Source organism: Planomonospora parontospora, from assembly GCA_014647935.1.
In the GTDB taxonomy this organism is placed as follows: Bacteria; Actinomycetota; Actinomycetes; order Streptosporangiales; family Streptosporangiaceae; genus Planomonospora; species Planomonospora parontospora.
Map to the genome: position 1 here is coordinate 112,084 of BMQD01000011.1, position 55,472 is coordinate 167,555.

Genomic DNA, 55,472 nt, shown 5'->3' on the forward strand with positions numbered 1-55,472 from the left:
TCGGCCAGGGCCGCGGCGCCTACGCCCTCATCGCCCAGCGGCTGCTGGCCGGGGGACACGGCTCCGCCGCGCTCCTGGTGACCCGCTGGCCGACCGGCGGCAGCCACGCGTGGAACGCCGTCAACTCCGGAGGAGAGGTGATCTGGATCGACGCCCAACGGGGCCACATGGCGGTCGAACCGCCGTACGACACGGTGACCGGTGTCTTCTGCGTGGCGCTCGACCGCGAGGGACGGCCGCTGTGAACCTTGACCAGGCAAGGGCCGTGGCGGAGGAGTACTTCAACGGGGTCCGCCCCCTCGACGCCGCCCTGGAGGTCAGGGTCCACACCTTCAAGGAGGGCTACGTCGCCTGGACCAGGGACCCCGGGGAGGACGACCCGGCCGCGCCGCCCGAGACCGTCGGCGCCGGATGCATCGTGATCGACAGGGCCACCGGCGAGGTCTTCGTCCGCCCGCTCCTCAGCCCCGAGATCGTGGCCGAGCAGTGGCCGGGGCGCCGCCCCCGCTAGTGCGCCGAGTCGGTGGTCCGCCGGCAGCATGAGGTGAGGGTGCCGAAGGTCTCCTCGCCCGTCCTGGTCCGCACGAACGGTTTCGGGTCCTCGTTCCAGGTGGTGATCCGGATGCGGATGTCCTTCTCCAGCGCCTGGACCGACCTGTGCACACCCCTGCGTATCCGTTCGTCCGTCAGCTCCGCGAACCACCGCTCGACCAGGCCGAGCCGGGACGCGCCGCTCACCCCGGCGTGTGAATCCGGCCGGTACCGGCCCGGGGAGAAAGCTCAGAGGCTTGTCTCCATCCGCGTATCGAAAGCACCGCGTGCGCGTTCGATGGCGGGCATGTGCTTCGAGGCCCACGCCAGCAGTACGTCGACGGGCTGCCGCAGGGTCTTGCCGAGCGGCGTGATCCGGTAGCTGACCGCCACCGGGCGCGTGGAGACGACCTCGCGTTCGATCACCCCGTTGCGCTCAAGGCGCCGAAGCGTGGCGGTCAGCGACTTCTGCGTGACCGCAGGAATGGCCCGGCGGAGCTCGTTGAAGCGGCAGGGGCGTTCGCAGAGCTCGTTGAGAACGCCGAGGGACCACTTGTCGAGCACCTGATCGAGGAGCTCGCGGTGCGGGGCGTCGATGTGGAGCCGGCCCTCGGTATCCATGGTGAAACCTGGTCTCGTTGAAGTGTCCTTTATGTACTAGATATCTTACGGGTACCTACTTTGAGAAGGAGAAACGGCCATGACCGTTCAGCACTTCACGCCGGAAGGCATGATGCAGCCCGTCCCCTACCATCACGTGGCCGTCGGCAAGGGCACCACTCAGGTACACGTCAGCGGGCAGGTCGCCCGCCGGGCGGACGGAACCCCGGTGGCCCCCGGCGATCTCGCCGGGCAGGTCGCCCACGCCTTGCGGAACACCGCCCTCGGCCTGGCGGGCGCGGGCGCCTCGTTCGCGGACGTGCTGCGCCTGACGTTCTACGTGACCCGGTGGAGCCCGGAGAAGATCGGCGACTTCATGGCCGGAGTGGAGGCCGTCGCCGAAGAGGTCGGCCTCCCGCTTCCCATGCCGCCGGCCAGCCTCATCGGTGTCGACCACCTCTTCGAGCCGGATGTGCTCGTCGAGGTCGAGGCGACCGCACTGCTCGACTGATGCGGTGCACGTGGCCCGGGTCACGTCCGGACTCTCCCGTGCGCGTCCGGGGGAGCCGCCCGCCGGGCGTCGCCGGCACCGGCCCGCCGGACGCGCCGGCGGGCCCGGCTGTGCCAGGCGAAGCAGAGCGCGGCCAGCACCTGGACGCCGGCCGCGGCCAGGAGCGCCCCGGGGAGCGACCGGTCCGCGAGCGGTCCGGCGACGCCCGCCCCCAGCGCGAAACCCGTGATCTTCAGGCTCGCGCCCGTCGTGAAGACCTGACCGCGCAGCCGCCCGGGCGCCTCCCGATGACGTACCGCGAACAGCGCGGTGAGCTGGGGGCCCTCTCCGATGCCGGCGATCACCATCGCGGCGATGAGCAGGGCCGGCCGGCCGGTCGCGAGGAGGACGAGCGCGACGGCGAGGACGATCGTGCTGCACCAGATGACGGTGTCCGGGGCCAGGAGCCGGGGACGGCGGGCGAGCACCGCGTTGGCGGCGAGCGCGGAGGCGGCGGTGACGGAGAGGAGGATCGCGCCGTGCCCGGCCGAGCCGAGGGACTCTCCGAGCAGCGGGACGCACGCGATCAGCATGCCCTGGCCCGCACAGGAGACCGTCGAGGTGGTCGTCGCCCTGGACAGTCCCCGGCTGCGGAGGATGACGCGGACTCCGGCGAGGAGATCGGAGGTGATCGAGGCGGCCGGCCGGCTCCCCGCCGGATCCGGGACCGCGGGCAGCGCCAGCGCCGAGGGCAGCGCTGAACAGATCAGCGCCGCGGCCGCGACGACGCCGGCCGGGGCGCCCCACACCCCCGCGAGGACCCCGGCCAGCGCCGGGCCCACCAGGCTCGCGAGGTTGAACGTCATCGCGTCGAGCGCGTTGGCGCGGGGGAGCCGCCCACCGGTCGCGACGCGGGGCAGCTGGGAGGTCCATCCGCCGGACAGGGCCGGTCCCAGCAGCCCGGCGCACACGGCGATGAGGATCGTGGCGACGAGCGGGACGCGCCCCAGGCCGGCCAGGACGGCCGCGAGTCCCACCGCGTAGAGGCCGAGCGCCCAGGCGAGCAGACGGCCCGGCCTGGCCGCCCTGTCGAGCAGTACGCCGAAGACGGGACCGCCGATCGCCGCCGAGACCGTGATGCCCGCCAGCAGCCATGAAGCCGTGGAAGCGGATCCGGTCACCGCCAGCCCGGCGAGCAGCAGAGCCGGTCCTGACATCTCGTCCCCGGTGCGGGCGGCGACCGCCCCGACGGCGTACCACCACATGGCGTAACGCTTTTTCACGAAGGTCACGTTACGCAGGTAACTCAAAACTTGACCAGATGCGTTACATTCGACCGGTGACCGCTTCGAGCCGTGAATGGTCCACCCGTCATTCGGTGCAGGCCGTCGCCCGGCGGACCGCCGCCCTCGTCAACGCCCTGTCCGGCGAGGACCCCACCCCGGAAGCGGTCGCCGACCTGCTCCGGGAGCACGGGGAGACCGGCTCCGTCGATCTCTCGCCGAGCGATGTCGCCGAGATGCGCGCCGCCGCCGTGCAGCTGCGGGAGATCTTCGCCGCCGCCCACGTCGACGCCGCCGCGTCCCTGCTGAACCGGCTGCTGCGGCAGAGCCCCGGAACCGTCCGCCTCACCTCGCACGGCGGCCTCACCCCCTGGCACCCCCACCTCGACAGCGACGACGACGCACCCTGGGGGGAGTGGTTCCTCGCCTCGTCCTGTCTGGGCCTGATGGTCCTCATCTGGGATCGCCAACGTCCGCCGGGCGGCCTGTGCGCATCGCCCGGCTGCCGGAACGTCTATCTCACGCAGGGAAGCGGCCTGTCGCGCCGCTACTGCTCACGCCGCTGCGCGACGCGCGAACGGGTGGCGTCCCACCGGCGCTCACGAGCCACCGGTTCTGTCGTCCGCCAGTGATATTCATGGCCTCCACTGCGATCTTCGAGACGTGTGAGGCGATGAAATGGCGACGGTCACCTTCCGGGACGAGACGGCGACGGGGAAACCGCTGGCCGAGTTCGCCCTGCCGGATCTGCCGGAGAGCATCTCGGCCCGGGAGTTGGTACGGCTGCGCGTGCGCGAGGAGGTGGCCCGCCACAACGCCGCGCCCTCCCATCACTTCCGCGGCCTGGTCAAGCCCACCGAAGCCGAGGCCGAGCTGAACGGCTACCGGATGCGGACCGCGCGCAGACTGGACTGGGAGAGGCAGGCCGACGCGGCCGAGGCCGCCTTCGTCCGCAACGGCTTCCTGCTGCTCGTCGGCGACCGGCAGATCGAGGACCTGGACACCGAGATCGACCTGATCACCGACCCGGTCGTGTCCTTCATCAAGCTCGTCCCGCTGGTCGGAGGCTGACGCCGACGGCGGCGACCGTCTTATCGCCCTTCGAGGAAGACGACGGCATGCTCTCGGTCATCCCGTCCAAGGCGTCACCGCCGTCACCGGCCCGTCCCTCACCCGCCGGATCCGCCTTGACAGGAACCACCGAAATGAACCTCTCCCCCCTCGCCCAGCGCCTGCTCCAGCTGACCACCGGGACCGTGAACGACCCCTCGTACTGGTCTGACGCCTCACAGCTGAGCGTCGGACTGGTCGGGCTGGGCAGCGGGCGGGTCCAGGTCGACGACGGCGACCCGATACCGGTCCGGTACGCGCTCGACGAGCAGGCCAGGCAGCGGCTGGTCGCACCGGCCCGCGAGCTGGTCGAGTTCCTGCTGGAGGACAGGATCCGGATTTACGGACCCTTCGCCGCGCTGGTGGCGGCCGGGCTGGCGGGTATAGACGCCGACGTTCGCGCCAAGATCGCCGAAGGGCAAGGGCCGATCGCGGTAGCCGAGCTGGAGCTGCTGCTCGGCTGGGACGTGGAGCGGCGGGCGTTGTTCGCCGAGGCGGTGCGGGGACGGCCCGACCACGTCACCCCGCTGCACGGCGTGACCGAATGGCTCGGCGGCCTGCCCGGCTACCCGGACTTCGCCCGGACGGCCCTGGAGGCGGCCGGGACCCGGGTCGCGGCGATCCACGCCGGTGGGATCCCCTACCGGGCGGAGAAGGCGTTCACCCGCGAGGAGACGGCGGCTCTGGGCCGGGCCGTACGGCTGGCGCTCCTGAAGGACGAGCCCTGGCTGCCCGACCTGCTGGGTGAACTGCTGCCCGGGGTAGCGGTGGCACCCACACAGGCCAAGACCCTGCCCTCCCAGGGACTGCTGTTCGAGGTCGCCCGAGCGATGGAGGAGTACCCGACCCCGGAGGCGGTCTCCGCGCTGTACGCCGCCCGCCGGGCCACCCGGCACGCCGGGGTGCCCCTGCAGCTGGACCGCAAGTTCAAGCGCATCGAGCCCGTCCTGGCCGACCGGCGGGAGGTGGCGTTCCTGCTGGCCGCCGACACGGCCATCACCGACCCGTCCATCACCCGCTAGCTCAGCGGATGAGACACGCCCCGCCGGTGACGGGCCCTTCACGGGATCCCCACCGGCGGGCACGCCCTCAGCGCCGGGACCGGGGCACCGCCCCCGTCGAGGGTGTCCCGGCCCCGGCTCCCGCCTCAGCTCGGTCTCCGCCCCGGCTCCGGCCGCGCCCCGATCAGCCGCTCGCCAGCGAACCGACGATGGACGCCCGCGCCGCCCTGCGCGCGGGCAGCACCGCGGCGACCACCCCGGCCAGACCGGACAGCGCCACGAACGCCAGGATCTGCAGCACCGGCACCTGGAAGGAGACGTCCGTCGTCATCGTCCGGGCCGCCGCCCAGGCGTAGACCACCCCCAGCGCGACGCCCACCAGAGCACCGATGAGCCCCAGGATCAACGCCTCCACCGAGAGCATCCGCCGCAGCTGGGGACGGGTCAGCCCCAGCGCCCGCAGCAGCGCCGACTCCCGGGTCCGCTCGTGGACCGAGAGCGACAACGTGTTCGCGATGCCCAGCAGCGAGATGAGGACCGACAACCCCAGCAGACCCGTGATGATCATCAACATCATGTCGAGCGACTCGTCGAACTCGCTCCGGACCTCCGTCGAACTGGCGACCTTCGCCGTCGGGTACGGATCCGCCGCCGCGTCCACGGCCGCCCGAGCCCGGTCGAAAGCGACCCCGTCGCGGGCATTGACCATGATCGATGAATCGCCGACCTGCCCGAAGTAGCGGTCGAACTCCGCCTCCGGCACCGTCACCCCCGACAGACTCGCCCGCTGCGGATCGAACAGCGCCACGACCGTGAGCTCCACCGTGCCGGCCTCGGCCGTCTTCACCGGCACCCGGTCCCCGACCTTGACCCCCAGGTCCTCCGCCACGTAGTTCGCCACGACCGCCGTACCCGGCTTGAGCAGGTCGATCGACCCCGACTCCAGACTCGGCCGGAAGTCCCGCGACGCGGTGAAGGTCCCCACCTCGTACTCCGCGCCCTTCCCCCCGACCTCGGCGACCGCCCCGCGCAGCGCGACCACCGACGTCAGCTCCGGCCGGGACCGCAGATCCTCCGCCAGCGCCCGCGACAGCTCCGACCCCCGGTCCTGCGGCTGGACCATGTAGTCGACCGGGAACTGCTCGTCCAGCTTCGCCGAGTACGTCACCCGCAGCGTGCCCGTCAGCACCGCGATCAGCGTCATCAGCGTCACACCCACCGTCAGCGCCACCGTGGTGGTCGCCGACCGCTTCGGATTGCGGCGCGAGTTGTCCGTGGCCAGCCTGCCCGGCACCCCGAACAGCCTCCTCGGGACCCAGCCCACGAACGCCGAGAGCGGCCTGACCAGCACCGGCCCCAGGATCAGCAGCGCGAAGAAGACCAGCGAACCACCGGCCATCACCACCACCAGCGCCGCCTGGCCGACCGGCATGCTCAACGCCGCCACCGTGGCGCCCGCACCCGCCACCAGGAACAACGCGGCCGCCACCACCCGCACCGCCCCGGTCCGGAAGACCCGCTCCTCCACTTGCGTGCGCAGCGCCGCGATCGGCGCCACCCGCGTCGCCGAACGCGCCGGCAGCAGCGCCGCCCCCACCGTCACCGCGAGCCCGATGACCAGACCCAGCGCGATCGTGCGCGGCGCCAGCGACGGCGTCACCGCCGGCAGCGGCACGTCCAGCGACGACAGCACCGCCAGCGCCCCCGCCCCCAGCCCGTAACCGAGCAGCAGACCCAGCCCCGAGGAGAGCAGGCCCACCACGACCGACTCCAGCACGATCGAACCGAACACCTGCCCCCGGGTCGCGCCGATGCAGCGCAGCAACGCCATCTCCCGCGTCCGCTGGGCCACCAGGATGTTGAAGGTGTTGTAGATCACCAACGCGGCCACGAACATCGCCACCAGGCCGAACATCAGCAGGCCCATCGTGATCACGTCGTCGTCGGCGCCGTTGGCCCGCGCCATGTCCGCGGCATAGGCCTCACCGGTCTTGACCGTGACACCGCTCCCGAGCGCCGCCGCGACCGAGGCCCGCAACTCCTCCTGGCCCACCCCCTCGGCGGCCAGCGCGTCGATCTCGTGGAACCCCTCCGCCCCCGTCATCGACCACGCCGTCCCGGTGGTGAAACCGACCGCGCCGGTGTAGACCAGCTCCTGGTCCAGACTCAGATCCACCAGCCCGACGAGCCTGAACTCGTGCCGGACCTCCTTCGCGTCCAGCACCGCGATCGTGTCGCCCACCTTGAAACCGTGCCGCTCGGCGGTACCCTCGTCCAGCACCGCCTCCCCGCCGTTCCGCGGCGCCGCACCACCGGCGATCACCGTACGGTTCAACCGGCCCTCGGGAATCGAGATGCCGCTCGTCGGACGGTCCCCGGCGGCCTTCCCGTCCTTGCCGAGCAGCGCCGCCGTACCGCGCACCAGCCCCTGCGCCTCGGCGAGACCGTCCACCCCCCGGACCTTCTCCAGCGCCGCGGCCGGCAGGGACGGCTCCTCCTCGCCGCGCCGCCCGGAGTCCGGGAACACCGCCACGTCGATCCTGTCGCCCGCCGCCGCGAACTTCTGCGTGAACCCCGCCTCGATGGTGTCGGTGAGCACGAACGTGCCCGCGATGAAACCCACCCCCAGCGCGATCGCCAGAGACGTGAGCAGCAACCGCAGCCGGTGCGCCCGCAACCCGGCCAGAGTCGTCCTGAGCACCGTCACGCCTCCAGCTTCATCAGCGTGTCCAGCACCGCCTGCGGCGTCGGCCGCTCCAGCTCGCTGACCAGCCCGCCGTCCCGCAGGAAGACCACCCGGTCGGCGTACGACGCCGCGACCGGATCATGCGTGACCATCACGATCGTCTGCCCCAGCTCCCGCACCGACGAACGCAGGAACGACAGCACCTCGGCACCGCTGCGCGAATCCAGGTTCCCGGTCGGCTCGTCGGCGAAGATGACCTGCGGCTTGCTGATCAGTGCCCGGGCCACCGCCACCCGCTGCTGCTGACCACCCGACAACTCGGTCGGCTTGTGCCCCAGCCGATCACGCAGCCCCACCGTCTCCACCACCCGGTCGAACAGCACCCGGTCCGCCTGCCGACCGGCGATCTCCAGCGGGAGCAGGATGTTCTGCTCGGCCGTCAGCGTCGGCAGCAGGTTGAACGCCTGGAAGATGAACCCGATCCGCTCCCGCCGCAACAGCGTCAGCTGCTTGTCGCCCAGCCCCGTCAGCTCCACGTCCCCGATGCGGACCCGCCCGCTGCTGACCGTGTCCAACCCCGCCAGGCAGTGCATCAGCGTGGACTTACCGGACCCCGAAGGACCCATGATCGCGGTGAAGGCGCCCGTCGCGAAGGAGACGTCCACCCCGCGCAGAGCATGCACGGCCGTGTCCCCCTGCCCGTACACCTTGGTCAGGCCCTCGGCCACCACGGCCGGTGCCCCGCTCTCCCGCGCGCTCCACGCGCCGACCTCTCCGGTGACGGTCATGTCGACCCCTCCTCGGCATAGATGCGTTATGACGGGCAAAACGCTATTGCCGGGAAAGCTGGGATCCATCGGACGAGCGGCCGGACTTCCCCTCCGCCGAAGAGATACGGCGACACCACCGGTGCGACCTCCGGCGTACCGGCCCCATCGGCCATTCGGCCGATGGAACCCCCACCGCCGCCGGCCTACCCCGCCGAATGCGGGACGACCAGCCCCGCCTCATAGGCGAACACCACCACCTGCGCCCGATCCCGCAACCCCAGCTTCGCCAGCACCCGCCCCAGATGCGTCTTCACCGTCGCCTCCGCCAGCTCCAGCCGCCCCGCGATCTCCGCATTCGACAACCCCCGCGCCACCAGCACCAGCACCTCCCGCTCCCGCGCCGTCAACCCCGACACCGCCCCCGGCTCCACCCCGCCCGACGCCGGAAGATGCACCGCGAACCGCTCCAGCAACCGCCGCGTCGCACTCGGCGCCACCACCGCGTCCCCACCGTGCACCGAACGGATCGCACTCACCAGATCCACCGGCGGCACATCCTTCAACAGAAACCCCGACGCCCCCGCCTTCAACGCCGCGAACACGTACTCGTCCAGATCGAACGTCGTCAGGATCAGCACCCGCGGCCCCCCCTCTACCGCACGGATCAACCGGGTCGCCTCCACCCCGTCCATCACCGGCATCCGCACGTCCATCAGCACCACGTCCACCTCGACCCCGCGCAGCACCTCCACCGCCGCCCGCCCGTCGGCCGCCTCCGCCACCACCTCGACGTCCGGCTGCGCCCCCAGCACCATCCGGAACCCCGTCCGCAGCAACTCCTGATCATCGACCAGCATCACCCGGATCACGCCGCCCGGCTCCCGCCCACCTCACCGAACGGCAACCGCACCACCACCTGGAACCCGCCCCCCGGCCTCGGCCCCGCCTCCACACTCCCGCCGAACATCGCCACCCGCTCCCGCATCCCCACCAGCCCATGACCCCCCGGCCCGCCCGGCGCCGCGGCCCCCCGCCCGTCATCGGCCACCCGCACCACCAGCTCCCGCACGCCGTACTCCATCTCCACCTCGGCCCTGCTCGCCGGACCGCCGTGCTTGAGCGTATTGGTCAACGCCTCCTGAACGATCCGGTACACCGTCAACTGCTCACCCTCCGGCAACTCCCGCACCGTGCCCGAAACCCGCAACCCCACCGGCAACCCCGACGAACGGACCTGCTCCACCAGATCGTCCAACTGCGACAACCCCGGCTGCGGAGCGTAATCACCCGGGACCTCCCCGTCCTCCGCCCCCGCATCCGCCCGCAGCACCCCCACCATCCGGCGCATCTCCGCCAGCGCCCGCCGCCCCGTCGCCGAGATCGCCTGCACCGCCAGCCGCGCCTGCTCCGGATCACCGTCGATCGCGTACCCCGCACCGTCCGCCTGAACGATCATCACGCTCACGTTGTGCGCCACCACATCGTGCAACTCCCGCGCGATCCGCGCCCGCTCCGCCGCGGCCGCCAACCGCGCCCGCTGATCCCGCTCCCGCTCCGCACGCTCCGCCCGCTCCTCCAGACCCTCCAGATAACGACGCCGCGTGTTCGCGTAGATCCCCGCGATCCACACCGCCACCACGAACACCGACGTACTCGCCCACGACCTCGGATCGGGCCGCTCCGTGATCCGCCCGTACGAGAGCGCCAACCCCAGCTCCGCCACCAGCCCCGCCGCCACCGCCCAGCGCAACGGACGGTACGACGCCACCGCGTACATCGCGATCAGCACCGACAGGTTGACCGGCAGCGGCTCCACCCCGAACGACCACTGCACGAAACTGGCCAGCGCGACGACCGCGAACACGCCCACCGGCCACCGCCGCCGCCAGAACAGCGGCACCAGCAGCACCACGCCCAGCACCCCGTGCACCACCAGCGGAGGACCCCCCGGCAGGAAAGCCGGATCCGTCGCCAGGACCACGAAATTGGACGCACAGAACACCAGGAACGGCGCCAGCCACAGGGCGTCCACGATCCTCGGATGGCGCCCGCTCCAGGCGTGAAGTCTGCCGAACATGACACCACCCTACGTATCCCCAGCTCAGCGCCCTTCCCCCGAAAGGGGGAGACCCGCCTACGACTCAGGTCGCACACCCACCACCGCCCGCGCCGTCCCTTACATCCCGCTTACGCCTCTTCCGGCACCATGGTTTCCGGGAGCACCCCCTCGGGGGTGAGTAAAGGGAGAGATTGCCTGTGACGGCGGATCGCAACAACCCCGGGCCGCGCGACGACGAGAACACGCCGCGCGACCCGGGGCCCCGGGACGGAGACACCCGGAACCTCCCCGCGCAGGACGACGCGCCCACCGCGCACACCCCCACCGACGCGTACGGCGCCCCCGCCGCACACGGCCCCGGCGGCACCGGGATCTCCACCGCGTACGGGCCCCACGGCCCCGGCGCCCCCACCGCGTACGGGCCCCACGGCCCCGGCGCCCCCACCGCGTACGGGCCCCACGGCCCCGGCGGCACAGGCTGGAACACCCCGGGCCCGCACACCCCGACCGACGAACGACCCCGCCCCGGCCGCTACGCCAGGCTCGCCCGCGCCACCCGCGGCAAACCCTTCCAGGTCGCCGCCGCAGCGGTCATCGGCGCCGTCCTCGGCGGCGGAACCGTCGCCGTCGTCGACACCATCGGCGACCGCCACCGCGCCGGAAACGCCTTCGACCGCGTGGACGACCACCGCACCCCGCCCGGCGACGGCTTCGACCGCCTGCTCGAAGGACGCGGAGACGAAGGGTACGGAGCCGGCGAACGCGGGAACGGCGAAACGCGCATCTTCCAGGGCGGAAGCGACGAGTGGAACCCCGGCGACGGCTTCCGGACGCTCGACCAGTGCGAGTCCACCCAGGACGGCTTCCGCTGCACCGCCCCCACCCCGACGCCCTTCACGCCCTGACCCCGGCGGCAACGCCGTCCGCAGTCAGGACGGCATGTGGCTCGGTTGAGCCGAAGCGTCATTTGGGCCGATGCGGTCTTGTCGCTGGGCACCACGGCAGACGGGGTCTCGTCACTTCGGTGGATCAGGGGTTCCATCATCTGCGACGGTTTCCCACTCGCTGAAGGCGATGTAGTACTCGTCTTCCAGACTCATGCTCAGTTGCATGTCATCCATGTTGTACAGGGCATCGGCCGGTCGTTGACGACTCCCTGGCGCCGTAGGGATCTCCGGCTCGCTGGTACGGCGTTCTCGCGGCTCCGTGAGTGAGACGAAGCGCTCTTCTTCCTGGTCTCTCTCCCGGAGAAGGAGAAGTGCATCGCGGATTACCGCGGAACGGGATGTTGATTTATTGCGAGAGAGATAATCCTCGATGAAAAATACATCCTGCGGGGAAAGAGTTACGCTAGTGGTCATTGATTTTAGGTCGAACGCGTTACTCTTCGCTCTTCTGTGGGGTTGACGGGATTCGAACCCGCTCTTTACGCCACCTAAAGACGTCGCCTCTACCGTTGGGCTACAACCCCTATTTTCCCTGCGAAATTCTCTGTTTGTGAATGGCAGTTTGGGCAGAGGAATCGCAGGTTCTCTCTTCTGTTGTCCAGCCAGTCACCGTTGATGTGATCGACATGCAGTATCAAGGGCCGACCCTGCCAGACGCCCTCGATCTTACATCCCGCGCACTGGTATGGCATCCCGGTTGCGATCAGGCTTCTCCTGAGGCGGCTGGGGGTGGGGCGTGCACTGCCCTTCGGCAGCATGACGAGAACGTGCTCCGGCCGGCGACGTCGGGGAGAGGGCTGGCCCTTGTTCGGGGAGATCCTGCGGAAGTGTGAGGTGTCGATCCCGAAGCGCTTCAGCTGGCGGCTGATGTGCGCGTGGTTTCCGCCCGCGACGGTGATGCCCAGGCGGCGGAGAACATCGGTGACGCTGAGGGAGTTGGCTGCGGCCTCGGCCAGCATTTCGGGGGTGTACTTGTACTTGGTGGCCATGCCCCAAGTATAGGTAATGAGCCGACAATTCTTGGGGCATGGGCAAATCGTACTAAATGACAATTAATACTATTCAGTCGAGGCCGAGTTCGCGGCGGAGGCGGGCCACGTGGCCGGTGGCCTTCACGTTGTAGAGGGCCTTCTCCACCTTTCCGTCGGCGTCGATGACGAAGGTGGAGCGGATGACGCCGACGGTGGTCCTGCCGTACATCGTCTTCTCGCCGTAGGCGCCGTAGGCCTTGTGCACCTCCAGCTCGGGGTCGGAGAGCAGGGGGAAGGTCAGGGCGTCGTGCTCGGCGAACTTCGCGAGCTTGGCGGGGGTGTCCTTGGAGACGCCGAGTACGGCGAAGCCCGCGGCGGCGAGGGAGTCGAGGCTGTCGCGGAAGTCGCAGGCCTGCTTGGTGCAGCCGGGGGTCATGGCGGCGGGGTAGAAGTACAGGATGACGCGCCTGCCGCGGTGGGCGTCGAGGGAGACGGTGGTGCCGTCGGCGGCCGGGAGGGCGAACTCCGGGGCGGCGTCGCCTGGTTCGAGTTTCGTCACGTTTCCTCCGAGGAATGGTTCTCCCTGGTCAACTTACCGGCCTGCCCGAAGTGTCAGGGGAGCGCCGGACCTGAGAGACTGATCGTCGTCGAGGGCGACGAGAGGAGAGCCATGGCGGAGACCGATCCGGCTGAGCTGGAGCGGCGGATCGAGCGCACGCGGGCGGAGTTGGCCGAGACGGTCGACGCCATCGCGGACCGGGTGCGTCCGAAGAACGTCGCGCGGCGGACGGTGGCCAGGGTGGAGGCGAACGCGAAGCAGTTCGTCGCGTCCGTCGGGGACAGGATCGGTGACGCGGTGGGGGTCTCGCCGCGTCCGGTGAAACCGGCGGGTGAGCCCGGGGACGACCTGTGGGCGGACGAGGCGCCGGGTCTGGCGCCGGTGCTGATCGGCGTGGGGGCGGTCCTGGTGGTCGGGGCGGCGGTCCTGCTGGTGAGGCGGCGCCGCCGGAGGTGACATGCGGGGCGGGGGTCAGAGGAAGGTGCGGCCCTCGCCCCGGTAGGTGGGGACCTCGTCGACGATCTCGTCGCCGTCGATGAGGTGGAGGGTGGCGAAGCGTTCGCAGAGTTCGCCGGCCTTGGCGTGGCGGAACCACACGCGGTCGCCGAGGCGGAGGTCTTCGGCGGGCTGACCGATGAGCGGGGTCTGGACTTCGCCGGCGCCTTCGCGGGGGTCGTAGCGCAGGCCGCAGGGCAGGTAGGGCTGGGGGAGCCGGTCGGGCCCGGGTGCGCCTGAGGCGGTGTAGCCGCCGCCGAGGACGGTGGCGACGCCGGGGGCGGGGCGGCGGACGACGGGCAGGGCGAAGAGCGCGGCGGGGCGGCCGGTGAAGCCGCGGTAGAAGTCGAACAGGCGCGGGTGGTAGAAGCCGGAGCCGGCGGTGAGTTCGGTGACGGCTTTCTCGCGGGTGGTGGTGGCGAGGCTGCCGGTGCCGCCGCCGTTGACGAATTCGAGGTCGGCGAGCTGGCGGACGGCCTGGACGACGCGGCCTCTGCGGAGGATGAGTTCGCGGCGGGAGCGGGTCTGCATCCAGCGGATGGCGCGGGCGGTGAGGGGGTGGCCGGGCGGGTCGTCGCCGACTCCGGCGATCTGGGCTTCGTAGGCCATGAGGCCGGTGAGGCGGAGGCCGGGGCGTTTGGCGATGTCGGCGGCGAGGTCGGCGGCCTGGTCGGCGTCGCGGACGGGGGAGCGGAGGGCTCCGGCGCGCAGGCGGCCGCCGAGGGCGGTGTAGCCGGCGTCGACGTCGAGGCAGAGGCGGATCTCGTGGTGGTCGCGGAGTCCGGCGGTGGCGGTCTCGATGAGGTCGAGGTGGTCGGTGCGGTCGACCATGAGGGTGATCTCGCGGGCGGCGCGGGGGTCGGCGGCGAGCCGGGTGACGGCGGTGCGGTCGGCGGTGGGGTAGGCGACGAGGATGTCGCGCAGGCCGGTGGAGGCGAGCCAGAGGGCTTCGGGGAGGGTGTAGGCCATGGTGCCGGTGCAGCCGTCCATGGCGAGGATGCGCTGGAGGACGGGGCGGGAGCGGATGGACTTGCTGGCGACGCGGATGGGTTTGCCGTGGGCGCGCCGGGTCATGTCGGCGGCGTTGGCGCGCAGGGCGGCGAGGTCGAGCACGGCGAACGGGGGTTCGAGGTGCGCGGTGGCCCGGTCGTAGCGCTGGCGGTCGTCCATGGGGGCAGGATAACTCTACCGAAGATACATGAGTAGTTCTCATGTTAACCGGCCGCAGGTAAATTCTTCCTCCGGATCGGGTCAGCAATCGCGTCGGCCGGTGCGTCGTGCCGTACCGGGGTGGGGGCGGACGCCGTAGACCTGGCCGGGTGATGACTACTCTCCAGGAGATCCTGGCGGGCCCGGGAGGCGCGCCGGAGGCGCCCGAGGGGCCGCGGCCGCAGGCGGGCGGGCGCAGGGCGGTGCGGTTGCTGCGGCCGAGCCGGGGCCCGGCGGGCGCGGTGGTCGCGCTGGCGGCCTCGGTGGTGCTGTCCGGGCTGGCGGCGGGCACGGTGGCGCTGCTGACCGGGTCGTCCTCGGCGCTGGCGGTGTACGGCGGGCTCGCGGCCGGGCCGGGGGCGCTGAGCTGGTCGGACCCGGTGGTGCTGGGGGCGGCGCTGGGCGTGGTGGCGGTGGGCGCGGCGCTGGTGGCGGTGGCGGTCGTGCCCGGGCGGCCCCGGCTGGTGCCGCTGGAGACGGGTGATCCGCTGGCGGTGATCGGCCTGACCCGGTCGGGGCTGCGCCGTACGCTGCGGGCCGCGGCGGAGTCGGTGGACGGGGTGGGCCGGGCGCGGGTGCGGCTGGGCCGCGGCGGCGTGGAGGTCCTGGTGGTCGCGGAGACGGACGGGACGGGGCGGTTGCTGCGCCGGGTGGGGGCGGAGGTCGGGGACCGGCTGGCCGTTCTGGGCGCGGTGTGCGGCGACGAGGTCGTGGTGCGGTTGCGCAGCCGGGGGATCCGATGAGGGCGTATCTGGGCAACCGCGTCGGTCTGACCGTCACCGGGCTGGTGCTGGCCGGGGCGGGAGGGTACGGCGTGCTGCGCGGGCTGGGGGAGGTCCCGGGGCACGCGGCGGAGGCGCCGCTGCTGGACCCCGGGCTGCCGGCGCGGCTGGCGGAGGATCCCGGGGCGGGGTGGCTGGCGGCGCTAGTACTTGTAGTACTGGGGCTTGTCGCGGTCCGCTGGCTGCTGCGGTCCCTGGGCTGGGGGCGGCGGGGCCGCCGCAGTGAGACCGGGATCGCGATGCTGGGGGTCGCGCTTAAAGAAGTCGAAGGGCTGAGCCGGGTCCGGGTCCGCACGGTCGAGGGGGACCGGATCCGGATCGGGGTACGCTGCGGGCCCGCGACCGACGTCGGCGAGCTCGTAGCGCGGATGAACGAGGACGCCGTCGACAGGGTTCGGCGGGCGGTAGGGGACGATGCGCTGGGGGTTTCCGTCCGGGTGCACGTCCGCCGTCGCTGAGGCCCGCCGGGCGGTCTCGTCCGGGGGATTCACGGGGTCCTCGGCGGGGTCCCCGGTGAGGGCGGGGGTGCCGGCGGCGGTCTCGGAGTCGCGCCCGCCGAAGGCCAGCCCGGCGGCCAGGCAGGCGAAAGGAGCGGCGACCGCCGCGTGGCGGTGGTCGAAGGCCGCGGTGAACTGCGGCAGCGCGATCAGGGCGGCGGCCGCGGTCCAGGGCGGGAGGAGGGCGCCGCCGAGGCGCCGCCAGCGGGTCAGGACGCCGATCAGGCCGATGGCCAGGACGACGCCGAGGAAGGGGCCGCGCAGGAAGCCGTGTTCCTGGTAGGCGCGCAGCCAGCCCGCGTAGGGGTCGACGAGGCGCGGTTCGCCGGGGTCGTCCTGGTAGGCGGTGGTGAGTTCGGCGGCGGTGCGGCCGCCGGCGGCGGGGGTGTCGGGCAGGGAGGCGGCGGCGTCGGGGAAGACGTGGGCGCTCTGGTCCTCGGCGGTGGGGTAGACGCGCCGGTCCCAGTCGAAGACGTGGGCGAGGTCGGCGAGTCCGGTGCGCAGGAAGTCGGCGGGCTGGGCTCTGACGGCCTGCAGGGCGAAGTCGCCGGCGAGCGCGTCGCGTTCGGCGGGGGAGCCCTGGAACGTGTTCAGCGGCGAGCCGCCGTCGGAGAGGTAGGCGGGGGGCGGCTTGCGCTCACCGAGCGGTTCGGCGGGGCAGAGGGCGGCCGCGGGGCCGGTGGGCCTGATCCGGGCGCAGTCGGCGAAGGTCGTCGTGCGGGCCCAGAGGTGGGCGTTGCCGCGGGTCAGGCCGTGGTGGCCGAACTCGGCCGCGAACCAGACGGCGTGCGCGCCGAGGACCAGGGCGGCGGCCGCGGCGGTGGCGGTGACGGCTCTCCAGCCGGCGCGGCGGACGGCCAGGCAGACGAGGACCAGCAGGAGCAGCGGCAGGCCGAGGGCGCGGGTGGCGGCGGCCGCGGCCAGGAGGGTCCCGGCGAGCAGGGCGGTCCGGGCGGACGGGCGGCGGTTCCACAGCAGCAGGGTGAGGGCGAGCACGGCGAGGGACTGGAAGAGCGCGTCCGCCGTGACGAGGTGTTCGAGCTGGATCTGGTGGGCGTCGAGCAGGGCGGGGAGCGCGGCGAGGGTGGCGCCCCAGCCGGGGAGGCGGGCCAGGCGGCGCAGCAGGAGGTAGACGCAGCAGGCGGTGGCGAGGCCGAGCAGGTGCTGGGCGGCGACCACGGCCTGCACGCTCTGCAGCGGGCTCAGCAGCCGCAGGAAGAGGGGGTAGCCGGAGGAGTGCGACCCGGTGGGGCGGAGGGCGAGGGCGGCGTCGAGGTGGGTGAAGGAGTCGGGCCAGAACCACAGGGCGGGGCGGTAGCCGAGTACGGCGAGGGCCCGCAGGCCGCCGCCCGCCAGCAGCGCGACCAGGAACAGCCAGTGGGTGCGGAGGAAGCGGTCCGCCGGTTGGGCTTCCGTCGTCACGCGACCTCCCTGACCTTCACGAACAGGTTGACCACGATAGCTCCAGGGGCGGGCGGTCCTGTCCGCGATGGAGAACTTCGCGGCGCTTGGTGGTGTTCGCAGTGTCCGCCCGGATGCCCACCTGGATATCCGGATGTCCGCCCGGATACCCGGATGTTCCTCCAGACGTCCGCCGGGGCCGCCGGGGTCTTCCGGGCGGACATCCGCCGTCAGCACTCGATGACGTTGACGGCGAGGCCGCCGCGGCTGGTCTCCTTGTACTTGTCGAGCATGTCGCGGCCGGTGTCGCGCATGGTCTTGATGGCCTTGTCGAGGGCGACGAAGTGCCGGCCGTCGCCGCGCAGCGCGATGCGGGCGGCGGTGATGGCCTTGATGGAGGCGACGGCGTTGCGCTCGATGCACGGGATCTGGACCAGGCCGCCGACGGGGTCGCAGGTCAGGCCGAGGTTGTGCTCGATGCCGATCTCGGCGGCGTTCTCCACCTGCTCGGGGGTGCCGCCGAGAACCTCGGTGAGTCCGGCGGCGGCCATCGAGCAGGCCGAGCCGACCTCGCCCTGGCAGCCGACCTCCGCGCCGGAGATGGAGGCGTTCTCCTTGAACAGCACGCCGATGGCTCCGGCGGTGAGCAGGAAGCGGACGACGCCGTCGTCGTCCGCGCCGCCGCCGGGCCGGCCGTCCGCGCCGTCGGCTCTGCGGACGAAGCGGTCGTAGTAGGTGAGGACGGCGGGGATGATGCCGGCCGCGCCGTTGGTGGGGGCGGTGACGATGCGGCCGCCGGCGGCGTTCTCCTCGTTGACGGCGAGGGCGAACAGGGAGACCCAGTCCATCGTCTGGAGGGGGTCGCTGCCGGGGTCCTCGGCCTGCAGCTGCCGGTGGAGCTGGTGGGCGCGCCTGCGGACCTTGAGGCCGCCGGGGAGCATGCCCTCCTTGGCGATGCCGCGCCGTACGCACTCGGACATGACGCGCCACAGGTCGAGCAGGCGGGCGCGGATCTCGTCCTCGGTGCGGCCGAAGGCCTTCTCGTTCTCGAGCATCAGGCCGGAGACGGACAGGCCCGTCTCGCGGCACCGGGCGAGCAGCTCGGCGGCGGTGGTGAAGGGGTGCGGCAGTTCGGTGTCGTCGGACTTGATGCGGTCGGCGCCGGTGGCGTTCTCATCGACGACGAAGCCGCCGCCGACGGAGTAGTAGACCTTCTCGCGGAGGGTCTCGCCGTTCTCGTCGAAGGCGGTGAAGCGCATGCCGTTGGGGTGGCCGGGCAGCGAGATCTTCCGTTCGAAGACGAGGTCCTCGCCGACGACGAAGGGGATCTCGCGGGAGCGGTACAGCCGGATGGTCCCGGAGGACTTCATGGCGGCCAGCCGCTCGTCGACGGTGTCGACGTCGACGAGTTCGGGCTTCTCGCCGGACAGGCCGAGCAGGACGGCCTTGTCGCTGCCGTGGCCCTTGCCGGTCAGGCCGAGGGAGCCGTACAGCACGGCCTCGACGCGGGCGGTCTTGTCCAGCAGGCCGTCGCGGTCGAGGCCGCGGGCGAAGCGGTGGGCGGCGGCCATCGGCCCGCCGGTGTGGGAGCTGGAGGGGCCGATGCCGATTTTGAAGAGGTCGAAGACGCTGATCGCCATTGATCGGTCCTTGTCCTTACGTCACCGGGACCGCGCGCGCCGGGCGGCGCGCGCGATCACGGTGCGGGAGAGAAGATTTCAGGATTCGCCGGAGGTGAGGGCGGTGTACTCCTCGGCGGAGAGCAGGTCGGCGGCCTCGCCTTCGAGGCGGAGGCGGAACAGCCAGCCCTCGCCGTACGGGTCGCCGTTGACCAGGGAGGGGTCGTCGACGACGGCGGTGTTGACCTCGACGACCTCGCCGCCGACGGGGGCGTAGATGTCGCTGACCGACTTGGTCGACTCGACCTCGCCGACCGCGTCGCCGGCGGCGACGGTCGTGCCGACCTCGGGGACCTGCACGTAGACCACGTCACCGAGGGCCTCGGCGGCGTAGGCGGTGATGCCCACGGTGAGGGTCAGGCCGTCGTCGACGCCCGCGATCCACTCGTGTTCCTTGGTGTAGTGCAGTTCGTCGGGAATGCTGCTCACTTGTTCCTCCTGTAGAAAGGCAGGTCGACGACCTCGACCGGCTCGTGGCGGCCCCGGATGTCCACCGCCAGCGCTTCCCCCGTCGCGGCGGTGTCCACGTAGGCCATGGCGATGGGCCTGCCGAGCGACTGCGAGGGGGCCCCGCTGGTGACCTCGCCGACGACCGTGCTGCCGCCGGAGGCCAGCACCACCGGGTAGCCGTGGCGGGGCACGCGGCGGCCGGCCGCGACCAGGCCCGTCAGGCGGCGGGCCGGGGGGACGTCCTTGAGGGGTTCGAGGGCCGCCCGGCCGACGAAGTCGCCCGGTTTGTCAAACTTCACCACACGGCCGAGGCCGGCGTCGAACGGGGTGAGGGCGGTGGACAGCTCGTTGCCGTACAGCGGCATGCCCGCCTCCAGGCGGAGGGTGTCGCGGGCGGACAGGCCGGCGGGGAGCAGGCCGTGCGGCGCGCCCGCCTCGGTGAGCGCGGTCCACAGCGGCTCGGCGTCGTCGTTGGCGACGAACAGCTCGAAGCCGTCCTCGCCGGTGTAGCCGGTGCGGGCGATGAGCGCCTCGCGGCCGGCGACGGTGGCGGGCAGCCCGGCGTAGTACTTGAGGCCGGCGAGGTCGGCGTCGGTGAGCGCGGCGAGGATCTCCTGGGACCTGGGGCCCTGGACCGCGACGAGCGCGTACTGCTCGGAGCGGTCCTCGACGGCGGCGTCGAAGCCCTTGGCCCGTTCGGCGAGCCTGGCGGCGACCGCGGGGTAGTTGGAGGCGTTGGCGACGACCATGAACTCCTCGGGGGCGAGGCGGTAGACGATCAGGTCGTCCAGCACGCCGCCGCGGGAGTTGACGATCATGGTGTAGCGGGCGCGGCCGGGCTCCAGTACGGACAGGTGGCCGACGAGCGCGTAGTCGAGGGCCTGGCCGGCCTGCGGCCCGGTCACGAAGATCTCGCCCATGTGGGAGAGGTCGAACAGGCCCGCGGCCTGGCGGACCGCGTTGTGCTCAGCGGACTCGCTGCCGTAGCGGAGCGGCATGAGCCAGCCCGCGAAGTCGGTCAGGGTCGCGCCGAGAGACGTGTGGACGCCGCGCAGTGGCGTGGGTCGGGGCATGATCGCACCTCAGGCATGGGTCGGATGAGAGCATCCTCCCCCTCTGTCGTGGATGCCTGAGAGTTTCGCCCGGTTTTTACCGGACTTTCACCTTCGGCGAGACCTCGGGGGTCTGCTTTCCAGAGGGCACCTACCCGCACGGTCCTTTGCCTTGAGAGGTTCGCGGGGAGGGCTTGCTCCTTCAGGGGTCCTGGCCTGGATGTCAGGACGCTCTCCCGCACGGGGTTCACATCGGTGTCGCGGTCAGCCTAACGGCCCGGGACCGCCGAGCGAAATCCCCCACCGGGACTCTCCGTCGCGTCGCGGGCGCGGTCGACGAGGGCGGCGAGGAGGGCGCACTCGTCGTCGGCCTCGGGGTGCCACTGGACCGCGAGGGCGAAGGGGTGGCCCGCGAGCTCCACGGCCTCGACGGCGCCGTCCTCGCTCCGCGCGGTCACCGCCAGGCCGTCGCCCACGCGGTCGGCGGCCTGGTGGTGGTGGCAGGCCACGTCGGCCGTCCCGGCGCCGAGGATCTCCGCGGTGCGGCTGCCGTGCGCGAGCCGTACCGGCGTGCGGCCGAAGCGGCCGGGAGCCGGGGAGTGGCCGGAGTGCCCGACCACGTCGGGCAGGTGCTGGTGCAGGGTGCCGCCCAGGACCGTGTTGAGGATCTGCAGGCCGCGGCAGATCCCGAGCAGGGGCAGGCCCGCTCCGAGCGCGGCGGCGGCCAGGTGCAGCTCGAAGTCGTCGCGGGCCTTCCGGACGTATCCGGTCCTGTCGTGGGGGGCCTGGCCGTACCGGGCCGGGTCGATGTCGCCGCCCCCGGCCAGGACCAGCCCGTCCAGGCGGCCGAGCAGCCCGGCGGGGTCGCCCGCAGGCGGCAGGATCACCGGCTGGCCGCCCGCCCGGAGCACGTGGTCGACGTAGCCGTACGGCAGGAGCGCCGCGGCCGTCTCCCAGACGGTGAAGCGGGCGGGCTCGACGTAGCAGGTGATGCCGATGACGGGGCGGGACACGGGACCTTCCTGGCTCTTCGGCGGGGTTCCGGTGGGGACCCCGCACGGCGCGGTGTGCGGTGGTGCCTCACGGCGGGCCGCCGCTCCTCGGCGGGCGGCGGTGCGCTACAGCGGGGTGACGTAGGCGCCGGAGATGCCGCCGTCGACCAGGAACTGCGAGGCGGTGACGAAGCTCGCGTCGTCGGAGGCCAGGAACGCCACCGCGGCGGCGATCTCGGCGGCCTCGGCGAACCGGCCGAGCGGGACGTGCACCAGGCGGCGCTGCGCCCGCTCCGGGTCGGCGGCGAACAGCTCCTGCAGCAGCGGGGTGTTCACCGGTCCCGGGCACAGCGCGTTGACCCGGATGCCCTCGCGGGCGAACTGCACGCCCAGCTCCCGCGACATCGCCAGCACGCCGCCCTTGGAGGCGGTGTAGGAGATCTGGCTGGTCGCCGAGCCCATCACCGCGACGAACGACGCGGTGTTGACGATGGAGCCCCCGCCGCGCCGCCGCATGTGCGGGATGACGTGCTTGCAGCACAGGTAGACGCTGGTCAGGTTGACCTCCTGGACCCGGCGCCAGGCGTCCAGGCCGGTCTCCAGGATCGAGTCGTCGTCCGGCGGGGAGATGCCCGCGTTGTTGAAGGCGATGTCCACGCCGCCGTAGGCGTCGGCCGCCGCCTGGTACATCCGGATCACGTCGTCCTCGTCGGTGACGTCGGCGCGCACGAACAGGCCGCCCACCTCGGCGGCGGCCTTCGCGCCGGCGGTCTCGTCGACGTCGGCGCAGACCACCTTCGCGCCCTCCTGGGCGAACCGGCGCGCGGTGGCCAGCCCGATCCCGCTCCCCGCCCCGGTGATGACGGCCACCCGGTCCTGCAGGCGCTGCATCGGTCCTCCCTGCATCAATCCTCCGAAATGAAGACGTTCTTGGTCTCGGTGAACGCGGCCAGGGCGTCCGCCCCCAGTTCGCGGCCGAGCCCGGACTGCTTGAACCCGCCGAACGGCGTCCAGTAGCGCACCGACGAGTGGGAGTTGACGGAGAGGTTGCCCGCCTCGACGGCGCGGGCCGTGCGCAGCGCCCGTCCCACGTCGCGGGTCCAGATGGAGCCGCTGAGGCCGTACCGGGTGTCGTTGGCGATCCGTACGGCGTCGGCCTCGTCGTCGAACGGGACGACCGACACCACCGGGCCGAAGATCTCCTCGGTGAACGCCGGGTCGGTGACCTCGGGCGTCAGGACGGTGGGCGGGAACCAGAAGCCGGGCCCGGAGGGGCAGGAGCCCTGCAGGTAGGGGGTGCCGGTGACGAAGGAGGCGACCCTCTCCCGGTGGGCGGCGCTGATCAGCGGCCCCATCTCGGTGTCGGCGGCGCGCGGGTCGCCGACCTTCACTGCGAGCACCGCCTCCGACAGCAGGCCGAGGAACTCGTCGTGGACGGAGCGCTCCACCAGGATGCGGGAGCGGGCGCAGCAGTCCTGGCCGGCGTTGTCGAAGACCGCGTACGGCGCGGTGGCGGCGGCCCTGGACAGGTCGGCGTCGGCGAAGACGATGTTGGCGCTCTTGCCGCCCAGCTCCAGGGTGAGCCGCTTGACCCGCCGGGCGCACACGGCGCCGATCTCCTTGCCGACCTCGGTCGAGCCGGTGAACACGATCTTCGCGACGTCCGGGTGCTCGACGAGGCGGGCGCCGGCGGTCTCGCCCTCGCCGGGCACGACCTGGAGCACGCCCTCGGGCAGGCCGGCGTCCAGGGCCAGCTCGGCCAGGCGCAGCGCGGTCAGCGGGGTCTGCTCGGCGGGTTTGACGATCACGGTGTTGCCCGCCGCCAGCGCCGGGGCGGCCCCCCAGGTCATGACGACCATGGGGAAGTTCCACGGCACGATCACCCCGACGACGCCCAGCGGCTCGGCGAAGGTGACGTCCCAGCCGCCGGGCACCGGGATCTGCCTGCCGTGGTCGCGCTCGGGCGCGCCGGCGTAGAAGTCCAGCACGTCGCGGACGTTGCCCGCCTCCCAGCGGGCGTTGCCGGCGGTGTGCCCGGCGTTGGCGGTCTCCAGGGCGGCCAGTTCGGCGGCGTGGGAGTCGACCAGCGCGGCGAACCGGCGCAGCAGCCGGGCGCGGTCGCCGGGGGCGACCCGCCGCCAGGCGGGGAAGGCGGCCCTGGCGCGCTCGACCGCCCGGTCCACCTCGGCGGCACCGGCGAGCTCGACCTCGGCGACGACCTCCTCGGTCGCCGGATTGACGATCTTCATGTTCACATCCGTTCGAATCCGCGCACCAGCTCCCAGTCGGTGACGGCCGCGTCGAAGGCGGCCAGCTCGACCCGGGCGGCGTTGGCGTAGTGCGCCGCGACCTCCTCGCCGAAGGCGTCGCGGGCGAGCTCGGAGCCCTCCCACAGGGCCAGGGCGTCGCGCAGCGTGCCCGGGACCGTCTCGGAGCCGGAGGCGTAGGCGTTGCCGGCGAACGGCTCCTCGAGCTCCAGCTCGTTCTCGACGCCGTGCAGCCCGGCCGCGATCATCGCGGCGACCGCCAGGTAGGGGTTGACGTCGCCGCCGGGCACCCGGTTCTCGATCCGCAGCGCCGTCCCGTGGCCGCCGACCAGGCGCAGCGCGCAGGTCCGGTTGTCCACGCCCCACCGGACGGCGGTGGGGGCGAAGCTGCCCGGCGCGTACCGCTTGTAGGAGTTGACGTTCGGCGCGTAGAGCAGGGTGAACTCCCGCAGGCAGGCGAGCTGCCCGGCGATGAAGCGCCGCCCGGTCTCCGACAGCCCGTACGGCCCCGGCCCGGCCATGACCGGGTCGCCGTCCGGCGAGCGCAGCGACAGGTGGATGTGGCAGGAGTTGCCCTCGCGGGCGTTCGGCTTGGCCATGAAGGTCAGCGACACGCCCTCCTGGGCGGCGATCTCCTTGGCGCCGTTCTTGTAGACCGCGTGGTTGTCGCAGGTGGTCAGGGCGTCGGTGTAGCGGAAGGCGATCTCGTGCTGGCCGAGGTTGCACTCGCCCTTGGCCGACTCGACGTACATCCCGGCGCCCTCCATGCCGAGCCGGATCCGGCGCAGCAGCGGCTCGATCCGGGCGGTGCCGAGCAGCGAGTAGTCGACGTTGTAGAGGTTGGCCGGGGTCAGGTCGCGGTAGCCGCGGCGCCAGGCCTCCTCGTAGGTGTCGCCGTAGACGACGAACTCCAGCTCGGTGCCGGCGAACGCGTGCCAGCCGTGCTCCGCCAGCCGGGCGAGCTGGCGGCGCAGGATCTGCCGGGGCGAGGCCGCGACGTCCGAGCCGTCCTCCCAGACCAGGTCGGCCATGAGCAGGGCCGTGCCCTCCTGCCAGGGCACGCGGCGCAGGGTGGACAGGTCGGGCCGCATCACGAAGTCCCCGTACCCGCTGTCCCACGAGGACATGGCGTAGCCGTCCACGGTGTTCATGTCGACGTCCACCGCGAGCAGGTAGCTGCAGCCCTCGGCGGCGTGCTCGGCGACCTCCTCCAGGAAGTAGCGCGCGGACAGCCGTTTGCCCTGCAGCCGGCCCTGCATGTCGGCGACCGCCAACAGCACCGTGTCGATCCGCCTGGCCGCCACCTCGCCGCGCAGCTCGCTGAGGTCCACGCGCCCTCCTCGCCGGAGTCTCATTGGGCTAGTGTCAGACCATTGATGTGCACCGAGGATGGGGTTGTCAAGAGCCGGAGGTGATGTTTGGACGAGTCGCCGCTGACGGCGGTGCTGCGGCCGGTCCGGTCGGGCAACGCCTTCGAGGAGACGGTGGAGCGGCTGCTCCGGGCGGTCAAGCTCGGGCTCGTCGTGGAGAAGCTGCCGCCCGAGCGGGAGCTCGCCGCACGGCTGGGGATCAGCCGGGTCACGCTGCGCGAGGCCATCCGCGCGCTCGCCGAGGCGGGCTACCTGGAGGTGCGCCGGGGCCGGTACGGCGGCGCGTTCGTCACCTACGCCCCGCCCCCGCCCCGGCAGGGGGACCTGCGCCGGGCCGTGGCCGACATGGGCACCGGCCACCTGGCCGATGCGCTCACCTTCCGCACGGCCGTCGAGTGCGGCGCGGCCCAGGTGCTGGCCACCGCCGAGCCGGCCGGGGAGTGGCGCGAGACGCTCCGCCGCCGCCTGGCGGAGGTCAACTCCGCCGGGCCCGACGACTACCGCCGCCTGGACACCGCCTTCCACCTGTCCATCGCCGAGCTGACCGGCTCCCCGCTGCTCGCCGCCGCCTGCGCCGACGCGCGCCTGCGGGTCACCGACCTGCTGAACGCGATCCCGGTGCTCCAGCGCAACATCGAGCACGCCGCGGCCCAGCACGAGGCGATCGTCGCCGCGATCCTGGCCGGTGACCCGGACGCCGCCCGCCGCGCCGTGACCGAGCACCTGGAGGGCACCGCGGCGCTCCTGCGCGGGTTCCTCGCATAACCTGGACGGACTGTGGGGGAGTGGTTCCATCAACGGATCATCGAGACAGGACGGCTGCCGCTGTTCTGCTTCTTCGTCGCGCTGATCGTCGCCTTCGTGTTCACCCGCGTCAACGTCCGGCTCATCCGGGCGCGGGTCGGCTGGTTCCGCAACGTCAGCGTCGGTGAGATGCACATCCACCACGTGGTGTTCGGCGTGGTGCTCACCCTGCTGAGCGGGGTCGCCGGGCTGCTCGTGTCGGGCGTCTCCGACACCTGGTACGCGGTGACGGCCGCCCTCTTCGGGGTCGGCGCGGCCCTGATCCTGGACGAGTTCGCGCTGATCCTGCACCTGCACGACGTCTACTGGGAGGAGGAGGGCCGCACCTCGGTCGACGCGGTGTTCGTCGCCGTCGCGGTCACCGGCCTGCTCCTGCTCGGCCTGCGCCCGCTGGGCTGGGAGGACTCCGGCGAGACCCCGCAGGGCCCCTGGACCGCGGTCGGCCTCATCGTCGCCAACCTCCTGCTCGCGGTCGTCACCCTGCTCAAGGGCAAGATCTGGACCGGGCTGGTCGGCCTGTTCGTCCCGGTCCTGCTGATCTTTGGCGCGCTGCGGCTGGCCCGCCCCGGCTCGCCCTGGGCCCACTGGTTCTACGCGCCCGCCGCGCGCCGTCCCCGGCCCGGCCTGATGGCCCGTGCGGTGCGGAGGGAGAAGCGCTGGCGCCGCCCGGTCATCCAGGCCAAGATCGCCTTCCAGGAGTTCGTCTCCGGCCGCCACGACCTGCCCTCCACCCGGCTGCGCCCCCGGCGCTGAATCCCCGGTCCGGCGGGCATGCTGGAGTCATGGACGCGTTCACACCCGGCACATCCGGCCCGGCTCCGGACGAGGTCCGGGACGAAGCGGCGGGCGAGGCTCCGGACGAGGCCGTCGGGTCGATGATGCGCGCCCTGCACGAGCGCGGCCTCGCCCGCGACGTCGCCGCCGTCGCGGGCGTCTCGGAGTCGTACGGATTCCGCGAGCTGGAGCGCCTCGGCCGGCTCCACACCGGTGACTTCTCGCTGGCCGAGCTGATGATGCGGTTGGAATTCGTCGATCTGATCGCCGACGAGGACTTCGAGGCGTGCGGGGCGGACACCGGCCGGATCAGGGAGATCCGGCTGTTCGCCACGGCCTGGGTGGAGGACATCAAGCTCCGCCGGGCCGAGGAGGGCGATGCCGACTACGACTTCGATGTTCCCGGCATCGACTGAGGGCAGGGGCGTGAGCGCCGCCCGGAAGCCGCTCGGGAGCGCATGATCGAGCGGGTCCCGGGTAGGCGGTCGCCCAGTCCGACGAAGGAGTGAGCCCCGTGGAGAAGTTCGGTCTGCGTGAACTGAAGGCCCGCACCAAGCGCCTGCTGGGCAGGAGTACCGGGAACCGCCGTCTGGCCGCCGAGGGGCGGACCGAGGAGGCCGAGGCGAAGCTGCTGCGGACCCAGGAGGAGATCCTGGAGACCGTGGCGGAGGCGCGCCGCGAGCACGCCGCCCGCCGCGCTCACTGATCCGCTTCAGACCCCTCCGGCGAGCTCCAGGAGGAGCGCGGTCTCGGCGTCGTGACGGCCGCGGGCCAGGCGGGGGACCGCGACGGCGACCGCCAGCGCCCGGCACCAGGCCATGACGCGGCCGGTGTCCTGACCGAGCCGGGCAACGGTCTCCTCCGCGTGGGCCGCGCCGCCGCCGAGGACCCAGTCCACCGCGTCGAAGGCCGGATCCCCCACGCTGGGGCGGGGGTCGATGACGACCAGGCCGCGAGCCCCGCCGTCGAGGACGTTCCCCGGATGCAGGTCACCGTGGACCAGCCCGGTGGAGCCGTCGCCGGACAGGGCGAGCGCGGCGGACAGGGAGCGATCGAGCAGGTGTTCGGCGGTCCTGAGGAGCCCGGCGGCCTCGGCGGCACCGCCGTCCCCAGCCGTGGGGCCGGATCGCAGCCTGCGCCGGGTGAGGTCGAAGAGGAACTCCACCCGCTCCCGCAGCGGCGGCAGCCCCGCAGGGACCTCCTTCACCCGGAGTGAGCGCAACAGGGCCGACACCTGATCCGGGGAGGGCGGTACGGCGAGTCCGCTGACGGGCGTGCCGGGCTCCACGGCCTCCAGGAGCAGCGCTCCGGCCCCTTCGTCGGCGTCGATCAGCCGGACGACGTGCGGGCTGCCCGCCCAGGCCCGCAGGGCGAGGGCCTCGGCGGCGCAGATCGCCGGTTCCGGGGTCAGCTTGAGGAAGCCGGCCGAGCCGTCCGCCCGCCGTACCCGGAAGGCGCGTGAGGTGTTCCCGTGCGGGACGACCCCGGTGACCTCCAGGTCCCACCGTACGGCGAGCCGCTCGACGAGCGGGGGCAGAGCGGCCAGCCAGCCGCGCACGCCGGGGCCGAACCGGGTCACGAGACGGGCCTCGGCATCGGGCGCGGTGCCCGATACGACATCCGGTACGGCGTTCGGCAGGCTGTCCGGCTCGGTGTCCGGTACGGCGTTCGACATGGTTCGAGTCTGCCACCTACGTCAACTTCTGTTGACGTCGCCCGTGTCGTCAACCTATGTTGACTGTGTCGTCTTTGGTTGGCGAAAGGCGACTTTGGTCTATGGAAACGGGCGAAACGCTCGGGGAGACGGCATGGGCGGTAGACAAGAAGGGCGGCGGCCGGGGAGCGGTCAAGCCGGTGCGGAGAGGACGAAGGTGACCGAGAGCCAGCGGACCGAGCGGACTGGGGACGCCGGACAGGACGGGCCGGCTGGACCGGCGGTGGAGACGGCCGTGGACGCGGGGGCGGCCGGACGGGTCGGATCGTGGCGGCTGCTGCTGGGCTATGTCCGGCCGTACCGGGGGGTGCTCGCGTTCGGCGGGGTGCTCAGCCTGGTCAGCTCGCTGGCCGGGCTGGCGATGCCGCTGCTCGCCAAGACGGTGATCGACGCGTTCGGCGAGCAGAGGTCCCTGGCCGGACCGGTGCTCGGGCTGACCGCCGCGGTGATCCTGGGCGCGGCCGTCGGCGCGTTCGGCAGGTACGTGCTGGAGCGCATGGGCGAGGGCATCGTCTTCTCCGCCCGGCGGTCCCTGGTGGACCGGATGCTCCGCCTGCGGGTCTCCGAGGTGGACCGGCTCAAGCCGGGCGACCTGCTCTCCCGGGTCACCTCCGACACCACCCTGCTGCGCGCGGTGTTCACCGACGGGATCGTCGAGTCGGTCGGCGCGGTGTTCATGCTGGTGGGCGCGATCGTGATGATGGCGCTGATGGACGGGTTCCTGCTGCTGGTCACGCTGGTGATCCTGGTCCTGGTCGGCGGGCTGGTGGGGCTGGTCATGCCGCGCATCCAGCGGGCCTCGGTCGAGGCGCAGGCCTCGGTGGGGGAGATGGGCGCGGTGCTGGACCGCGTGCTGCAGGCCTTCCGCACGGTCAAGGCCAGCGGCGCCGAGGACCGGGAGATCGCGGCGGTGGGGGAGGCGGCCCGCCGGGCCCGGGACCGGGGCGTCGCGGTCGCCTGGTGGACCTCGATCGCGGGCATTTCCGCGTGGGTCGCCGCCCAGCTGGCCTTCGTGGCGGTGCTCGGCATCGGCGGGGCACGGGTCGCCTCCGGCGCGCTGGAGGTGTCGTCGCTGATCGCCTTCCTGCTCTACCTGTTCTACCTGGTCGCGCCGGTCGGCCAGCTGGTCCAGGGGGCCACCCAGGTGCAGGGCGGTCTGGCGGCGGTGCGCCGGATCCGGGAGGTCGAGGAGCTCCCCGTCGAGGAGGCGGCCGCACGGCGGGGGCCCGGCGGAGCGGTCCCGCCCGCCGCCGAGCCGGCCGGGAGGGCGGCGCCGGCCGGGGTGGTGTTCGAGAACGTGGCCTTCCGCTACGGTGACGACCGCCCGGTGGTCCACCGCGACGTGTCCTTCACCGTTCCGGCGGGCGGGATGACCGCGCTGGTCGGCCCGTCGGGGGCTGGCAAGTCCACGGTGTTCGCCCTGCTGGAGCGGTTCTACGACCACCAGGCCGGGACGATCGCGGTCGACGGCCGGGACGTCCGGGAGTGGCCGCTGGCCGAGCTGCGGGCCGCCCTCGGCTACGTGGAGCAGGACGCGCCGGTGCTGGACGGCACGCTCCGGGAGAACCTCGTCTTCGCCGCGCCGGACGTGACGGAGGCGGATCTGCGCCGGGTGCTCGGGCTGACCCGCCTGGAGGACCTCGTCGCCCGGTTCCCCGAAGGGCTGGAGACCAAGGTGGGCCACCGCGGCGTCATGCTCTCCGGGGGAGAGCGCCAGCGGGTGGCGATCGCGCGGGCGCTGCTGCGCCGTCCCCGGCTTCTCCTGCTGGACGAGGCGACCTCCCAGCTCGACGCGGTCAACGAGCTGCGCCTGCGCGAGGTGATCGCCGAGGTGGCGCGGGAGACGACCGTGCTGGTGATCGCGCACCGGCTGTCCACGGTGACGCGCGCCGAACGGATCGTGGTGATGGAGGCGGGCCGGGTCAGGGCCGCCGGTACCCACGAGGAGCTGCTCGCCGGTGACGAGCTCTACCGGGAGCTCGCCGCCACCCAGTTCCTGGTCGCCGCCGAGGACGCGGCCGTGCCGACCGGAGAGCACCGTGCCGGAGAGGACGCCGGAGAGGACGCCGTCGGGGAGGTCGTCCCGGCGGCGGAGGGCACCGCGGTGTCCTCCGCCGCCGCCGACGGGACCGGCCGGGAGTCCGTCTCCGTAGACTCCTGACAAAATCTCGGTCTCGCTGGAGCCCTGAACTGGGAAAATTGCACTAAAAGTCGGTTTTTTCGGGTGGGTCCGGGAACCCCGCCTCCTACGGAGTCTCTCCTCCGTTCAGGGCGCCTGCGGGCGCCCGCCGCGCCGATCCCCCGGTTCCGTCCGTGCGGGGCGGAGCTGGGACGGTGGCCGGCAGTGAGAAGGCACCCCGGGGAGTCCCTCTCCGGGGTGCTTCCCTTCACGGGTTGACCCGTGGCCCGCGAGTGACAAATATGAATGCGTTCATTCATGTCATCAGGGAGGCTCGGCCATGACCGGCAGCCGGACCGTCCGCGCGCCGCGCGGCACCACGCTCACCGCCAAGGGGTGGCCGCAGGAGGCGGCGCTCCGCATGCTCCAGAACAACCTGGACCCCGAGGTGGCCGAGCATCCGGAGCAGCTCGTCGTCTACGGCGGCTCGGGCAGGGCGGCCCGCGACTGGCGCTCCTTCGACGCGATCACCCGCACGCTCACCACCCTGGAGGGTGATGAGACGCTGCTGGTGCAGTCCGGCCGCCCGGTCGGCGTCTTCCGCACCCACGAGTGGGCGCCCCGCGTGCTCATCGCCAACTCCAACCTGGTGCCCGACTGGGCCGACTGGGAGGAGTTCCGCCGCCTGGAGGCCGCGGGCCTGACCATGTACGGGCAGATGACCGCCGGGTCGTGGATCTACATCGGCACGCAGGGCATCCTGCAGGGCACCTACGAGACCTTCGCGGCCGTGGCGGCCAAGCGCTTCGGCGGCTCCCTGAGCGGGACGATCACGCTGACCGCCGGGCTCGGCGGCATGGGCGGCGCCCAGCCGCTGGCCGTCACCATGAACGGCGGCGTGGCGATCTGCGTCGACTGCGACCCCCGCAGCATCGAGCGGCGCATCGAGCACCGCTACCTCGACGTCCGCGCCGCCGACCTCGATGAGGCGCTCCGCCTCGCCTACGAGGCCCGCGACGCGCGCCGCCCGCTCAGCATCGGCGTCGAGGCCAACGCCGCCGAGGCCGTCCCCGAGCTGCTCCGCCGGGGCGCGGAGATCGACATCGTCACCGACCAGACCTCGGCCCACGACCCGCTGATGTACCTCCCGCTCGGCGTGGCCTTCGCCGACATGGCCGCCGAGCGGGACAAGGACCCGGCCGCCTTCACCGTGCGGGCGCGCGAGTCCATGGCCCGGCACGTGGAGGCCATGGTCGGTTTCGCCGACGCGGGCGCCGAGGTCTTCGACTACGGCAACTCGATCCGCGGCGAGGCCAAGCTGGCCGGCTACGGGCGCGCCTTCGACTTCCCCGGCTTCGTGCCCGCCTACATCCGGCCGCTGTTCTGCGAGGGCAAGGGCCCGTTCCGCTGGGCCGCGCTGTCGGGGAACCCGGCCGACATCGCCAGGACCGACCGGGCGATCCTGGAGCTGTTCCCCGACAACGAGCCGCTGGCCCGGTGGATCCGGATGGCCGGGGAGCGGGTGCACTTCCAGGGGCTGCCCGCCCGCATCTGCTGGCTCGGGTACGGCGAGCGCCACCTGGCCGGGGAGCGGTTCAACGACATGGTGGCCTCCGGCGAGATCGAGGCCCCGCTGGTGATCGGCCGCGACCACCTGGACTGCGGTTCCGTGGCGAGCCCGTACCGCGAGACCGAGGCGATGCTCGACGGGTCCGACGCGATCGCCGACTGGCCGCTGCTGAACGCCATGCTCAACGTGGCCTCCGGCGCCGCCTGGGTCTCCATCCACCACGGCGGCGGCGTCGGGATCGGCCGGTCGATCCACGCCGGACAGGTCACGGTCGCCGACGGCACGGCGCTGGGCGCGGAGAAGCTCCGCCGGGTCCTCGTCAACGACCCGGGCACGGGCGTGATCCGCCACGTCGACGCCGGTTACGAGGAGGCCGCCGCGGTCGCGGACGAGCGCGGCGTCCGGGTGCCGATGCGGGAGTCGCCGGAGACCCGGGGCTGAGGCGGCGCCGGGAGGAGATGAGGGCCCCGGAACCGACGGCGGCGCAGGGAGAAGCGAGGGTTCCGGGCACGACGGCGGCCTCGGGCACGACGGCGGTGCCGGGAGGCGGCGGGGATCCCGGGAATGACCGCGGGACCCGGCCGGTTGGAGGGGGCGTGGGCGACGGACTCGAGCGACTTCTGGAGGGCCGGAGGCTCTCGCCGGCGCAGCGGCGGATCGCGCGCTACCTGGACGGCCACCTCGCGGAGGCGATCTTCCTGTCCAGCGTGGAGCTGGCGGACCGGGCCGGGGTGAGCCAGCCGTCGGTGACCAGGTTCGCCATGGCGCTCGGCTTCGCCGGCTATCCCGAGCTCCGGCAGGCGCTGCGCCCCCTCGTCGTCGGCGGGGACGACAACACGGCGGGCCCGCACGCGCCCGCCGGTGCGGGGGCGGGCGGCCGGGCCGCCCCGCGCGCCAACGGCCTGCAGGCCGCGATCGACGCGGAGGTCGGCAACCTCCGCGCCGTCCGGGAGGGGCTGGCCGACCCGTCGGCCGTCACGGAGCTGGGCGCCGCGCTGGCCGGATGCGAGCCGCTACCGGTGCTGGGACTGCGCGTCTCCAGCGGCCTGGCCACCACGTTCGCCTACTACGCCCGCCGGATCCACCCGGACGTGCGGCTGCTGGTCCACGGCGGGTCGGAGCTGGCCGACGGGCTGCACGCCGCCCGCCGGGCGGGGGCGGCCTGGCTGCTCGCGGTGGTCCTGCCGCGCTACCCGGCCGAGGCCGTGCGGGCCCTGGCGGACGCCCGCGGGATCGGCCTGCGGACGGCCGTGATCACCGACCGGCGGGACGTGCCGTTCGACGCCGACGTGGTCCTCGCCGCGCCGGTGGGCGAACGGCTGGTGTTCGACTCGCACGCGGCGCCGCTCGCCCTGGCCATGGTGCTGGTGGAGGCCATGGCGGACGCGGCGCCGCTGCGCACGCAGGCCCGGCTGGAGGAGTACGAACGCATGACCGACCGGGCCGGGGTCTTCGTCTGCTGACCGGTGTCCCGGTTCCCCGGCGGCGGACGGAGGCCCGGCCGCCGGGCGCGGGTCTAGCCGGCCAGCTTCCGCAGGGAGCGGACCGACCAGGTCAGGGTGAGCACGCCCAGGACCAGGAAGAGGCCGAAGGCGGTCGGGATGGTGCTGTCGGAGTAGTCGCCGGCGAACATCGCGCGGCCGGCCTCGACCGCGTAGTAGAGCGGGTTGAACCTCGCCGCGGTCTGCATCCAGTCGGGGGCGACCGACATCGGCAGCATCAGGCCGGACAGCAGCATCAGCGGGAGCAGGAAGAACTGCACGATCTGCGACATGCCGTTCTCGTCGCGCACCGCCAGCGCCAGGCCGTACGACAGGTTGGCGGCGAACAGGCCGGTCACCGCCATGAGCAGCAGCATGAGGCCCATCGCGGGCAGGCCGATCCGCAGGCCCATCAGCGCGGCCACGCCCAGGATGACCAGCGACTGGAGAACCAGCATGATCATGTCCTTGGCCACCCGGCCGAGGATGATCGCGGGCCGCCAGGCCTGGCTGACGGCGAGCCGCTCCAGCACCCCGTTGCGGGTCTCGTTGATCATGCCGAACCCGGCGAACATCGACCCGAACAGGGCGATCATCATCAGCGCGGCGGGGGTGAACACGACCAGCGCCTCCTCCAGCGTCCCGTTCGGGGTGATGCTGGTCAGCAGCGGGGCGAACAGCAGCAGGTAGAGGACGGGCTGCATGATGCCGAGGATCGGCCAGGCCGGGTTGCGGCGGAGGTTCCCCAGCTCGTGGCCCAGGAACAGCATCGTGTGGCGGAACATCGGAAGGTCGTTCCTCTCGGGGTCAGGCGGCGTCGCGCAGGGAGCGGCCGGTGTGCTTCAGGAAGACGTCGTCGAGGGTGGCCCGGTCGAGGGAGATGGACCGGATGGCCAGGCCGCCCGCCTCCAGGGCGCGCAGCAGCGCCGGCAGGTTGTGCTCGCCGTCGTCGAGGTAGGCCCGCAGGGACCCGCCCTCCTCCTGCGTCTCCTTGATGTACGGCTCGGCGTCCAGCAGCCCGCGGGCCGCGGCCAGGTCGTCGAGCCGGAGGGTGACGACGTCGCCGGCGACCTCCTTCTTGAGCTCGGCCGCGGTGCCCTCGGCGACGATCCGGCCGTGGTCGACGATGACCAGGCGGTCGCAGAGCGCGTCGGCCTCGTCCAGGTAGTGGGTGGTCAGCAGGACGCTGGTGCCCTGGTCGCGCAGCGCGCGGATCTCGTCCCAGAGGTTGGCGCGGTTCTGCGGGTCCAGGCCGGTGGTGGGCTCGTCCAGGAAGACCAGCGGCGGCCGGTTGACCAGCCCGATGGCCAGGCTGAAGCGCCGCTTCTGCCCGCCGGAGAGGGTCTTCACCGGCCGGTCGGCGATCTCGGTCAGGCTGAAGGCGGCCATCAGCTCGTCGGCGCGGCCCAGGGCCTGCGCGCGGGAGAGCCCGGCGATCCGCGCGGCCATGACGAGGCTCTCGCGGCCGGGGGCGTTGTCGTCGATCCCGCCGGCCTGGCCGACGTAACCGATCTTCTCCCGGACCTTGGCGGCCTCCTTCACCACGTCGAACCCGGCCACCCGCGCGGTGCCCGAGGTGGGCACGGTGAAGGTGGCGAGCATGCGGACCGTGGTGGTCTTGCCCGCGCCGTTGGGGCCGAGGCAGGCGAAGATCTCGCCCTCGCCGACGGACAGGTCGATGCCCCGCACGGCCTCGACCTCCTCGGTCTTGCCGCGTCCGCGTCTGGCGGTGAAGGTCTTGCGCAGGTCGTGCGCTTCGATGATCATGATTTCTCCGTATGTCGGGGGATGTCGAGCATGAACCCTCTCCCTGTGGGAGGGGCAAGCGGTTTTCCGGACGGTGACCCCGGGCGGGACGGTCAGGGCAGCTCGCCGTTCCTGACCCGTTCGAGGGCACTGCCGATCCAGTCCAGCTGGGCTTCGAGCTGGGCCGCGTTGAGGCGGAGGGTCTCGTCGATGTGCCGGGGCGCTCCGTGGCCGCGTTTGGCCTCGATCGCCCGTCCGAACATCCCGATCGCCGCCTTCAGCTGCACCGCCCTCGCCTCCATCGCGCCGATCAGTTCGGCAGGGGAGAGCCGGTCCATGAAGGTCAGCGCGACCTGGAAGGGGTCCACGATGGGTTTGATCTCCCACCAGTGGCTCATCAGCCGCGTCATGAACTCGGCCCGGCCCGCCTCGGTGATCTCGTAGAGGGTCTTGCCGCCTCTCCCCTCCTCCATGCGGTGGAGGAGGCCTTCGTCGGCCATCTTGCCGAGGCCGTGGTAGATCGAGCCGTAGGCCACGTTGGCCCACGTGTCGGCGCCCCACATCTCCAGGCGGCGCCGTACTTCGTATCCGTGCAGCGGGCCGTCGAGGAGCACACCGAGAAGGAGAACACGGGTGGAGGACATATTCAAGTTTTTATTAAAATTTGTATACAGTGTCAACCGTGAGAGAGATAAGACGCGATGACGACGGTGCGCTGCTCGGTTTCGTGCGCGAGGCGGACGGCGGCTGGGAGCCCCTGACGGTGTTCGGCTATCCGCTCGGCGGGCCCCGTGGTGAGGAGGAGGCGCTGGAGGAGGTCCGCCGTTCGGGACTGGAGAAGCTGATGCGGCCCTGGGAGTTCCTCCAGGACGGGGAGTGGTACCGATGCGTGATCGTGGAGGCCGCGGCGGGGGAGGTGAGGATCCGGCCGCACGACCATCGTTACGCGTCTGATCTCCATGTGCTCACCCTGGAGCGCCCCGGCCCCGAGACGTTCCGGCCGTGCCCATAGTCTTGGCCGCATGTCAGCACGCCCGACCGCACTGGTCACCGGATCTTCCCGAGGCGTGGGGGCCGCCGTGGCCCGCGCCCTGGCCCCCACCCACGACCTGCTGCTCGGCGGGCGCGACCGCGACGCGCTGGACGGCGTGGCCGCGGAGCTGCCCGGCGCGCGGCCCTGGCCGGTCGAGCTGACCGCGGTGACCGCGGCCGACGTCGCCGGGATCGACCGGCTCGGCGTGCTGGTGCACAGCGCGGGCGTGGCGACGCTGGGGCGGATCGAGGAGACCCCGGCCGAGGTGTGGCGGCGCACGATGGAGGTCAACGTGGTCGCGGTGGCCGAGCTGACGCGGCTGCTGCTGCCCGCCCTGCGGGCCGGCGCCGGGCACGTCGTGCTGGTCAACTCCGGTTCCGGGCAGCGGGCCAACCCGACCTGGGGCTCCTACGCCGCCAGCAAGTTCGCGCTGCGGGCCTTCGCCGACGCGCTCCGGCTGGAGGAGCCGGGGCTGCGGGTGACCACGGTCTACCCGGGGCGGGTGGACACCGACATGCAGCGCGGGGTGCGCGAGCAGGAGAACGGCGCCTACGAGCCGGACAAGTACCTGCGGGCGGACTCGGTGGCGCGGGCCGTGCTGGCGGCGGTGACGACCTCCCCGGACGCCCACGTCACCGAGATCACGGTCCGCCCGTCGGCGGGACCGGCGAACTGACCGCCGGGGGTTCCGCGGACCGGCTCTCGGCGGGATCGGCGAACCGACCGCAGGAGGCTGGGAGGCGGACCGGTCGCCGTCGGATCCCGCGAACCGTCCGGAGACGCGGGAGGGGCACGGCCCGCCCGGCCGTGCCCCTCCCCTCCGTGCGGTCCCGCCCGCGTCAGCAGCTCAGGTTGCCGCCCGGGGTGACGCCCAGGATCCGGGTGAACCTCTGGTAGGAGTCGATCCGGCTCTGCACCTGCGCCGGGTTGCGGCCGCCGCACTCCAGGCTGCCGTTGATGCTGCGGATCGTCTCACCGAAGCCGCGGCCGTTCACCATCGCGTTGTGCGGCGTCATCGTGCCGGGGCCGCTCTGGGTGTTCCAGTACCACAGGGCGGTCTTCCAGGCGATCGCCGCGTCGGTCTGCACCAGGTTCGGGTTGGCCAGCAGGTTGACGCCGAGCGCGTCGCCCGCCGCCTTGTAGTTGAAGTTCCAGCTCAGCTGGACCGGGCCGCGGCCGTAGTACGCCGACTGGCCGGCCGGGCAGCCGTACGGCTGGCTCCGGTCGCAGTAGTGCGAGTAGTTCGCGGTGTTCTGCTCCACCACGTGGACCAGGCCGCCGGTCTCGTGGTTGACGTTGGCCAGGAAGGCCGCCGCCTCCTGCTTCTTCACCGTGTCGCCGCCCGTCCTCGCGAAGCCCGGGTAGGCGCTCAGGGCCGCGGTCAGGCCCTTGTAGGTGTAGAAGGAGTTCCGGTTCGGGAACATCTGGTTGAACTGCGCCTCGCTGACGACGAAGCCGGACGGGTCCGACGGGTTCGACGGGGGCGGGGTCGAGGGGCCGGGGTTCGAGCCGCCGCAGGCGTGCGGCTCCCAGTACCACGTGCTGATGACGGGGTCGTAGCCCGGGTTGTCGTGCTCGGCCCGGTAGTATTTCCCGTCGGTGTACCTGACGATCGAACCGGCGGCGTACCACGTGCCGGCCTTCCAGGCGGGGTGGCTGCAGGTCCCGGACGCGGGCGGCTGAGCGGGGGCGGAGCCGCCGCCGCACGCGCCCTTGTCCGCCCAGACGCCGGAGGAGGCGGCTCCGGGGGTCTCGTTCTGGGTCCACCACTTGGCCGACCAGTTGCGCCCCTTGTAGGAGACGTTCGCACCACCCGTGTAGGCCGTCGCGGAGTTCCACGCGGCCGCGCAGTCGGCGGCGGAGGCGGGGGCCGCCGGCCCGGCGACCGTGAGCGCGCCCGCGGCGGCCGCCGCGACGGCGAGGGACGACATGATGCGCTGTCTCGACACCTGATCAACTCCTTGGCGCGGCCCGCGGCCGCGCGCGATCGACGATGGTGGACCGGCCCGTCCGCGCGCGCCGCACCGTGGCTTCCGCCGGACGGGCCGGAGACGGGAGGCCCGTGTGCCGGGAATGCTGGCAGACGTCGCCTTAACGGCGCCTTAAGTGATCCTTTCGGGCTCCATATCGGTCCGCCGTATCGCCAATGAATGGATTCATTCACATAATGGGAGGGTGTTCGACGAGATGTGGGGTGCCATCGAGCACCTCGGACGCGACGGCCGGACCGGCGGCTACCTGCGCGACGCGTGGTCGCCCGCCGACCTGGAACTGCGGGAGTGGTTCCGGCAGGAGGCCGCCCGGCGCGGCCTGGACCTGCACGAGGACCGCAACGGCAACCTCTGGGCCTGGCGGGGCGACCCGTCGCGGCGCCCCGGGGTGGTCACCGGCAGCCACCTCGACTCGGTACGGCAGGGCGGCGCCTTCGACGGCCCCCTGGGGGTCGTGTCGGCCTTCGCCGCGCTCGACCTGCTCGACGCCCGGGGCTTCCGGCCGGGCCGGCCGCTGGGGATCGCCTGCTTCACCGACGAGGAGGGGGCCAGGTTCGGCGTGCCGTGCACCGGCTCCCGGCTGCTCACCGGCGTCCTCGACCCCGACCGGGCCCGCGGCCTGACCGACGACGACGGCTCCTCCCTGGCCGACGTGCTCCGCCGGGCCGGGCGGGACCCCGGCGCGCTCGGCCGGGACGACGAGACCCTCGGGCACGTCGGCGTCTTCGTCGAACTCCACGTCGAGCAGGGCCGCGGGCTGGTGCACGCCGGCGCCCCGGTCGGCGTCGCGAGCGCGATCTGGCCGCACGGGCGCTGGCGGTTCGACTTCCGCGGCCGGGCCGACCACGCGGGCACCACCCGGCTGGAGGACCGCGACGACCCCATGCTGCCCTTCGCCCGGACCGTGCTGCGGGCCCGCGAGGCCGCCCGGCGCCGCGGCGTGGTCGCCACCTTCGGCAGGCTGCGCGTCTCGCCGGGCAGCGCCAACGCCATCCCCGGCCTGGTCAGCGCCTGGCTGGACGCCCGGGGCGGGGACACCGGCGCGGTCCGGGCCCTGGTCGCCGAGCTGGCCGAGTCCTCCGGCGCGGAGGTGACCGAGGAGTCGTGGACCCCGGCCGTGGACTTCGACGCCGCCCTGCGGGACCGCCTGGCGTCGGCCGCCGGGACCGCCGTCGCCGCGGCCCTGTCCTCCGGGTCCTCCGGGTCCTCCGGGTCCTCCGGGTCCTCCGCGCGCCGTCCGGCCGCCGGGCCGCCGGCGGAGGACCCGCGGCACCCCGAGGGCGGATCCGCTCGGGACCCGGCCCCGGGGCCCGTGCCGGTGCTGCCCACCGGGGCCGGGCACGACGCCGGGATCCTCGCCGCCGCCGGGGTTCCCAGCGCGATGGTGTTCGTACGCAATCCAACGGGCATCTCACACTCTCCGGAAGAACACGCGGAGGCGTCCGACTGCCACCTGGGCGTCGCCGCCCTCGCCGCCACCTTGGAGGAGCTGTGTCGGAGCTGACCTACTGGTGCGAGCTGGCCTGGCTGCCGCCGGGGGAGGTCGCCGCGGGCGTCGTCGTCACGGTCGGGGGCTCCCGGATCACGGCGGTCACGCCCGGCGTGGCCGAACCGCCGGCCGGGGCGGTCCGCCTGCGCGGCCTGACCCTGCCCGGTCTCGCCAACGCCCACTCCCACGCCTTCCACCGGGCCCTGCGCGGGGTGACCCAGGCGGAGAGGGGCAGCTTCTGGACCTGGCGCGAGCAGATGTACGGCGTGGCCCGCGCCCTGGACCCCGACTCCTACCTCCGGCTGGCCAGGGCGGCGTTCGCCGAGATGGCGCTGGCCGGGATCACCTGCGTCGGGGAGTTCCACTACCTGCACCACGGACCGGACGGCACGCCGTACGACGATCCCAACGCCATGGGGCACGCGCTCGTGGCGGCGGCGCGCGAGGCGGGGCTGCGGATCGCCCTGCTGGACGCCTGCTACCTGAGCGGCGGGATGGGCGTCGCGCTGGACGGCGTCCAGCACCGGTTCACCGACGGGGACGCCGAGCGGTGGGCGGCGCGCGCCGAGGCCCTGTGCGCCGCCTACGACGGCGCGCCGGACGTGGAGGTCGGCGCGGCCGTGCACTCGGTCCGGGCCGTCCCGCCCGAGCACATGCGCACGGTCGCGGCCTTCTCCCACCAGCACGGGGTCCCGCTGCACGTCCACGTCTCCGAGCAGCGGGCCGAGAACACCGCGTGCGTCGAGATGTACTCCGCCACGCCCGTCCAGGTGCTGCACGAGCACGGCGTGCTCGGTCCGCGCACGACCGCCGTGCACGCCACGCACGTCTCCGAGGCGGACGTCTCGCTGCTCGGGCAGTCCACCACGTACGTGTGCATGTGCCCGACGACCGAGCGGGATCTGGCCGACGGCATCGGCCCGGCGCGGGCGATGTTCGAGGCGGGCTCGCCGATCACGCTCGGCTCCGACAGCCACGCGGTCGTCGACCTGTTCGAGGAGGCCCGCGCGGTCGAGCTGGACGAGCGGCTGGCCACCGAGCGGCGCGGCCACTGGCGGGCCGCCGAGCTGCTGACGGCCGCCACCGCCGCCGGGCACGCCTCCCTGGGCTTCCCCGACGCGGGCACGCTCTGCCCGGGCGCCTGGGCCGACCTGGTCTCCGTCCGGCTCGACTCGGTCCGTACGGCGGGCGGCGGCGCGTCCGCCGGAGGTCTCGGCGCGGCCGAGGCCGTGGTCTTCGCCGCCACGGCCGCCGACGTGCACTCGGTGGTCTCCGGGGGCCGCCAGGTCGTCGCCGAGGGGCGGCACGTCCTGGGCGACGTGGGCGCGCTGCTGGAGACCGCGATCGTCGAGGCGCGAGGGGTGGGCGTGTGACGAGCACGGTCTTCGACCGGATCGGCCTGCTGTACACCGGCGACCCCGAGCGGGAGGAGGTCGCCGGCGCCGCGCTGGTCGTCGAGGACGGCCGCGTGGTGTGGACGGGCCGGGCGGGGGACGACCCGGGCGCGGACGAGCGCGTGGACGTCGGCGGCCGCTGCGTGATCCCCGGGTTCGTCGACAGCCACGCCCACCTGGTCTTCGCGGGCGACCGCACCGCCGAGTTCACCGCCCGCATGTCGGGGGAGCGCTACACCGCCGGGGGCATCCGCACCACGGTCGAGGCCACCCGTGCGGCCACCGTGCCCGAGCTCGCTGCCGGGACCGCCGCGCTGGTGGCGGAGATGCTCGCCCAGGGCACGACCACCGTCGAGATCAAGAGCGGCTACGGGCTCACCGTCGAGGACGAGCGGCGCTGCCTGGAGATCGCCCGGGGCTTCACCGACGAGACGACGTACCTGGGCGCGCACGTCGTGCCCCCCGACGCCGCCTCCGCCGACGACTACGTGCGCACGGTGACCGGGGAGATGCTCACGGCCTGCGCGCCGTACGCGCGCTGGGTGGACGTCTTCTGCGAGCGCGGCGCGTTCGACGCCGACCAGAGCAGGGAGATCCTCACCGCCGGGGTCAAGGCCGGGCTGCTGCCGCGCGTGCACGCCGGCCAGCTGGGGGAGGGGCCGGGTGCGCTGCTCGCGGCCGAGCTGGGCGCCGCCTCCGCCGACCACTGCACCCACCTGACCGACGCCGACGTCGAGGCGCTCGCCTCCGCCGGGGTGGTGGCCACCCTGCTGCCCGGGGCGGAGTTCTCCACCCGCTCGCCGTACCCGGACGCCCGCCGCCTGCTGGAGGCCGGGGTGACCGTGGCGCTGGCCACCGACTGCAACCCGGGCTCCTCCTTCACCTCGTCCATGCCGTTCTGCGTGGCGCTGGCCGTACGGGAGATGGGGCTGACGCCGCTGGAGGCGGTCCGGGCCGCGACGGCCGGCGGCGCGGCGGCGCTGCGCCGCACCGACGTCGGCGCGCTCACCGTGGGGGCCCGTGCGGATCTGGTGGTCCTGGACGCGCCCTCCTATGTCCACCTCGCCTACCGCCCGGGGGTACCCCTGGTGCTGCAGGTGTGGAAAGGAGGCCGCCGGGCCGTTTGACGGGCGCCATCCCGGGTAATCCGCACCGCTTGTGTCATGGCGGCCGGAGGCATCCTCCTTGAGGAGGAAAGTGAAACCGTCCTCCGGGCGTAGTTCTTTAGGGAATCTTTGCCCTGATCCATGCGTTGATTAGGCAAGCGACGTGTCCGTGCGCGCGGGGCGTATGAGCGAGCGGGCGGGCACGCCATAAGCAGGCGGAGCGAGGTGCCATCGAATGGCAAGGCCGACGGGGAATCGGACGCAGGACCAGCACGTCTCGGATCGGGACCTGCTCGGGACCTACCTGGCGGAGATCGGGCGGGTCCCGCTGCTGACCGCGGAGGAGGAGGTCGAGCTCGCGAAGCGGATCGAGGCGGGCCTCTTCGCGGAGCAGTTGCTGGACGGCGGGTCGACGGAGCCGAGGATCGGCGACGCCGCCGACGAGGAGCTCGAGCGGCTGGCCGTTTCGGGGCGGCGGGCCAAGGATGAGTTCATCCAGGCCAATCTACGTCTTGTGGTGGCGGTTGCGCGCAAATACTCCGGGCGCGGAATGCCGTTGATCGATCTGGTCCAGGAGGGGAACCTCGGACTGGTCCGCGCGGTGGAGAAATTCGACTACCGGCGCGGTTACAAGTTCTCCACCTACGCCACGTGGTGGATCCGCCAGTCCGTGGGCCGGGCCATTCACGAGCAGGCCCGCCCGGTCCGGCTGCCCACCCACGCCGGGGAGCAGATGACCCGGCTGATGCGGGTCCGCCGCGACATGCTGGCCGAGTTCGACGCCGAGCCGACGGACGCCGACCTGGCGGCGGTGCTGGAGCTGCCGATCGAGCGGGTCCGCGAACTGCGCCGCTGGGCCTCCGACCCGGTCTCGCTCCAGCTCGGGGTGGGCGACGAGGACGAGACGGAGCTCGGCGACATGATCGCCGACGAGACGTGGGCGGACCCGGAGCAGCAGGCCATGGACATCCTGGAGCGCGAGCGCCTGGACCAGTGGCTGACCGGGCTGGAGGGGCAGACGCGCGAGATGCTCCGTTGGCGCTACGGCCTGATCGACGGGCGCGAGCACACGCTCACCGAGGTCGGCGAGCGCTACGGCATCGGCCGCGACCGCGCCCGCCGCATCGAGCGCGACGCGCTGGCCCGCCTCCGCAAGATGGCCACCGCCGCCTGACCTTCCGCCGGCTCCCGGCCGGATCCCGTTCTCGTACGGTGGTCCGGCCGGGTGCCGTTGCGGCCCCCTGTCAAGAAGGAGCTCGGAGCCGGGCGCTGCAGGGAGCGGTGTGGGCGGTCCGGTCAGGTCACACGCCGTCGGTCCAGAAGAGCTGGAGTCTGGCGATGGCGGCTTCCCTGGTCATCCGCGCGATCTCGGCTTCGGCCAGGCCGACTTTGGTGATGAGCAGGTGGACGAGGTCGGCGGGAAGTGTCTCGGCGGGAACGACCGGGACTCCGCGGTCCGGTTTGCCGCCTTCCTTCACGCACTTCCAGAAATCCTCCTCGGTGACGGCGAGCTGGTCGCGGAGGATGTGGCTCCAGAGGCTGCGGCCGTAGGAGGTGCGGTCGGGTGGATGGGAGATCCTGGTGCGCAGGATACGGCCGTCGGGAAGGCGCAGCTCGTAGGTGACGTGGTGGGTGCCCGAGCGGCCCCGGGCGTCTCTGACCGGGCTCCATCCCTCCACCAGGCAGAACCGCTCGTGCTCTGCTCTGGTGGCCTGGGGCCAGGTCATGCGGTCTGCCCGGTGAGCCAGCGGCGGAGCTCCTCGTCGTCGCTGAGGGCGATCAGCTGGACCAGGCCCCAGTTCTCCCGGTGGTTGGGGGCGTTGAGCAGGTGGTCCTGCCAGTCCTCGGCGTATTCGCGGAGGGCCTCGACCATCTCGCCGATCGCCTCTTCGAAGGTGGATCCGTCCGCGGCGACCGGGAGTCCGGGGATGAACACCGACCAGCCGCCGTCCTCGGCGATCACTTCGGCGCGCGAGGGGGTGACGGCGGCCAGGAAGTGCTTCAGCCGTTCCGCGTCCACCACGACCGCCCGGGTCTCCTCACGCCGGACGGTGGCGGTCCGGCCGAGCGCCGCCGCATCCAGAAGATCTTTCAGATGCGCTCGCGCCTCGGTGTAGCTGTCGTAGTGGAGAGAGCTCATGCCGCCTTCTTCCGGATCCATCGGCCGTATTCTCCGACACGAGAGTACGTCACGTACTCAGAGTACGTGACGTACTCGGCGGAGAGGAAGTATTGGTTCCTTGCGACGGCCTGGAAACCGGCGGCCGAACGTCGCAGGGTGTGAACCGGTCATGCAGGTTCAGCCGCCGTGCGAGTGCGGTTACAGATGGTCGTCCTTTGGCGTGTGAGCTGTCCGAAACGAGGTCGAAACATCATCCCGGCGGGTTTCACAGATGTGAAACATGCGCGGTCGCGCCCCGAAACGGCGGGCGAAGACGCTGTGGCGCACGGAAGGGAAAACCTTGGCGGAACCGGTCGGGACGCGTGAGCGGACCGGGGCCCGCGGGGCGAGGCGGACCCCGTCCGTCAGGTACGTCAGTGCGCGGCCGGTCGACGAAGCCCTGGAAGCGCCCACTGCGACTGCACAACCGGCCACACGCCAATCGGAAGGAGGGTCGCATCAGATGAAGATCGATGGCGGCTCCACTGCCTGGATGCTCATGAGCACCGCGCTCGTACTGCTCATGACGCCGGGCCTCGCGTTCTTCTACGGGGGCATGACCAGGGCCAAGAGCGTCCTCAACATGATGATGATGTCGTGGGTGAGCATCATCGTGGTGACGGTCGCCTGGGTCCTCTACGGACACTCGCTGGCCTTCGACGCGGCCGGCGACGGCGGCGGCATCGTCAACAAGCTCGTCGGCGGCCTCGACAACCTCGGGTTGAGCGGGCTCGTCGACACCGCGACCAAGGACGACGGCACGGGCATGCCCAGCCTCGTCTTCTCCGCCTTCCAGATGACCTTCGCGATCATCACCGTCGCACTGATCAGCGGCGCGCTCGCCGACCGGGTCAAGTTCGGCGCCTGGGTGGTCTTCGCGCTCGTCTGGGCGACCGTCGTCTACTTCCCCGTGGCCCACTGGGTCTGGGGCGGCGGCTGGCTGAGCAACCTCGGCATCGAGGACTTCGCCGGCGGCACGGTCGTGCACATCAACGCCGGCGCCGCGGCCCTGGCGGTCGCGCTGGTCGTCGGCAAGCGCGTCGGCTGGCGCAAGGACCCGATGCGGCCGCACAACCTCACGCTCGTCCTGCTCGGCGCGGGCCTGCTCTGGTTCGGCTGGTTCGGCTTCAACGCGGGCTCCGAGCTCGCCGTGGACGGCACCACCGGCCTGGCGTTCATGAACACCCAGATCGCCACCGCGGTGGCGGCCGGCGCCTGGCTCCTCGTCGAGAAGCTCCGCGACGGCCACTCCACCACCCTCGGCGTCGCCTCCGGCGCGGTGGCCGGCCTGGTCGCGATCACCCCGGCCTGCGGCTTCGTCGACCCCTGGGCCGCGTTCGTCATCGGCGCGCTCGCCGGTGTCGCCTGCGCCTACGGCGTCGGCCTGAAGTACAGGCTCGGCTACGACGACTCGCTCGACGTGGTCGGCGTGCACATGGTCGGCGGCGTCGTCGGCGCGGTGGCGCTGGGCTTCGTCGCCGCCTACCCGTTCGCCGACGGCCAGGAGAAGGGCCTGCTCTACGGCGGCCCGATCTCCCAGCTCGGGGTGCAGGTGCTCGGCCCGGTCGCGGTCGGCGCCTACTCCTTCATCGTCTCGTGGATCATCGCCAAGGTGGTCGACAAGACGATGGGCTTCCGGATCTCCGCCGAGGACGAGGTCGCGGGCATCGACATCACCACCCACGCCGAGACCGGCTACGACCTCGGCACCGTCCACTCCTCCGGAGTGGCGTCCCCCAACGGCCCGGCCGTGGTGCCGGCCGCGAAGAAGGTGGAGGCATGAGACTCATCACCGCGGTCATCAAGCCCTTCAAGCTCGACGACGTGAAGGCGGCCCTGGAGCAGTTCGGCGTCAAGGGCATGACGGTCAGCGAGGCCAGCGGCTACGGCCGCCAGCGCGGGCACACCGAGGTCTACCGGGGCGCCGAGTACCAGGTGGACCTGGTGCCCAAGGTCCGGCTGGAGGTGCTCGCCGAGGAGGAGGACGCCGAGGACGTGATCGACGTCATCGTCAAGGCGGCGCAGACCGGCAAGATCGGTGACGGCAAGGTCTGGTCCGTCCCGGTCGACACCGTCGTCCGGGTCCGCACCGGCGAGCGCGGCCCTGAGGCGCTCTGACCGGTGAGAGGCGAGACTCGCTCGTACGCCGCGGCCCGCAGGGAGCGGGCCGCGGACGTCGACCGCTGGCTGACGGACCTGCTCCGCACCGCCTGCGGCACGCCGTACGGGCGTCCTGGGAAGGGGCCGGACCCGAGGGACGGCAGGAACGGCGACGAGCGCGGCCCCCTGGGCGGGGTCGCGCTCGTCGCGGTCGGGAGCCTGGGCCGCTCGGAGCTGGCCCCGGGCAGTGACCTGGACCTGGTCCTGCTGCACGACGGGCGCGACGACATCGCCCGCGTCGCCGACCGGGTCTGGTACCCGGTCTGGGACTCCGGGGTCCGCCTGGACCACTCGGTCCGGACCGTGGAGGAGGCGGCGAAGGTCGCCCGGGAGGACCTCAAGGCGGTGCTCGGGCTGATCCAGGCCCGGCACGTGGCCGGGGACCCCGAGCTGACGCGCGCGGCGCGCGAGACCGTGCTCTCCGAGTGGCGGGCGGACTCCCGGCGCCGCCTGGGCGAGCTGCGCGAGGCCGCGGACCGGCGGACGGAGACCAGCGGGGAGCTCGCCTTCCTGCTCGAGCCCGACCTGCGCGACGCGCACGGCGGGCTCCGCGACGTCCAGGCGATGCAGGCCGTGGCCGCCGCCTGGGTCGCCTCGGCCCCGGGCCCCCGGGTCCGCGAGGCCTACGAGCTCCTGCTCGACGTCCGGCACGGCCTGCACCTGGTGACGGCGCGCGGCACCGACCGGCTCGTCCTGCAGGAGCAGGACGCGGTCGCCGGGATGCTGGGCCTGCTCGACGCCGAGGCGCTGATGCGCAGGCTCGCCGAGGCGGGCCGGACGATCGCGCACGCCTTCGACGGCACCTGGCGCACCGTGGACCGGCTGCTGTCGGGGCCCGCGCCGCGAGGGCGCCGGCCGCTCGCCGACGGCGTCGTCGAGCACGGCGGGGAGGTCGTGCTCGCCCGCGGGGCCGATCCGCGCAAGGACCCGGTGCTCGTGCTGCGCGCGGCGGCCGCCGCCGCCGAGGCGGGGCTGCCGCTCGCCCCGGCCACCGTGGCCGCGCTGGCCTCCCAGTCCCCGCCGCTCCCGGTGCCCTGGCCGGACGAGGCCCGCGACGCGCTGGTGGCGCTGCTCGGCGCCGGGCGCGCGGCCGTGCCGGTCTGGGAGGAACTGGACCAGGCCGGCGTGCTGGTCCGGCTGCTGCCCGACTGGGAGCGGGTGCGGCACCGCCCGCAGCGCAACCCCGTGCACCGCTACACGGTCGACCGCCACCTGATCGAGACCGCGGCCGGGGCCGCCGCGTCCACCCGTGAGGTTTCCCGGCCGGACCTGCTGCTCATCTGCGCGCTCCTGCACGACATCGGCAAGGGCTATCCCGGCGACCACTCCGACACCGGCGCGGTCGTCGCCCGCGACATCGGCGCCCGGATGGGACTGCCCCCGGCGGACGTGGAGATCCTGGAGAGAGTGGTCCGCCACCACCTGCTGCTGCCCGAGACCGCCACCCGGCGCGACCTGGACGACCCGGTGACGATCTCCCGGGTGGCCGAGGCGGTCGGCTCGCGCGAGGTGCTGGAGCTGCTCGCCGCCCTGGCCGTGGCCGACGGCAACGCCACCGGGCCCGCCGCGTGGAACGCCTGGAAGGCCTCACTGGTCACGGACCTGGTGCGACGGGTGCGCTCGGTGCTGTCCGGGACCCCGCCGCGGCCCGCGCCCTCCCTCTCCGCCGGGCAGGCGGCCCTGGCCCGGCACGGCGGGGGGGCGGTCCGGGTCAACGGCGGGTCGGTCACCGTGGTCGCCCCCGACCGGTCGGGGCTGCTCTGGAGCGCGGCCGGGGTGCTCGCCGCGCACTGGATGGTGGTCCGCGCCGCCTCTGCGGCCTCGGCGGGGTCCACCGCCGTGATCGAGTTCTCGGTGGTCCCGGAGTACGGCTCGCCGCCCGACCCGGCGACGCTGGAGGCCGACCTGCGGCTCGTCCTGGCCGGCCGGCTCGACATCGAGGAGCGCCTCGCCCGCCGTACCCGCTCGCTGCGACCGGCCCGGGTGCCGGTCGCGCCGCCCCGGGTCACCCTCGTGGACGACGCGTCCACCACGGCGACCGTCGTGGAAGTACGCGCTCACGACCGTCCGGGGCTATTGTGGCGGATTGGTAGAGCATTTGGTGAGTGTGGTCTTGACGTGCGCGCTGCGCGTGTGGAGACTCTCGGCGCAGAGGCGGTGGACGTCTTCTACGTGGTTGACAGGGCTGGACGTCCTCTGACGGACCGGACCCAGCGTGCGCAGGTACGGGATCAGGTCCTCAGCGCTCTGAGATAACCATCGGAAATCAGTCTTTCGTCGCATCCGTAACGATTAAGTCCGTTTTGTCGGATATGCCGCTTCTGTCCCGTGGGTCTATGGTCTGATGATGGCCACTTGTGTCGTGATGGTGAAGGGTAGCTAGAGCGGTGACGACGGGACCTACCGATAGCGAGACCGCATCGGTGCGCGACCGCGGCAAGCGGCCTGCCGCCCGATTCGGTTTGCGAAACTGGCGCGTGCGAACGCGTCTCACGGCGCTGATCCTGGTGCCGACCGCGGTGGGCGTGCTGCTCGCCGGAGCGCGGGTGGCCGCCTCCGTCGAGGGTGTCACCGTGCACCAGCGCACGGCGGCCGCGGCGGAGTACTCCGGCCGCCTGCGCGACCTCGCGCAGGCCATCGGCCTGGAACGTGACCGGGGGGCGTGGGCGGCGTTCCAGCCCGCGAACAAGGGACTGGAGAGCAGCTTCACCACCCAGCGGAAGGTGGTCGACGATCTGCTGCAGGAGGTCCGGGTGGACCTGCGGGCGATCGACGACTCCTACGGCCCCCGAGCGGTCAAGGCCGCCCGTGACGCCGCGTACCAGCTCGAGAGCCTCGGCAAGACCCGTGAGCTGCCCGGCACGGCCCGGGCCGAGCGCTACGTCTTCCTGATCAACCCGCTGCTCCAGCTGCACGAGGAGCTCACGCTGGTCAGCGACGACCCGGAGATCATCGGCAACACCCGGGGACTCAGCGCGCTGGCCTACGCCAAGGAGGAGGTCTCCCGGCAGCGGGCCCGCCTGCTGGCCGGCTACTACGCGCCCGCGCTGGTCAACGCGCAGCAGGTCGAGGAGTTCATCGCCTCGCGGTCGCGGCTGGAGGAGCGCAAGGCCGAGTTCGCCATCGAGGCGGGCGCCGAGAACGGCCAGCTGCTCAGCACCCAGCTGGTGGACGAGCGGGTGCACCGCGCCGAGCTGACGAAGTCCAAGGCGATCGCGCTGGCGGGCCGCCCGAACGCCTCCGGGCGCCTGCTGAGCGACCTGACCGAGGTCAAGCAGTGGTTCGGGGACAACACCGAGGTCCTCAACCGGATGAAGAAGGTCGAGACCAAGGTCGCCGGTGACGTGATCACCCGGGCCCGGGAGCTGGAGGACGCCGAGCAGCGCGCCGCGATCATCGCGGCCGGCCTGATCCTGACCCTGCTCCTGCTGGTCCTCGGCCTCACCGTCCTCATCGCGCGCTCGATGGTCCTGCCGCTGCGCCGCCTCCGGGTCGAGGCGCTGGACGTCGCGGGCAACCGGCTCCCCGACGTGGTGCGCAAGCTCCGGATCTCCGGAGAGACCCAGACCCCCGAGGTCGAGCCCATCTCGGTCGACAGCAGGGACGAGATCGGCGAGGTCGCCAAGGCCTTCGACGAGGTCCACCGCCAGGCCGTACGGCTCGCGGCGGAGGAGTCCGAGCTCCGGTCCAACATCAGCGCGATGTTCGTCAACCTCTCGCGGCGGACCCAGACTCTGGTGGAGCGGCAGATCTCGCTCATCGACGGTCTGGAGAAGGGCGAGCAGGACGGCGGCCGGTTGGGCGACCTGTTCAAGCTCGACCACCTGGCCACCCGCATGCGCCGCAACTCCGAGAACCTCCTGGTCCTCGCCGGCCACGAGCCGACCCGCAGGCGCAGCCAGCCGGCCAAGCTCGTCGACGTCGTCCGCGCCTCCCTGTCGGAGGTCGAGGACTACGAGCGGGTCCAGGTCAAGGTGCACCGCGCGATCTCGGTCGCCGGAAGCGCCGCCAACGACATCGTCCACCTGGTGGCCGAGCTGGTGGAGAACGCCATCCAGTTCTCCCCCCGGGCCAGCCAGGTCGTCGTCTCCAGCAGCATGATCGAGGGCGGCGGCGCGCTGCTCGCGGTCAGCGACGCGGGCATCGGCATGACCGCCGAGGAGCTCGTCGAGACCAACCGGCGGCTGGCCGACCCGCCCGTCGTGGACGTGTCGGTGTCGCGGCGGATGGGCCTGTTCGTGGTCGGCCGCCTGGCCTTGCGCCACGGCATCCGCGTCCAGCTCCGCCCGCAGGAGACCGGCGGTCTCATCGCCATGGTCCTCTTCCCGCCGGAGCTCGTCGTCGAGGCGACGAACCCGGTCCCGGCCGCCTCGTGGGGGTCGGAGTCGCTCACCTCGCAGAGCTCGTTCGGCCAGGCGTCGCTGAGCGCGAACCCGTTCAGCCAGGCGGCTCTGAGCCAGGGCTCGTTCGGCCAGGCGTCGATGGACCAGGGCCAGGCGTCCGCGGGCCAGAACCCGTTCGGCCAGATCCCCGGACAGGGCGCGTACGGCCAGGCCTCCATGGACCGGTCGGTGGACCGGGGTTCCTTCGGCCAGGCGTCGATGGACCAGCCGATGGACCAGCCGGCGGACCGGAGCCCGTTCGGTCAGGGCTCGTTCGGCCAGACCTCCGCGGACCAGGGTTCGTTCGGCCGGCCTCCCGCGCCGCAGGCGCCGTCGTTCGGTTCCGCCGACCAGCCGCTCCCCGAGCGGCGGCCGGCGCAGGCGGCCCCCTTCGGGGCGCCGCCGCAGAGCACCGAGGCACCCCTGCCGAAGCGCCAGGTCGGCGCGTCGAACGGCAACGGAGCCTCCGCGGGCGGCGGGGACGGCGTCGCGGGCGCGTTCTCGGCGTGGGGGCAGGCCTCCCACGACGACCCCGTCACCGCCTCGATGCCGGCGGTCGGAGTCTCCCCGCTCGAACCCGAGCAGGAGGAGTTCCTGCCGATCTTCGCCTCGGTCGAGTCGGCCTGGTTCCGCAGGGCCGACGGCCCCGCGGAGCCCGGGGACGCCGAGGCCGTCGAGAACGCCGGGAACGCTGAGGACGCCGAGGACGCCGAGGACGCCGGGCGTCCGGACAGGGCGGAGCGGCACATCGAAGCCGCGCCTCCCGTCGTGGAGCGCGTGCCCGAGGCCGTACCGGCTCCCGAACCGGTGCCCGCGCCGGTCAGGGAGGCGGTCCCCGCATCGGTCCAGGGCCCGGCCGTCACCCCGCTCCGGCGGACGATCCCGGCCCGCCAGCCGGAGAACTGGCAGACCCCGGCGGACGCGGGCTGGCAGGCCGCCCAGGCGGCCAGCGACCCCAGCCTCGGCGGGATCACCGCCGCGGGCCTGCCCAAGCGGACCCCCAAGGCCAACCTGGTGCCGGGTGCCGCGGCCAGCGCACCGTCGACGCCGATGCCCCCGATCTCGCCCGAGCGGGTGCGGAACAGGTTGTCGAGCTTCCAGCAGGGCGTGCGGCGGGGCCGTGCGGAACTATATGAGGACACCGCCAAGAACGTGGCGGAAAAGGAGGAGGGCCAGTGACTACTCTGAGCCATGAGGCCCGCAGGTTCGACTGGCTGATCACCGAGTTCGTCCGGGGCACCCCAGGTGTCGCGCACGCGGTGGTCGTGTCGGCCGACGGCCTGCGGATCGCCAGCTCCGAGGGGTTCCCGGACGACCGGGCCGACCAGCTCGCCGCCGTGGCCGCCGGGCTGCTCAGCCTGACCGTGGGCGCGTCCCGCGTGTTCGAGGGCGGCGCGGTCACCCAGACGGTGGTCGAGATGGAGCGCGGTCTGCTGCTGGTCATGGCGATCAGCGACGGTTCCGTGCTCGCCGTGCTGGCTTCGCCCGAGTGCGACATGGGCCTGGTGGCCTACCAGATGACCCTGCTCGTCGACCGGGCCGGCCAGGTCCTCACGCCGGCGATCCGGGCCGAGCTGCAGTCCTCGCGGGGGCGCTGATGACCGGGTCGGCACACACTCGGCGAGCCGGGAGCGCGCGGACCGCCCGTCCGTCCGCCCCGGCGTCCGCACCTGGAGAGGGCCGTGCTGGGCGTTGACGGAACCGGGGACGAGGAGCCCCTGTTCCGTCCGTACGCGGTGACCGGCGGTCGCGCCGAGCCGCGCTATCACATGGCGATGGAGACCCTGGTCTCCTCCTCCCCCATCATGGACGAGGAGCTGGCCCTGCTCACCCCCGAGCAGGACGCCATCATCAGGCTCTGCCGCTCGTTCCGGTCGGTCGCCGAGATCTCGGCGCTGCTCCGGGTCCCGCTCGGCGTGGCCCGCGTACTGGTGGCGGACATGGCGGACGAGGGTCTCGTCCGCCTCCACCAGCCGCGTCTCGACCAGGGACAACCGGATCTCAACATGCTCGAAAGGGTGCTCAGTGGACTTCGCAGGCTCTAACCGCGGCGGCCTGACATCGACGAAGATCGTCGTAGCAGGCGGGTTCGGCGTCGGCAAGACCACGTTCGTGGGCGCCGTCTCGGAGATCCTCCCGCTGACCACGGAAGCGGTCATGACGGAGGCGAGCTCGGGCGTCGACGACCTGGGGCTCACGCCGACCAAGTCGACCACCACGGTCGCCATGGACTTCGGCCGCCTGTCCCTGGACCAGGACCTGATCCTGTACCTGTTCGGCACGCCCGGGCAGCACCGGTTCTGGTTCATGTGGGACGACCTGGTCCGCGGCGCCATCGGCGCGGTGGTCCTGATCGACACCCGCCGTCTGGCCGACGGCTTCCCGGCGATCGACTACTTCGAGGAGGCCAAGCTCCCCTTCGTGGTCGGCATCAACGGCTGGGACGGGCAGTTCCCGCACTCGGAGGACGAGGTGCGCGAGGCCCTGGCGCTCGCCCCGCACGTCCCCATCGTGCGCACCGACGCCCGCTCCCGCGACTCCGTGAAGAGCACGCTCATCACGCTGGTCGAGCACGTCCTGCGGGTGCGCGCCGCCTACGGCATGTCGGTCTGACGGCCCCCGGCCCGGCCGGTACGGCTCCCGCGGGAGCCGTACCGGCTTCCGGCGTCCCCCGGGCGCCGGGGCTCAGCCGGGGTGGCGGTGGAACTCCACGGGTTCGGGCGGCAGCGGGGTGACGCCGAGGATCAGGTCGGCGGCCTTCTCGGCGAGCATCATCACCGGGGCGTAGATGTTGCCGTTGGTGATGTACGGCATGGCCGAGGCGTCCACCACGCGCAGGCCCTCCACCCCGTGGACCCGCATCGACGCCGGGTCCACCACGGACATCTCGTCGGTGCCCATCCGGCAGGTGCACGAGGGGTGCAGGGCGGTCTCCCCGTCGCGGGCGACCCAGTCGAGGATCTGCTCGTCGCTCCGCACGGCCGGGCCGGGGGAGATCTCGCCCCCGTCGAAGGGGGCGAAGGCCGGCTGGGAGAGGATCTCCCGGGCCTTGCCGACCGCCTCGACCCACTCGCGCCGGTCGGCGGCGGTGGACAGGTAGTTGAACCGGAGGGCGGGTTTGACGCGAGGGTCGGCGGACCTGATCCGCACGCTGCCGCGCGAGTCGGAGTACATCGGGCCGACGTGGACCTGGTATCCGTGGCCGGTGGCCGGGGCCGAGCCGTCGTAGCGGATCGCGATCGGCAGGAAGTGGAACATCAGGTTCGGGTAGGCGACGTCGTCGTTGGAGCGGATGAACCCGCCGGCCTCGAAGTGGTTGCTCGCGCCCGGCCCCGAGCGGCGCAGCAGCCAGTCCGCGCCGATGAGCGGCCGCCGCCACCGGGCCAGGGCCGGCGCCATGGAGACGGGCCGGAGGCAGGCGTGCTGGACGTAGACCTCCAGGTGGTCCTGGAGGTTCTCGCCCACGCCCGGCAGGTGGTGCACGACCTCGATGCCGAGCCCCTTCAGCAGATCGGCGTCGCCCACGCCGGACAGCTGGAGCAGCTGCGGGGAGTTGACCGCCCCGCCGCACAGGATCACCTCGCCCGCGCGGACCCGCTTGCCGTCGAACTCGACGCCGACCGCCCGGTTCCCCTGGAAGACGACCTTCGAGACGTGGGCGCGGGTCCGCACGGTGAGGTTGGGGCGGTCCAGCACCGGGTGCAGGTAGGCGCGGGCGGCGCTCAGCCGGCGGCCGCGGTGCAGGTTGCGGTCGAAGGCGGCGAAGCCCTCCTGGCGGTAGCCGTTCACGTCGTCGGTGAGCGGGTGGCCCGCCTGCCGTACCGCCTCGAAGAACGCGTCGTACAGCGGGCCCTCGGCCGGGCCGCGCTCCAGGACGAGCGGGCCGCCGTGCCCGCGGAACGGGGTCCCGGGGTCGGCCAGGCAGTTCTCCATGCGCTTGAAGTACGGCAGGCAGTGGGCGTAGTCCCAGTCCGCCATCCCGGGGTCGGCCGCCCACCGCTCGTAGTCCAGCGGGTTGCCGCGCTGGAAGATCATGCCGTTGATGCTGCTGGAACCGCCGAGGACCTTGCCGCGGGCGTGGTAGACGCGGCGGCCGTGCATGTGCGGCTCGGGCTCGGACTCGTAGCGCCAGTCGTAGAAGCGGCTGCCGATGGGGAACATCAGCGCGGCCGGCATGTGGATGAACACGTCCCACCGGTGGTCGGGACGGCCCGCCTCCAGGACCAGCACGCGCACCGACGGGTCGGCGCTCAGCCGGTTCGCCAGGGCGGAGCCGGCCGAGCCGCCGCCGACGATGACGTAGTCGTAGCTCACCGGGGCATCCAGTCCTTCCAGACGATCCTGTTG

57 protein-coding genes, 1 tRNA gene and 2 riboswitches (2 of these 60 only partly in view) are annotated in these 55,472 nt (G+C 72.6%); of the genes, 29 read left to right on the top strand and 29 right to left on the bottom strand.

The annotated features are described in order from the left end of the window. Both IEZ07_RS18475 and IEZ07_RS18480 read left to right on the top strand, forming a co-directional pair. Nucleotides 1-245: the end of a toxin glutamine deamidase domain-containing protein gene (locus IEZ07_RS18475; protein ID WP_231647191.1), read on the top strand. The gene continues 505 nt to the left of window position 1, outside the view; 245 of the gene's 750 nt are visible here — the last part of the coding sequence; its start codon lies off the left edge, out of view; its stop codon occupies nt 243-245. Further along, nucleotides 242-511, top strand: coding sequence for an SUKH-4 family immunity protein (locus IEZ07_RS18480; RefSeq protein WP_191895878.1), 270 nt, complete (start codon nt 242-244; stop codon nt 509-511). Before IEZ07_RS18475 ends, IEZ07_RS18480 begins: the two co-directional genes overlap by 4 nt. On the opposite strand, the gene IEZ07_RS18485 is transcribed toward IEZ07_RS18480, so the two are convergent. Further along, nucleotides 508-738, bottom strand: coding sequence for a hypothetical protein (locus IEZ07_RS18485; protein WP_191895879.1), 231 nt, complete (start codon nt 736-738; stop codon nt 508-510). The two genes, IEZ07_RS18480 and IEZ07_RS18485, sit on opposite strands and share 4 nt — an antisense overlap. A gap of 42 nt (nt 739-780) precedes the next feature. After that, nucleotides 781-1,152, bottom strand: coding sequence for a winged helix-turn-helix transcriptional regulator (locus tag IEZ07_RS18490; protein ID WP_191895880.1), 372 nt, complete (start codon nt 1,150-1,152; stop codon nt 781-783). Nucleotides 1,153-1,231: 79 nt separating this feature from the next. On the opposite strand from IEZ07_RS18490, the gene IEZ07_RS18495 reads away from it, so the two are divergent. Then, on the top strand, nt 1,232-1,642 hold the full coding sequence (locus IEZ07_RS18495; RefSeq protein WP_191895881.1) for a RidA family protein: 411 nt from the start codon (nt 1,232-1,234) through the stop codon (nt 1,640-1,642). A gap of 20 nt (nt 1,643-1,662) precedes the next feature. Here the strand turns inward: IEZ07_RS18495 and IEZ07_RS18500 are convergent, their stop codons facing one another. Continuing rightward, nucleotides 1,663-2,904, bottom strand: a complete 1,242-nt coding sequence (locus IEZ07_RS18500) for an MFS transporter (RefSeq protein ID WP_239320131.1) — start codon at nt 2,902-2,904, stop codon at nt 1,663-1,665. Nucleotides 2,905-2,960: 56 nt separating this feature from the next. Between IEZ07_RS18500 and IEZ07_RS18505 the strand changes: the two genes are divergently transcribed. The 3 genes from IEZ07_RS18505 (at nt 2,961) to IEZ07_RS18515 (ending at nt 5,036) form a co-directional block, all read left to right on the top strand. Further along, nucleotides 2,961-3,536 (top strand): CGNR zinc finger domain-containing protein, encoded by a 576-nt coding sequence (locus tag IEZ07_RS18505; RefSeq protein ID WP_239320129.1) that lies wholly within the window; start codon nt 2,961-2,963, stop codon nt 3,534-3,536. 46 nt (nt 3,537-3,582) lie between these two features. Next, nucleotides 3,583-3,975, top strand: a complete 393-nt coding sequence (locus IEZ07_RS18510; protein ID WP_191895883.1) for a hypothetical protein — start codon at nt 3,583-3,585, stop codon at nt 3,973-3,975. A gap of 134 nt (nt 3,976-4,109) precedes the next feature. Further along, nucleotides 4,110-5,036, top strand: coding sequence for a hypothetical protein (locus IEZ07_RS18515; protein WP_191895884.1), 927 nt, complete (start codon nt 4,110-4,112; stop codon nt 5,034-5,036). 163 nt (nt 5,037-5,199) lie between these two features. On the opposite strand, the gene IEZ07_RS18520 is transcribed toward IEZ07_RS18515, so the two are convergent. The 4 genes from IEZ07_RS18520 to IEZ07_RS18535 all read right to left on the bottom strand — a co-directional run bounded on the left by IEZ07_RS18520 (nt 5,200) and on the right by IEZ07_RS18535 (nt 10,548). Next, nucleotides 5,200-7,716 carry an ABC transporter permease gene (locus IEZ07_RS18520; RefSeq protein WP_191895885.1) on the bottom strand — a complete coding sequence of 839 codons (2,517 nt, stop codon included), beginning with the start codon at nt 7,714-7,716 and terminating at the stop codon, nt 5,200-5,202. A gap of 2 nt (nt 7,717-7,718) precedes the next feature. Then, a complete protein-coding gene (locus IEZ07_RS18525; RefSeq protein ID WP_191895886.1) occupies nt 7,719-8,489 on the bottom strand; it encodes an ABC transporter ATP-binding protein in 771 nt (256 codons plus the stop codon). Nucleotides 8,490-8,674: 185 nt separating this feature from the next. Further along, nucleotides 8,675-9,340 (bottom strand): response regulator, encoded by a 666-nt coding sequence (locus IEZ07_RS18530; RefSeq protein WP_231647192.1) that lies wholly within the window; start codon nt 9,338-9,340, stop codon nt 8,675-8,677. Next, nucleotides 9,337-10,548, bottom strand: a complete 1,212-nt coding sequence (locus tag IEZ07_RS18535; RefSeq protein ID WP_191895887.1) for a sensor histidine kinase — start codon at nt 10,546-10,548, stop codon at nt 9,337-9,339. Before IEZ07_RS18535 ends, IEZ07_RS18530 begins: the two co-directional genes overlap by 4 nt. Before the next feature lie 179 nt (nt 10,549-10,727). On the opposite strand from IEZ07_RS18535, the gene IEZ07_RS18540 reads away from it, so the two are divergent. Next, nucleotides 10,728-11,435, top strand: coding sequence for a hypothetical protein (locus tag IEZ07_RS18540; RefSeq protein ID WP_191895888.1), 708 nt, complete (start codon nt 10,728-10,730; stop codon nt 11,433-11,435). 111 nt (nt 11,436-11,546) lie between these two features. On the opposite strand, the gene IEZ07_RS18545 is transcribed toward IEZ07_RS18540, so the two are convergent. From IEZ07_RS18545 to bcp, 4 genes are all read right to left on the bottom strand, one after another. After that, nucleotides 11,547-11,891, bottom strand: coding sequence for a ribbon-helix-helix domain-containing protein (locus tag IEZ07_RS18545; protein ID WP_191895889.1), 345 nt, complete (start codon nt 11,889-11,891; stop codon nt 11,547-11,549). A gap of 37 nt (nt 11,892-11,928) precedes the next feature. Further along, nucleotides 11,929-12,001: transfer RNA gene (locus tag IEZ07_RS18550), tRNA-Leu, on the bottom strand. Then, a complete protein-coding gene (locus tag IEZ07_RS18555) occupies nt 11,981-12,466 on the bottom strand; it encodes an HNH endonuclease signature motif containing protein (RefSeq protein ID WP_191895890.1) in 486 nt (161 codons plus the stop codon). Before IEZ07_RS18555 ends, IEZ07_RS18550 begins: the two co-directional genes overlap by 21 nt. 73 nt (nt 12,467-12,539) lie before the next feature. Beyond that, complete coding sequence (gene bcp, locus IEZ07_RS18560; RefSeq protein ID WP_191895891.1) at nt 12,540-13,007, bottom strand: thioredoxin-dependent thiol peroxidase; 468 nt, start codon at nt 13,005-13,007, stop codon at nt 12,540-12,542. Between the two features lie 111 nt (nt 13,008-13,118). On the opposite strand from bcp, the gene IEZ07_RS18565 reads away from it, so the two are divergent. Further along, nucleotides 13,119-13,463 carry a DUF3618 domain-containing protein gene (locus IEZ07_RS18565; protein WP_068894955.1) on the top strand — a complete coding sequence of 115 codons (345 nt, stop codon included), beginning with the start codon at nt 13,119-13,121 and terminating at the stop codon, nt 13,461-13,463. Between the two features lie 15 nt (nt 13,464-13,478). Here IEZ07_RS18565 and IEZ07_RS18570 read toward each other — a convergent pair whose 3' ends face one another. Beyond that, a complete protein-coding gene (locus tag IEZ07_RS18570) occupies nt 13,479-14,672 on the bottom strand; it encodes an amino acid deaminase/aldolase (protein ID WP_191895892.1) in 1,194 nt (397 codons plus the stop codon). Nucleotides 14,673-14,824: 152 nt separating this feature from the next. Between IEZ07_RS18570 and IEZ07_RS18575 the strand changes: the two genes are divergently transcribed. Beyond that, complete coding sequence (locus IEZ07_RS18575; protein WP_191895893.1) at nt 14,825-15,454, top strand: DUF6286 domain-containing protein; 630 nt, start codon at nt 14,825-14,827, stop codon at nt 15,452-15,454. 182 nt (nt 15,455-15,636) lie between these two features. Here the strand turns inward: IEZ07_RS18575 and IEZ07_RS18580 are convergent, their stop codons facing one another. From IEZ07_RS18580 to IEZ07_RS18615, 8 genes are all read right to left on the bottom strand, one after another. After that, on the bottom strand, nt 15,637-17,412 hold the full coding sequence (locus tag IEZ07_RS18580; protein ID WP_191895894.1) for a hypothetical protein: 1,776 nt from the start codon (nt 17,410-17,412) through the stop codon (nt 15,637-15,639). Nucleotides 17,413-17,621: 209 nt separating this feature from the next. Further along, nucleotides 17,622-19,031 carry an L-serine ammonia-lyase gene (locus IEZ07_RS18585; protein WP_191895895.1) on the bottom strand — a complete coding sequence of 470 codons (1,410 nt, stop codon included), beginning with the start codon at nt 19,029-19,031 and terminating at the stop codon, nt 17,622-17,624. A gap of 78 nt (nt 19,032-19,109) precedes the next feature. Next, entirely contained in the window at nt 19,110-19,499 is a 390-nt protein-coding gene (gene gcvH / locus IEZ07_RS18590; protein WP_191895896.1) for a glycine cleavage system protein GcvH, read from the bottom strand. Next, nucleotides 19,496-20,593 carry a glycine cleavage system aminomethyltransferase GcvT gene (gene gcvT / locus IEZ07_RS18595; RefSeq protein WP_068894966.1) on the bottom strand — a complete coding sequence of 366 codons (1,098 nt, stop codon included), beginning with the start codon at nt 20,591-20,593 and terminating at the stop codon, nt 19,496-19,498. The genes gcvH and gcvT overlap by 4 nt, the downstream gene beginning before the upstream one ends. Before the next feature lie 33 nt (nt 20,594-20,626). After that, nucleotides 20,627-20,722, bottom strand: a riboswitch (glycine riboswitch). Then, a riboswitch (glycine riboswitch) is annotated at nt 20,723-20,821 on the bottom strand. It abuts the riboswitch before it with no gap. A 20-nt stretch (nt 20,822-20,841) separates the two neighbouring features. Then, on the bottom strand, nt 20,842-21,585 hold the full coding sequence (locus tag IEZ07_RS18600; RefSeq protein ID WP_191895897.1) for a gamma-glutamyl-gamma-aminobutyrate hydrolase family protein: 744 nt from the start codon (nt 21,583-21,585) through the stop codon (nt 20,842-20,844). 105 nt (nt 21,586-21,690) lie between these two features. Beyond that, nucleotides 21,691-22,455, bottom strand: a complete 765-nt coding sequence (locus IEZ07_RS18605) for a 3-oxoacyl-ACP reductase (RefSeq protein ID WP_191895898.1) — start codon at nt 22,453-22,455, stop codon at nt 21,691-21,693. A 14-nt stretch (nt 22,456-22,469) separates the two neighbouring features. After that, complete coding sequence (locus tag IEZ07_RS18610; protein ID WP_191895899.1) at nt 22,470-23,813, bottom strand: aldehyde dehydrogenase family protein; 1,344 nt, start codon at nt 23,811-23,813, stop codon at nt 22,470-22,472. A gap of 2 nt (nt 23,814-23,815) precedes the next feature. Next, nucleotides 23,816-25,186 (bottom strand): glutamine synthetase family protein, encoded by a 1,371-nt coding sequence (locus tag IEZ07_RS18615; RefSeq protein WP_191895900.1) that lies wholly within the window; start codon nt 25,184-25,186, stop codon nt 23,816-23,818. A 63-nt stretch (nt 25,187-25,249) separates the two neighbouring features. Between IEZ07_RS18615 and IEZ07_RS18620 the strand changes: the two genes are divergently transcribed. From IEZ07_RS18620 to IEZ07_RS18635, 4 genes are all read left to right on the top strand, one after another. After that, nucleotides 25,250-25,966 (top strand): FadR/GntR family transcriptional regulator, encoded by a 717-nt coding sequence (locus IEZ07_RS18620; protein ID WP_191895901.1) that lies wholly within the window; start codon nt 25,250-25,252, stop codon nt 25,964-25,966. Nucleotides 25,967-25,978: 12 nt separating this feature from the next. Then, nucleotides 25,979-26,758 (top strand): hypothetical protein, encoded by a 780-nt coding sequence (locus IEZ07_RS18625; protein ID WP_068894977.1) that lies wholly within the window; start codon nt 25,979-25,981, stop codon nt 26,756-26,758. Nucleotides 26,759-26,787: 29 nt separating this feature from the next. After that, the gene (locus tag IEZ07_RS18630) at nt 26,788-27,195 is read left to right on the top strand and encodes a hypothetical protein (RefSeq protein WP_191895902.1); all 408 of its coding nucleotides are present in this window, start codon (nt 26,788-26,790) and stop codon (nt 27,193-27,195) included. Nucleotides 27,196-27,293: 98 nt separating this feature from the next. Next, nucleotides 27,294-27,485, top strand: coding sequence for a hypothetical protein (locus IEZ07_RS18635; RefSeq protein ID WP_191895903.1), 192 nt, complete (start codon nt 27,294-27,296; stop codon nt 27,483-27,485). A gap of 6 nt (nt 27,486-27,491) precedes the next feature. Here IEZ07_RS18635 and IEZ07_RS18640 read toward each other — a convergent pair whose 3' ends face one another. Beyond that, nucleotides 27,492-28,454, bottom strand: a complete 963-nt coding sequence (locus IEZ07_RS18640; RefSeq protein ID WP_191895904.1) for an aminoglycoside phosphotransferase family protein — start codon at nt 28,452-28,454, stop codon at nt 27,492-27,494. Nucleotides 28,455-28,773: 319 nt separating this feature from the next. On the opposite strand from IEZ07_RS18640, the gene IEZ07_RS18645 reads away from it, so the two are divergent. The 3 genes from IEZ07_RS18645 to IEZ07_RS18655 all read left to right on the top strand — a co-directional run bounded on the left by IEZ07_RS18645 (nt 28,774) and on the right by IEZ07_RS18655 (nt 33,645). Beyond that, nucleotides 28,774-30,654 (top strand): ABC transporter ATP-binding protein, encoded by a 1,881-nt coding sequence (locus tag IEZ07_RS18645; RefSeq protein WP_204054422.1) that lies wholly within the window; start codon nt 28,774-28,776, stop codon nt 30,652-30,654. Nucleotides 30,655-30,952: 298 nt separating this feature from the next. Next, nucleotides 30,953-32,623, top strand: coding sequence for a urocanate hydratase (gene hutU, locus IEZ07_RS18650; protein ID WP_191895906.1), 1,671 nt, complete (start codon nt 30,953-30,955; stop codon nt 32,621-32,623). A gap of 155 nt (nt 32,624-32,778) precedes the next feature. After that, the gene (locus IEZ07_RS18655) at nt 32,779-33,645 is read left to right on the top strand and encodes a MurR/RpiR family transcriptional regulator (RefSeq protein ID WP_239320124.1); all 867 of its coding nucleotides are present in this window, start codon (nt 32,779-32,781) and stop codon (nt 33,643-33,645) included. 53 nt (nt 33,646-33,698) lie between these two features. Here the strand turns inward: IEZ07_RS18655 and IEZ07_RS18660 are convergent, their stop codons facing one another. The 3 genes from IEZ07_RS18660 to IEZ07_RS18670 form a co-directional block, all read right to left on the bottom strand. Next, on the bottom strand, nt 33,699-34,448 hold the full coding sequence (locus IEZ07_RS18660) for an ABC transporter permease (protein WP_068894986.1): 750 nt from the start codon (nt 34,446-34,448) through the stop codon (nt 33,699-33,701). A 22-nt stretch (nt 34,449-34,470) separates the two neighbouring features. Next, entirely contained in the window at nt 34,471-35,430 is a 960-nt protein-coding gene (locus IEZ07_RS18665; RefSeq protein ID WP_191895908.1) for an ATP-binding cassette domain-containing protein, read from the bottom strand. 92 nt (nt 35,431-35,522) lie between these two features. Next, the gene (locus IEZ07_RS18670) at nt 35,523-36,053 is read right to left on the bottom strand and encodes a PadR family transcriptional regulator (protein ID WP_191895909.1); all 531 of its coding nucleotides are present in this window, start codon (nt 36,051-36,053) and stop codon (nt 35,523-35,525) included. A 38-nt stretch (nt 36,054-36,091) separates the two neighbouring features. Between IEZ07_RS18670 and IEZ07_RS18675 the strand changes: the two genes are divergently transcribed. Both IEZ07_RS18675 and IEZ07_RS18680 read left to right on the top strand, forming a co-directional pair. Further along, entirely contained in the window at nt 36,092-36,421 is a 330-nt protein-coding gene (locus IEZ07_RS18675) for a hypothetical protein (protein ID WP_191895910.1), read from the top strand. Nucleotides 36,422-36,431: 10 nt separating this feature from the next. Next, nucleotides 36,432-37,118: an SDR family oxidoreductase gene (locus IEZ07_RS18680; protein ID WP_191895911.1), complete on the top strand. Its 687-nt coding sequence runs from the start codon at nt 36,432-36,434 to the stop codon at nt 37,116-37,118. A 163-nt stretch (nt 37,119-37,281) separates the two neighbouring features. Here the strand turns inward: IEZ07_RS18680 and IEZ07_RS18685 are convergent, their stop codons facing one another. Then, complete coding sequence (locus IEZ07_RS18685) at nt 37,282-38,391, bottom strand: glycoside hydrolase family 19 protein (RefSeq protein WP_191895912.1); 1,110 nt, start codon at nt 38,389-38,391, stop codon at nt 37,282-37,284. Nucleotides 38,392-38,629: 238 nt separating this feature from the next. Here IEZ07_RS18685 and IEZ07_RS18690 point away from each other — a divergent pair, with 238 nt between their 5' ends. From IEZ07_RS18690 to IEZ07_RS18705, 4 genes are all read left to right on the top strand, one after another. Continuing rightward, the gene (locus IEZ07_RS18690) at nt 38,630-39,937 is read left to right on the top strand and encodes an allantoate amidohydrolase (protein WP_191895996.1); all 1,308 of its coding nucleotides are present in this window, start codon (nt 38,630-38,632) and stop codon (nt 39,935-39,937) included. Then, nucleotides 39,925-41,295: a formimidoylglutamate deiminase gene (locus IEZ07_RS18695; RefSeq protein ID WP_191895913.1), complete on the top strand. Its 1,371-nt coding sequence runs from the start codon at nt 39,925-39,927 to the stop codon at nt 41,293-41,295. The genes IEZ07_RS18690 and IEZ07_RS18695 overlap by 13 nt, the downstream gene beginning before the upstream one ends. Beyond that, complete coding sequence (gene hutI, locus IEZ07_RS18700) at nt 41,292-42,443, top strand: imidazolonepropionase (protein ID WP_191895914.1); 1,152 nt, start codon at nt 41,292-41,294, stop codon at nt 42,441-42,443. Before IEZ07_RS18695 ends, hutI begins: the two co-directional genes overlap by 4 nt. A 214-nt stretch (nt 42,444-42,657) precedes the next feature. Next, nucleotides 42,658-43,596: a sigma-70 family RNA polymerase sigma factor gene (locus IEZ07_RS18705; protein ID WP_068894996.1), complete on the top strand. Its 939-nt coding sequence runs from the start codon at nt 42,658-42,660 to the stop codon at nt 43,594-43,596. A 127-nt stretch (nt 43,597-43,723) separates the two neighbouring features. Here the strand turns inward: IEZ07_RS18705 and IEZ07_RS18710 are convergent, their stop codons facing one another. After that, nucleotides 43,724-44,149 carry a cytotoxic translational repressor of toxin-antitoxin stability system gene (locus IEZ07_RS18710; protein WP_191895915.1) on the bottom strand — a complete coding sequence of 142 codons (426 nt, stop codon included), beginning with the start codon at nt 44,147-44,149 and terminating at the stop codon, nt 43,724-43,726. Further along, nucleotides 44,146-44,562, bottom strand: coding sequence for a RelB antitoxin-like protein (locus IEZ07_RS18715; RefSeq protein WP_191895916.1), 417 nt, complete (start codon nt 44,560-44,562; stop codon nt 44,146-44,148). Before IEZ07_RS18715 ends, IEZ07_RS18710 begins: the two co-directional genes overlap by 4 nt. A gap of 484 nt (nt 44,563-45,046) precedes the next feature. Here IEZ07_RS18715 and IEZ07_RS18720 point away from each other — a divergent pair, with 484 nt between their 5' ends. From IEZ07_RS18720 to IEZ07_RS18750, 7 genes are all read left to right on the top strand, one after another. Next, nucleotides 45,047-46,366 carry an ammonium transporter gene (locus tag IEZ07_RS18720; protein WP_191895917.1) on the top strand — a complete coding sequence of 440 codons (1,320 nt, stop codon included), beginning with the start codon at nt 45,047-45,049 and terminating at the stop codon, nt 46,364-46,366. Beyond that, the gene (locus IEZ07_RS18725) at nt 46,363-46,701 is read left to right on the top strand and encodes a P-II family nitrogen regulator (protein ID WP_068895019.1); all 339 of its coding nucleotides are present in this window, start codon (nt 46,363-46,365) and stop codon (nt 46,699-46,701) included. Before IEZ07_RS18720 ends, IEZ07_RS18725 begins: the two co-directional genes overlap by 4 nt. 3 nt (nt 46,702-46,704) lie before the next feature. Beyond that, nucleotides 46,705-48,999 (top strand): [protein-PII] uridylyltransferase, encoded by a 2,295-nt coding sequence (locus tag IEZ07_RS18730; RefSeq protein ID WP_191895918.1) that lies wholly within the window; start codon nt 46,705-46,707, stop codon nt 48,997-48,999. 221 nt (nt 49,000-49,220) lie between these two features. Beyond that, entirely contained in the window at nt 49,221-52,304 is a 3,084-nt protein-coding gene (locus IEZ07_RS18735) for a nitrate- and nitrite sensing domain-containing protein (RefSeq protein ID WP_191895919.1), read from the top strand. Continuing rightward, nucleotides 52,301-52,723: a roadblock/LC7 domain-containing protein gene (locus IEZ07_RS18740; RefSeq protein ID WP_068895025.1), complete on the top strand. Its 423-nt coding sequence runs from the start codon at nt 52,301-52,303 to the stop codon at nt 52,721-52,723. Before IEZ07_RS18735 ends, IEZ07_RS18740 begins: the two co-directional genes overlap by 4 nt. Before the next feature lie 84 nt (nt 52,724-52,807). Beyond that, entirely contained in the window at nt 52,808-53,170 is a 363-nt protein-coding gene (locus tag IEZ07_RS18745; protein ID WP_068895027.1) for a DUF742 domain-containing protein, read from the top strand. Next, nucleotides 53,151-53,738, top strand: coding sequence for a GTP-binding protein (locus IEZ07_RS18750; protein ID WP_373868859.1), 588 nt, complete (start codon nt 53,151-53,153; stop codon nt 53,736-53,738). The genes IEZ07_RS18745 and IEZ07_RS18750 overlap by 20 nt, the downstream gene beginning before the upstream one ends. 72 nt (nt 53,739-53,810) lie before the next feature. Here the strand turns inward: IEZ07_RS18750 and betA are convergent, their stop codons facing one another. Both betA and IEZ07_RS18760 read right to left on the bottom strand, forming a co-directional pair. Then, complete coding sequence (gene betA / locus IEZ07_RS18755; RefSeq protein ID WP_191895920.1) at nt 53,811-55,439, bottom strand: choline dehydrogenase; 1,629 nt, start codon at nt 55,437-55,439, stop codon at nt 53,811-53,813. After that, a protein-coding gene (locus tag IEZ07_RS18760) for an ABC transporter substrate-binding protein (protein ID WP_191895921.1) crosses the window boundary here: on the bottom strand, nt 55,436-55,472 show its final stretch. It continues 935 nt past the right edge of the window; only the last 37 of its 972 coding nucleotides appear in the window; its start codon lies off the right edge, out of view — the gene reads right to left on this strand; the stop codon is at nt 55,436-55,438. The genes betA and IEZ07_RS18760 overlap by 4 nt, the downstream gene beginning before the upstream one ends.

What these genes read in the sequence shown, in the direction of transcription:
- IEZ07_RS18715 (WP_191895916.1), bottom strand. Translation starts at nt 44,562, where the DNA reads ATGAGCTCTCTCCACTACGACAGCTACACCGAGGCGCGAGCGCATCTG.
- hutU (WP_191895906.1), top strand. Translation starts at nt 30,953, where the DNA reads ATGACCGGCAGCCGGACCGTCCGCGCGCCGCGCGGCACCACGCTCACC.
- IEZ07_RS18575 (WP_191895893.1), top strand. Translation starts at nt 14,825, where the DNA reads ATGACTACTCTCCAGGAGATCCTGGCGGGCCCGGGAGGCGCGCCGGAG.
- IEZ07_RS18710 (WP_191895915.1), bottom strand. Translation starts at nt 44,149, where the DNA reads ATGACCTGGCCCCAGGCCACCAGAGCAGAGCACGAGCGGTTCTGCCTG.
- IEZ07_RS18515 (WP_191895884.1), top strand. Translation starts at nt 4,110, where the DNA reads ATGAACCTCTCCCCCCTCGCCCAGCGCCTGCTCCAGCTGACCACCGGG.
- IEZ07_RS18670 (WP_191895909.1), bottom strand. Translation starts at nt 36,053, where the DNA reads ATGTCCTCCACCCGTGTTCTCCTTCTCGGTGTGCTCCTCGACGGCCCG.
- IEZ07_RS18555 (WP_191895890.1), bottom strand. Translation starts at nt 12,466, where the DNA reads ATGGCCACCAAGTACAAGTACACCCCCGAAATGCTGGCCGAGGCCGCA.
- IEZ07_RS18570 (WP_191895892.1), bottom strand. Translation starts at nt 14,672, where the DNA reads ATGGACGACCGCCAGCGCTACGACCGGGCCACCGCGCACCTCGAACCC.
- IEZ07_RS18490 (WP_191895880.1), bottom strand. Translation starts at nt 1,152, where the DNA reads ATGGATACCGAGGGCCGGCTCCACATCGACGCCCCGCACCGCGAGCTC.
- IEZ07_RS18665 (WP_191895908.1), bottom strand. Translation starts at nt 35,430, where the DNA reads ATGATCATCGAAGCGCACGACCTGCGCAAGACCTTCACCGCCAGACGC.
- gcvT (WP_068894966.1), bottom strand. Translation starts at nt 20,593, where the DNA reads ATGCCCCGACCCACGCCACTGCGCGGCGTCCACACGTCTCTCGGCGCG.
- IEZ07_RS18630 (WP_191895902.1), top strand. Translation starts at nt 26,788, where the DNA reads ATGGACGCGTTCACACCCGGCACATCCGGCCCGGCTCCGGACGAGGTC.
- IEZ07_RS18605 (WP_191895898.1), bottom strand. Translation starts at nt 22,455, where the DNA reads ATGCAGCGCCTGCAGGACCGGGTGGCCGTCATCACCGGGGCGGGGAGC.
- IEZ07_RS18510 (WP_191895883.1), top strand. Translation starts at nt 3,583, where the DNA reads ATGGCGACGGTCACCTTCCGGGACGAGACGGCGACGGGGAAACCGCTG.
- IEZ07_RS18525 (WP_191895886.1), bottom strand. Translation starts at nt 8,489, where the DNA reads ATGACCGTCACCGGAGAGGTCGGCGCGTGGAGCGCGCGGGAGAGCGGG.
- IEZ07_RS18535 (WP_191895887.1), bottom strand. Translation starts at nt 10,548, where the DNA reads ATGTTCGGCAGACTTCACGCCTGGAGCGGGCGCCATCCGAGGATCGTG.
- IEZ07_RS18565 (WP_068894955.1), top strand. Translation starts at nt 13,119, where the DNA reads ATGGCGGAGACCGATCCGGCTGAGCTGGAGCGGCGGATCGAGCGCACG.
- IEZ07_RS18660 (WP_068894986.1), bottom strand. Translation starts at nt 34,448, where the DNA reads ATGTTCCGCCACACGATGCTGTTCCTGGGCCACGAGCTGGGGAACCTC.
- IEZ07_RS18640 (WP_191895904.1), bottom strand. Translation starts at nt 28,454, where the DNA reads ATGTCGAACGCCGTACCGGACACCGAGCCGGACAGCCTGCCGAACGCC.
- IEZ07_RS18690 (WP_191895996.1), top strand. Translation starts at nt 38,630, where the DNA reads ATGTGGGGTGCCATCGAGCACCTCGGACGCGACGGCCGGACCGGCGGC.
- IEZ07_RS18720 (WP_191895917.1), top strand. Translation starts at nt 45,047, where the DNA reads ATGAAGATCGATGGCGGCTCCACTGCCTGGATGCTCATGAGCACCGCG.
- IEZ07_RS18495 (WP_191895881.1), top strand. Translation starts at nt 1,232, where the DNA reads ATGACCGTTCAGCACTTCACGCCGGAAGGCATGATGCAGCCCGTCCCC.
- IEZ07_RS18545 (WP_191895889.1), bottom strand. Translation starts at nt 11,891, where the DNA reads ATGACCACTAGCGTAACTCTTTCCCCGCAGGATGTATTTTTCATCGAG.
- IEZ07_RS18705 (WP_068894996.1), top strand. Translation starts at nt 42,658, where the DNA reads ATGGCAAGGCCGACGGGGAATCGGACGCAGGACCAGCACGTCTCGGAT.
- IEZ07_RS18610 (WP_191895899.1), bottom strand. Translation starts at nt 23,813, where the DNA reads ATGAAGATCGTCAATCCGGCGACCGAGGAGGTCGTCGCCGAGGTCGAG.
- IEZ07_RS18725 (WP_068895019.1), top strand. Translation starts at nt 46,363, where the DNA reads ATGAGACTCATCACCGCGGTCATCAAGCCCTTCAAGCTCGACGACGTG.
- IEZ07_RS18680 (WP_191895911.1), top strand. Translation starts at nt 36,432, where the DNA reads ATGTCAGCACGCCCGACCGCACTGGTCACCGGATCTTCCCGAGGCGTG.
- IEZ07_RS18615 (WP_191895900.1), bottom strand. Translation starts at nt 25,186, where the DNA reads ATGAGACTCCGGCGAGGAGGGCGCGTGGACCTCAGCGAGCTGCGCGGC.
- IEZ07_RS18585 (WP_191895895.1), bottom strand. Translation starts at nt 19,031, where the DNA reads ATGGCGATCAGCGTCTTCGACCTCTTCAAAATCGGCATCGGCCCCTCC.